Below are 57671 nucleotides of genomic sequence, written 5' to 3'. Positions count from 1 at the left end.
GCCGGTGGCCACGTACTACGGCGGGGCAGGCAACCCCGACGAGTTCAGCGGGCGCTTCCGGGGGCAGCTATACGTGACGGCGGCGGGGCCCCATACGTTTTACCTGGGCTCGGACGATGCGGCCTACCTCTTCCTCGACGGCAACCCGCAGCCGGTGGCGACGAACCAGGGCGATACGTTCCCGTTCCGCGAAACGACGGGCACCCGCACCCTGGCGGCTGGCCTGCACACCGTGCGGGTGCTGTACGGCGAACACGGCGGCAGCCAGGGCCTGGTGCTGCAATACGCCGGGCCCAACATGCCCAAGCAACTGGTGCCCAACGGCGTGCTATACGCCCAGCCCACGGGGCCCCTGCGGCCAGTACTCACGCGGTTTGAGGCGGTGGCCAACAACCTGCGGGTAGACCTGAGCTGGGCCACCGAGGCCGAGGAAAACAGCACGGCCTTCGTGGTGCAGAAATCGACGGACGGCGTAGTATTTACGGAGCTGCTGCGCCAGCCCGGCGCGGCGCCGGGGCCCCATAGCTACGCAGCGGTGGACGTGCAGCCGGCCATCGGCCTGAATTTTTACCGCCTCCAGCAGCTGCGCAGCGACCGGCCGCCGGTGTACTCGCCCATCAAGGCGGTGGAAATTGTGCCCGTGCCCTACGTGGTGAGCGTGTACCCGGTGCCCAACAACGGCAACTTTTTCATCAAGGTGCAGCCCGCCAACATCGAGTCGGGCATGTTGGAATTGACGGACATCAGCGGCCGCCGCATGTACCGGCAGCGCATTGAGCTGCGCAACGGCGCGGCCCAGCAAGTGCGGCCCAACTTGGCCACCGGCATGTACATCCTCTACTTCACCACCGAGGCCGGCACGCTGGTGCAGAAGATGCTGCTGGGCGGCTAAGGCGGCTTTATCGGCTAGGCATCAGGTAAAGCCGCGTTTTCAGCCTCAGCGGGGCGGCCCGTCGGTAGCGCTACCCAAGAAGTTTGTATTCAAAAGCCCCGGCGGGGCGACCCAAAGCCAGTGCGGCTGGTTGGGTCGCCCCGCCGGGGCTTATCCTTCAAGTGCCACGCCTTGCTAACGGCAGGCCGCCCCGCTGGGGCTACCGTGTTACTCGGTCGGGCGCAGGCCCACCAGGGCCAGCGGGCCGGCCACCAGGGCCCCCAGCAGCAGGCCGCCGAGGTGGGCGGCGTTGTCGATATTGCCCGACAGGCCGGCCACCAAGTTGCTGAGCACCAGGTACAGCACCAGCCCCAGCATGGCGCGGCGGTCGAATTTATCCAGCACCAGCTTTTTGCTGAGCAGCAGGGTCAGCAGCAGCCCGTAGAGCCCGAAAATGGCCCCGCTGGCCCCCACCGAGTTGATGCCGTTGCGGTGGTACCAGAGCGTGGCCAGGCTGCCCGCTACCCCGCTGGCCAGGTACACGGCCAGCAGGCGGGCCGCCCCCACCCGGGCTTCCAGCAGCACGCCCAGCAGCCACAGGCTGAGGGCGTTGAGCAGCAGGTGGGCCACGCCGCTGTGCACAAATACGCTGGTGAGCAGCCGCCAGGGCTCGCCGGGCAGCGTGCGGCTGCTCACGTTGGAGCCCCAGCGGGCCAGCTCGTGGCCGGTGGGGTCGGTGGCCGACACGCCGCTGGCCGTCATGGCCGCCCACACCAGCAGGTTGAGGGCCAGCAGCAGCGGCGTGGCCCAGAAGCGGCGCGAGGGCAGCAGCCCCCGCAGCGTGGGGCCCCAGCCGGTGGGGGCCGGCGGCGCGGCCGGGGCCCCGGCGGGCGCGGCGGGGGCCGGCACCAGGGCCCGGCGCTGCAGCTCGGCCACGGCGGCGGCACCCACGGCGGGCGGGTAGCGGGCAGCATTTTGGGCCAGGTAAAACAGCTCGGCATCGGGCCGCTCGGCGAAGTGGGCCAGGGCGCGGGCGGTGCCGGCGTCGGGCGCGGCGGGGGCGTCTTCCATGGGGCCCGCGGCTACATTCCCCTGAGCACCACGCGCTTGTAGGGCTGCCCCGACACCGGCGACACCGGCACGAGGCCTCCCATGGCATCCTGCACGTCCAGGGTGCGGTTCACGATTTCCTTGTCGGAGCGGAAGCGGTCTTCGGGCAGCAGGGCGGGCAGGTCGGTGAGGATGTGCTGCTGGCCGCTGGCGGCGTCGTTCATGCGCTGGAGCTGGGCTTTCAGCGTGGGGCCGAAGCGGTAGCCGTACATAGTGGCACGGTTCCAGGACTGCCAGGCTTCGCGCACCAGCCGGGCCTGCTCGGCAAATTCGGGGCCCGTCTTGCCGGTTTCGGCCAGGCCGGTGAGGTACTCGGTCTGGGTTTCGGCGGTCCAGAAGCGCTTGGCCAGCTCGCGGAACTGGCGCATCTGCTGGGCATCGGTCTGCTCGGCGGCGGGCACCGGGCGCAGCTGCTGGGCAATGGTGCGGGCCACGGCCCCGTCGTAGTTGGGGATGGCGTGGGTGGGAGCTTCCTCCAGCTTGGGCGGGGGCAGGCGGCGCTTGGCTTCGAGGCGGGCCCGGGCGGCGTCGGCCTCGGCGTCGCTGTTTTGCTTGAGCCAGTAGGTACCGCCGCCCAGCACCAGCAGCCCCAGGCCGAGGGCCACAGGCTTGAGCCAAGTGCGCGGCGCGGCGGCATCCGCTACAGGGACGGTGTACTCCGCAAGGGGCGCGGGGGCCCCGGGCAGCGCCACGCCGCGGCGGCGCAGCTCCTGGGCGGCCCCGGCCACCAGCTCGGGCGCGTATTGGGCGGGATTCTCAACGAAAAACAGCAGTTCGGCGTCGGTCTTTTGCGAATAGAAATCGGAAGCAGCAGCGGCCACGGAAATAGGGATAAGGGGATGCGGGGGAATAGAAACGGGCGCTGCCGCGCCGGCCGCCGGGGGCCCCGGCGCGGCAACGCTGCCCCAAGTTCGCGCGCCGCGCCCAAACCGCGGCCGCGCGCCGCCGTAAACCTTCGCACGAAGCCGCCGGACGCGCGGCTTTTATGCCTCACTTTTCCTTTCCCTGCCATGCCCGCTCCTGAGCAAAACCCCACCGACCCCCGCCCCGACACCGCCACCACCGGGGGCCCCGCCACCAACCAAGGCGTTGACAAAGACCAGAACGCCAGCGGCAACCCCGAGGCCGGTACCGCCGACGACGGCGCCATCCCCAACAGCACCCAGGAAAACATGGGCGACGGTGCCGGCATCCGCGGCGACTACGGCGACGCCAGCCAAACCAACGGCCTCGAAGGGGGCCCCGACCAGCCCAAAACCGACACCGAGCTGACCGGCTCCTGAGGCTAGGGCCCGCGGGGCGTCGTAATTTGCATCCTTTCCACTTTTCCCGCCGGAATGCTTGTAGTGCTGCGACGCCCCGTTTTGCTGGTTTTTTTGCTGCTGTTGGGCGGGCTGGGGGCCCGGGCCCAGGGCCCCACCGACTCGCTGGCCGCCCCGCCGCCCAAGCGCGAGCTGCGCGGCTTCTGGATTGCCAGTGTTGAAAACATCGACTGGCCCACTGCCCGTGGCGAGTCGCCGGTGCAGTACCGGGCCGAGTACCGCCGCCTGCTCGACGCCGGCCAACGGGCAGGCCTGAATGCCGTTTTCGTGCAAATCCGGCCCGCGTCCGACGCCCTCTATAAATCGGAGCTGGAACCCTGGAGCAAGTGGCTCACCGGCCAGCAGGGCCGGGGCCCCGTCGGCGACGCCGACCCCCTCCCCTACCTCATCAGCGAGGCCCACAAGCGCGGCATGGAATTCCACGCTTGGTTCAACCCCTACCGCGCCAGCCTCGATACCGTGACGCGCCGCCTGGGGGCCCTGCACCCATACCGCACCCATCCTGAGTGGTTTATCTGGTACGGCAAAACGCTGCTTTACAACCCCGGCCTGCCCGCGGTGCGCGCCCACATCACCCGCGTGATTATGGACGTGGTGCGGCGCTACGACATCGACGCGGTGCACTTCGACGATTACTTCTACCCCTACCAGGAGCCGAAGCTGGTGTTTCACGACGAGGCCACGTTTGCCCAGCGGCCCGAGCAGGACATTGCCCGGCTCGACGACTGGCGGCGCAACAACGTCAATATCCTAATCCGGGACTTGCACGACAGCATCCGCACGGCCAAGCGGTGGGTGAAGTTCGGCATCTCGCCCTTCGGCGTGTGGATGAACAAATCGGCTGACCCCAACGGCTCCGACACCCGCGCCGGCCAGCCCAGCTACTCGGCCCTGTACGCCGACACGCGCCTGTGGCTGCAAAAAGGCTGGATCGACTACGTGGTGCCGCAGCTGTACTGGAGCACCAATTTCCGGCTTGTGCCCTACGCAACCATGCTCGATTGGTGGACGCGCAACCGCTACGGCCGCCACCTCTACATCGGCCACGGCACCTACCGGATGCTCGAAAGCACCCGCTCCGACACCACCTGGCGCAACCCGCGCGAGCTGCCCCGGCAAGTGCGCCTCAACCGCAGCTACGCCGGCGAAGCCAGCGGCAGCGTGTTTTTCTCGGCCAAATCCTTGCGTGAAAACCCGCTCCACACCACCGATTCGCTGCGCCTGGACCTGTTTAGGGCCCCCGCCCTGGTGCCCACCATGCCGTGGATGGACGCCGTGCCGCCGCGCCCCGTGGCGGGCTTCGCCCTCACGCGGGCCGGCCGCGTGGCCACGCTGAGCTGGCAGCCAGGGCCCCCGGCGACCGACGGCGACGTGGCCGCCTACTACGTGCTCTACCGCTTCGGGCCCGGCGAATACCCCACCCCCGACGACCCGCGCTACATCATCGGCCTGCCCCGCGCCACCCCCGGCCGCGGCACCACGTTCATCGACACCACGGCCCAAGAGGGCCTCTCCTACGCTTACTACCTCACCGCCGTCGACCGCCTCCACAACGAGAGCCGCCCCGTGAACCTGCGCACCAACGGCGCACTGCCTACCGAAATCGTAATGGCCGCGATGCCCGGCCTGGCCGCCGCGCCCGCCCCGGCCGTGGTGCCCGCGCCCGCCGCCGCGCCGGGCACCTCCACCCTCACGTTCCCCAAGCTGGGGGCCCTGGGCCAGCCCACCGAGCCCGACAACGCTACCAAGTTCAAAGTCAAAACGAAAACCAAGAAGCGCGGCTTCTTCGGCCGCCTTTTTGGCGGGGGTGATTGAGAGTAGCGGGCTCGCAGCCTCCACGCCTGCTAATGCAAAAGGCCCTTCTCCGCGCGGAGAAGGGCCTTTTGCTTGGCTGGGGGCCCTGGCGGGCTACAGCGCCTTGATGCTGAAACTCACCGTCACATCAGTAGTAGAAGTGCGGTTGATGGCCGTCACTTGCAGGGCTTCGTACTGGTCGAGGCCGCGCAGTTTTACCAGGATGACGTCGCCGACCACGATGTTGTCGAGGGTGGCAACTTGGGCCGTGGTGGCGGCGGCGGTGTAGGCTTGGCGCACGCTGGTGAGCGTGGCCGCCGTGTATACGGCAGTGGTGGAGCGCACAAAGCGAGTCGTGTTCAGGGCCCTAAGCTGCACCGCGTTGCTGGCCGTGCTGCTGATGGTGAGGTCCTTCGTGGTGACGGCCGAAGCGGCGGCGACGGGCGCGAACGTGGTCAGGTCGTAGGCGGCCAGGTCGCCGCCGGTGGTGCCGGCGTAGGCCAGCGCGCCGGTGCGCACGGTGCTGCTAAAGGCCGTGGGGGCCCCCACGGCCACGCCGGTGGCCGGCGTAGCCGAGGTGCGGCGCGCGGGGGCCCTAACGGTAGCTTCGAAACGGAACGTAACTATTTGGCCGGCGCTGCCGGCGGGCAGGGGCTCGTCCACGTTCAGGGTGGTGGCGGCGCCGGTGGCGGTGAGCTTGCGGCGGTCAATGCGGCGCTCGGCGGCGGTGCCCACCTTGGCGTACACGTTCAGGCTGTCCAGGTCTTTGTACAAAATGCCGGTGGCGGTGCTGGCCGAGGCCGTGGTGATGCCGCCCGCGTTCAGCGTCAGGTTGTAGCGCACCACGTCGCCGGGGGCGTTGCCGGTGGAGGCGGTGCCGAGCGTCACGTTGGTGGGGCCCGAGTTGACGGCCACGGTGGGCGTGGCTTCGGCCAGGCGGAAGTTGAAGCTGGCGTACTTGGTTTGGCCGTTTTGGGCGTCCACGCGGGCATCTACGCGCACGTTGGCCTTGTTGGCGCCGGCGGGCACCACGTAGTTCACCACCAGCGTATCGGCGTTTTTGCGCTTCGAGAAGGCCGGGGCGTAGGCGATGGTTTGCACGATGGTGGAGTCGCGGCTGGGCTCGATTTTTTGCAGAATCACAACCTGCTTCAGCGGCGAGGTTTGCTGGGCAAACTGCACTTCAATCGGCACCACTTCGCCGGTGGTCAGCTTGAGGTTGGTGCCCGTGCCGGAGCCTACTTGGGGCGTGACCACCACGCTGCGCAGCGTAGGAATTTGGCCGCCCACCTCGGTAAAATAGGTGTCGATGTCTTTTTTGCAGCCACTGGCCAAGCCGGCCAGGGCCAGCGCCGCGCCCAGCAATTGGAGAGAAGTGATTTTCATGGGAAGGAAAAGCTAAGTCCGTGGGGGCCCTATTTGGAGTCGAACCACATCGGGCGGGTGATGTAGTCGGCGTCGTTGCCGCCAATGCGGGCAATTTCGGCGGGGTTGTAGAGCACCTCGGTGGCGCCCGGCAGCAGGCGGCGCGGGTAGCGCAGGGTGGGGTCGGTTTTGCTGGCCAGCACGGAGTTGGCGTTCACGGGGTACACGAAGTTGACGTAGATGCTCGGGTCAAAATCGAGCCGGCGCAGGTCCGACCACGAGTCCGGGTTCAGGAACATGGCGATGTACTTCTGCTCCATGATGGGGCGCAGCGTGGTGAGGTCGGCCTCCGTTTGGGGCACGGCGGCGCTGGCCAGGTAGGCCGCAATTTGGGCCTCGGTAATGGCCAGCAGCGTGACGGCGGGCGGCGAGAACGTGCCCCCGGCGCCGATTTTGCGCATGTGGGCCGCAATGCCTTCTTTAAGCGCTTTTAGGGCCCTGGCTTTGTTGCCGGCCCGGAAGGCGGCTTCTGCCTCGATGAACTTCAGCTCGTGGTAGGTAATCACCTCGAAGTAGCCGGCGAGGTCGCGGGCGTACCAGCCGCCATAAAAGTCGGTGACGACGGGCGTGACGCCCGGCGTGAGGTTGGCGGTGGTACTGGTGCCCACGCCGGGGTTGGCGCCCACGCTGGTGGTGGGGGCCATCACGCCGAAGCGCGGATCCGTGACGCCCGGGAACGTGGTGCCGTTGAGGTACTTGATGAAGTTGGTGGAGAACGTGGCGGTGCCGAAGTTGGCCCGCGTGACGCCGAAAATGTTGGTCGTGCCCACAATCGGCGACACGGGCGTTTGGTACTGGAGCTGCGCGTCGTCGGCCGACGACTGGAAGGCTTTGTCGCACAGGGCCAGCACGGCGGCCGGGTCGTAGCTCGATTTCTTGGTGAGGTGCTGGGCCTGGCGCGCCTTGAGGGCGTAGGCCAAGCGCACCCACTTGGTGGTGTTGCCCTTATACAGGATGTCGCCGCTCTCGCTGGGCGAGGTGGCGTACAGCGGCCGGAAGTTCTGGCCGGCGTCCTTGCTCATCTGCACAATGCCGTCGTCGAGCAGCGTGTTGATGTTGGTGTACAGGTCCTGCTGGGGGTCGTAGCGGGGCGTGTAGTTGGCCCCGCCCTGGTAGGCCTCGCTGAAGGGCACGTCGCCGAGCATGTCGGTGGCGTGGGCCAGAATCAGGGCCTGCATGATTTCGCCGGCCCCCACGTAGTAGGGCGAGCCCTCGGCCACGGCCGCCGCCTGCATCCCGGGGATGTTGCCGCCCGACTGGAAATAGGAGTAGTTGAACGTGTTGGTGCTCTGGGCGTTGGTCAGGAAATAGCCGTCGATGGCCAGCCCGGCCGCCCGGCCCACCACGTACTGCGTGATGTAGGGCGTGCGCAGGGCCGTGAACATCTGCGTTTGGATGCCGTTGGAAATGATGCCCGGCAGGATGAAGTTCGGCGTTGAGGTGGTGGGGTTGTTGGGGTTGGTGTTCACGTCGAGGTACTTCTCGCACCCGCCCAGGGCCCCCGCGCCCAGCAGCAAGCCCAGCCCAAATAGGTAGTTTTTCATCGTCGATAGCTAAAGGAAAGGTTCGCTTAGAAAGTCACGCGCACGGCCATGTCCACGCCGCGGGTGGCGGGCACGTTGCCGTAGTCGATGCCGCCCGAGCCGCCGCCGCGCACGCCGGCGCCCGAGGACGCCGTTTCGGGGTCGGCGCCGCTGTACTTGGTGAACAGCAGCAGGTTGCGGCCGGTCACGCTCAGGTCCACCCCTTTCAGGAACGACGAGGCGCCGCCCAGCCAGCGCACCGGCAGGCCGTAGCTCAGGGCCACGTAGCGCAGGCGGGCCCACGAGCCGTCCTCCACGAAGGCGGTGCCGGCGCGGGCCAGCACGTTCTGGTAGTAGCTCTGGGTCAGCTCGGTGGGCCGGGCGTTGGGGGCGTAGGTCACGGTGCCGTCGGGGTTGGTGGTCGACGTTACGCCGCTGAACACGACTTGCTTGTAGCGGTCGGCGGTGCGCACCGAGGTGCCCACGCCGGTCTGGTACCAGTCGTTGCCGTTCACCACCACGCCGCCCACGCGGAAGTCGAGCAGGCTGGTCAGGCTCAAGCCCTTGTAGGTGAAGGTGTTGGTGAGCTGCGTGGTGAAGCGCGGGGCCCGGTTGCCGGCGTAAATGAAGGCCGTGCTCACCGACGGCAGGCCGGTGGCGCCGATGATCATCTGGCCGTAGTATTGGCTGTTGGGGTCGGTCACGCGCACAAAGTCGGTGGCGGCCAGGCCCGAAATGGCCTTGCCCGGGAAGGCGCCGCCCTCGTGCACGTCGGTGATGAACGTGTCGGACTGGTACACCACGGTGAGCGGCGTGGGCAGCGATTCCACGTTGTTGGTGTTGTGGTAGAAGTTGGCAATCACGTCCCAGTTGAAGCCGTTCGCGTTGCGGATGGGCGAGCCGGTGAGGCTGATTTCCACCCCTTTGTTCGTCACAATGCCGCCGTTGATGTACTGCAAAATGAAGCCCGACGCCTGGCTCACGCGCGGGGCAATGAGTTGGTCGCGGGTGCGCGAGTAGTAATAGTTCAGGTCCAGGCCCAGGCGGTTTTTCAGGAACTGCACGTTGGCGCCCACCTCGTAGGTGCGGGTGCGCTCGGGCTTCAGGTTGGGGTTCGAGCCGAAGAAGTCGTTGCGGAAGCCGCCGCCGATGTAGGTGTTCTGCGTCAGGGCCGAGAGCACGCGGTAGGGCCCCGTGTCTTTGCCCACCTCGGCCACCGAGGCGCGGATCTTGCCGTAGTTCAGGATGTTGTTCTGCTCCAGGCCCAGCAGCTTGGTGAACTCGTAGCCCAGGCCGGCCGAGCCGTAGAGGAAGCCCTTGCCGTAAATCTTGCTCTCATCGGGCCGCGGCAGCGTGGAGGACTTGTCGTAGCGGACCTGAAATTCGAGGAACAGCTGGTCGTAAATCGTGGTGCTCAGGCGGGCGAAGGTGCCGATGAGGTGGCGCGTGGCGTCGCGCTGCAGGGCCCCCCGGTTCACGGTGTTGTTGAGGCCAATGAAGCCGGGGTTCTGGAAAATCAGGCCAATGTAGTCCACCGCCTGGTCCTTGTTTTCCTCAATCGTGTTGCCCACCACCAGCGAGGTGCCCAGGTGCGACCCAAAATCGTGGCTGAGGGTGGCCAGCGTGGTGGCCGTAATTAGCCGGAACTGGTCCACAGTTTTGGCAATGCCACCGTTTTGGTTGCCCACCTGCGAGGTGCCCACCGCCCGCACCGAAGTGCTGGTGGTGGTGTAGAAGTCGGACCCGAGGTTGTGGCTCAGCGTGAGCCACTTGGTGGGCGAAAAGGTGAGCTGCGCGTTGCCGATGAAGCGGTTGGTGCCCTCGGTCTGCGGGTTTTTCTCGGTGGACCAGTACGGGTTGTCGGCGTCGGCGTCGGTGCCGTTGCCCACGGCCAGCAGGCGGCGGCGGCTGCCGTCGGGGTTGAGGTAGTTGCGGGCGTCGTCGTTGCGCGGCCAGTTCAGCACGCTCAGCAAAAAGCCGCCCGACGAGCCGAACAGCCCGGGGCCCTGCAAGGGCCGCGCGCTGGCCGTGCCCAGGTACTGGGCCGAGCCGGTCACGCTCAGCTTGGGCGAAATGGTGGCCGAGCCCGAGAGGCGCACCGTGGTTTTGTCGTAGGAGCTGTTGGGCACCACGCCGTTCTGGTGCAGGTTGGAAGCCGAGGCGAAGAACGACGACTTGTCCGAGCCGGCCGACAGGGTGAGGAAGTTCTGGAGGGTGGTGCTCTTCTGGAAGAAGTTGCCCACGTTGTCGTACACCGGCTGGCCGGCGGCAAAGGGGGCCCCCCACGACTGCCGGCTGGTGCCATCGAAAATGCCGTTCGAGCCCTGCCCGTACTGGCCCTGCACGCTGGGCAGGCGGCTTACCTGGTCCACCGATACCTGGCTGCGGTAGTTGAGCGTGGTGCGGCCGGCCGAGCCTTTTTTGGTCGTAATCACCACCGCGCCGTTGGCCGCGCGCAGGCCGTAGAGGGCGGCCGCGGCGGGGCCCTTCAGCACGGTCATGCTGGCAATGTCCTCGGGGTTGAGGTCGCCGGCGCGGTTCGATGCCCCCACCGAGCGGCCCAGCAGGCCGTTGAAAGCCGAGCCGCCGCCGGGCGCCGTGCTCTCCTGGAACGAGCTGTTGTCCATGATCATGCCGTCAATCACGAACAGCGGTTGGTTATCGCCGTCGAGCGAGGTGCCGCCGCGGATGACGATGGCCGCGCCCTCGCCCGGGGCCCCACCCGAGGAGGTGATGTTCACGCCCGCCACCTTGCCTTGCAGGGCGTTCACCACGTTGGTCTGGCGCGAGTCGATGAGGTCTTTGCCCTGCACTTCCTGCACGGCCGTGACGAGCGTGCGCCGGTCCTGCTTGATGTTGTAGGCCGTTACCACCACTTCGTCGAGGCCGCTGGCGTCGGCGGCCAGGGCTACGTCGAGGTTGTCGGTAGTGGCCGGACGCTCCACCGATTTGTAGCCCACGAAGCTGAATACTAGCGTGGCGCCCTCGGGCACGTTGGCCAGCGAGTAGCGGCCGTCGGCGTTGGTGGCGGTGCCCTGGTTGGTGCCCTTCACCAGCACGTTCACGCCGGGAATGGCCAGCCGATCGACGCTGCCCACCACGGTGCCCGTGACGGTGCGGCCGGCGGGGGCCGTGGTTTGGGCCCGGGCCCCGGGGGCCAGCGCGGCCTCCGCCGCCAGTAGGAATCCCGCTAAGTAAAGTCTCTTCATAGCAGTAGCTTGGGGGTTGGAAATGAAAGGATAGAGGCAAAAAATAGGACCCCGACGCGGGACTGCGCCGCGCCGCGGGGCCAATCGGGGCTGCTGCGCCGGGAAAGAGCTGCACGCAGGGCCCCGGCGCAAATGTTTTTGTTCACACTGAAAACGCTAAGATTGCAAAACATTTGGATAATGTACTTTTAGTGAATTGAAATTATCCAAAATTTCTGCCATCTCTATTAGAAGTAATTCAACTTTTGATGGTGGTTCTTTTGAAATCTGGGTGCTTCGCGCAGCCATAAAGAACCCTGCCAACGGTCGTGCAACGCGCAGCGAAGCATCTTTGCCGCGGCAGTAAACATGATTAGTACCGCGGGAAAAGTGCTTCGCTGCGCACTGCGTGACGGCCTGAATGACCTCTGAACGCGCCACCCCGCCCCCACCCCTTCCCCCGCCTACCCCCGCCCGCTTCCCCGTTTCTTATGCGCGCCACCACCCAAGCCGCCCTTGATACCACCGGGGCCCTGCCCCTGGCCGAAGCCTCGCAGCCCGGCCGCCTCATCAGCCTCGACGTGTTCCGCGGCCTCACCGTGATGGCCATGACGCTGGTGAACAACCCCGGCGACTGGGGCCACATCTACCCGCCGCTGGAGCACGCCGAGTGGAACGGCTGCACACCCACGGACCTCATTTTCCCGTTTTTCCTGTTCATCGTGGGCGTGAGCCTGGTGTATGCCCTCGACGGGGCCAAGCGCCGCGGCGACGCCCGGGGGCCCCTGGTGGCGCGGGTGGCGCGGCGGGCGGCGCTGCTCTTTGGGCTGGGCGTGCTCACGTCGCTCTACCCGCACTTCAATTTTTCAGAGGTGCGCATCCTGGGCGTGCTGCAGCGCACGGGGCTGGTATTTTTTGGGTGCAGCGTGCTATTTCTAACCACCAACTGGCGCACCCAGCTGGCCATATTGGGGGCCCTGCTGGTGGGCTACGCGGTGCTGCTGCAAGTGGTGCCGGTGCCCGGCGTGGGCCCCGCCAGCCTGGCGCCCGAAGCCAACCTGGGCGCCTGGCTCGACCGGCTCGTCATCACCATCCCCCACCTCTGGAAGTCGTCGCGCACCTGGGACCCCGAGGGCCTGCTGGGCACGCTGCCCGCCCTGGGCACGGGCCTGCTGGGGGCCCTGGCCGGCCAGTGGCTGCGCCGCCCAAGCCCCGAGCCGGCCGCTAAAGTGGCCTGGCTGTTTGTAGCGGCGGGCGCGGCCATCGTGCTGGGCCTCGTCTGGAACGGCTGGTTTCCCATCAACAAAGCGCTGTGGACCAGCTCCTACGTGCTCTACGCCGGCGGCCTGGCCCTGGCCACGCTGGCGGCCCTGTACTGGCTGTGCGACGTGCAGGGCTACCGCCGCTTCGCCGGCCCAGCCCTGGACTACGGCGTGAACGCCATCACGGTATTTTTCCTGTCGGCCATCCTCTCGCGCACGTTCGAGCTGTTTCAGCTACCGGGGCCCCAGGGCAACGCGCTGGGCTTCAGCGACTGGCTGTACCGCTGGGGCATCGCGCCGCTGTTCCAGGATCCGCGCAACGCCTCGCTCGCCGGGGCCCTCACGCTAGTGGTTATCTGGTGGGGCATCCTGCATTTGATGCGCAAAAAGGGCGTCATTGTGAAGGTATAGGGCCCTGGCGTGGCGGGGCAATGCCGGATGGAATCGTTATTTGCGTCCTCCCCTACTTTCCCTCGCACATGCGCAAATTTTTGTTGCTACTTGGCGCCCTGGGCTTTGCCAGCCCGGTGGCCCAGGCACAGGCCCAAACCACGGCCAAGGCCACGCCTGCGGCCGCCCAGGCACCGCTGCCGGCGGCGCAGCACGCGGCCGCCCTCGATTTGCTGATAGCCATGCAAATGAAGCAGCAGCTGGCCAGCCAGACAGAGATGATACTCAAGTCGCAGGAAGCGGCGCAGGCCCAGCTAGTGGCCCAATCGCAGGAGCCACAAACGCCGGAGCGCAAGGCCCAACGGGCGGAACTGCAAACCAAAATGCGCGAGTTTTACAAGAAATCCATGAGCTGGGACGCGGTAAAAGAAGACCTGATCCAAGCCTACGGCCACACGTTTACCACCAAAGAACTGCGCGAGCTCACCGCCTTTTACCGCTCTAGCCTAGGCCAGCTGCTGCTGCGCAAGCAACCCGAAGCGGCCCGCTTGGTGGCCGCCGCCACCCAACGCCGGGTGCAGGTATTGATGCCCGAGATGCAACGCATGATGCAGGCCCTGCGCAAATAGCGCAGCGCCCAAGGGGTCACGCCCAAAAAGCTGGGCCAATGGCTTTATCTTCACTAACTCACTTCAGCTTGAAAATCCTCATCATCGGTGGCGGCAACATGGGCCTGACCTACGCCCGCAGCTTCGTGCGCGCCCACATAACTTCGCGGCTCGATTTGCGGCTACTGGCCCGTTCGCCCGAGCGCGTGGGGGCCCTGGCGGCCCACGAAATCGGCACGGTGTGGGGCACGCCCGAGGAGTGCGTGCCCGGCGCCAGCATCATCATCTTGGCCGTGAAGCCGCAGGACTCGGGGGCCCTGTTTGCGCGGCTGGCGGGGCTGGTGCAGCCCGAGCAGGTGGTGCTCAGCATTATGGCGGGCGTCACGGTGGCCACGCTGCGGCAGGCGCTGGGCACGCCCAAAATCATCCGGGCCATGCCCAACTTGCCCGCCCAAATCGGGATGGGCATGACGGCCTTCACCAGCACCGACGAGGTGAGCCGCGCCGAGCTGGTGCAGGTGCAAAACCTGCTATCTACCACCGGCAAAACCATTTACGTGGAGAACGAGGCCGCCATCGACGCCAGCACGGCCATTTCGGGCAGCGGCCCGGCCTACGTGTACTACTGCATGGACGCCCTGATGGCGGCGGCCGCCCAAATGGGCTTCGCCCCCGCCGAAGCCGAGCTGCTGGTAAGCCAAACCTTCCGCGGGGCCGTGGAGCTGTACTCACAAGCCGGCCTGAGCTGCGCCGACTGGATTGCGAAAGTCTCTTCCAAGGGCGGCACCACCGAGGCCGCCATGCGCGCCTTCGGCACGGGCCAGGTGCGCGAGGGCCTGATGGCCGGCGCCGGCGCGGCGCGGGACAGGGCCGAGGAGCTGGGCCGGTAGCCTGTACCGCCAAGCTGTGCTTGGCCTTGCCCCAGGGCCCCAGGCACGGCCGCTTCGCCCTCTTTTTTGAGAAGAACCAACGTGCGTTTTGGGCCCCTGGGGCAAGGCCAAGCACAGCTTGGCGGTACAGCTCTACGGTTCGCGCCGGTAGCTGTAAGGCCACTGCTGCCACTCCTGGGCCAAGCCGGCTTTGACCGGGTTGTTGAGCGTGTAGGCAATGATAGCCGTTAGCTCATGCGCATCGCGGACGCGGTGGTCATAGCTCTCACGCTGCCAGACCGGGCCAGTGGTACCGCGCAGCTGGTTGAGCTGCCGAGCAGTATGGCTTTTTAGCCGTTGCAAGGTGCGGGCCAGGGGCGCAATAGTTTCCAGCGGTAGATGCACCACCAGATGCACATGGTTCGGCATCAAACAGTAGGCCAGTAGCTCGTAGCCCGGGCCATCCAGAAAATGCAAGGAAGCCTGCACGATGGCTGCTTCGGCGGGGCAGTTCAGGTAGCAGGGGCCCTGGGTGGCACAATCAAGTGCGGCATCAAAAGCCCCAAAAAAGCGCTTGCCAGCATCGGGCACGCTGGGCTCTTGCCTGCGCAAGGCACGCTCCTCCAACAGCCGCGCGACCGTTTCGCGGGGCAACGAGCCCGCAAGACGGAACGTGACGAAATACGACGCACCCGGACCGAGCTGGTGCGGCAAACGGCGTTGGTAATGCGTCAGATTCATGCGTTCAATGTGCTGTACCGCCAAGCTGCGCTTGGCCTTGCCCCAGGGCCCCCAGCGAATAGCTTTATTAAAAACTGATGCTTGCGCTGGGGGCCCTGGGGCAAGGCCAAGCGCAGCTTGGCGGTACAGCCTCTACGGCAGCTCGTAGCCCGCGAAGTCTTGGCGGAGCTGGGTTTTGAGGAGCTTGCCGGTGGCGGTGTGGGGCAGCTGGTCCACAAACTCCACGGCGTCGGGCACCGAGAACCGGGCCACCTTGCCTTCGAAAAAGTCCAGCAGTTCTTCGGTTGATACCTCGTGGCCAGGGCGGCGCACCACAATTAGCAGCGGCCGCTCGGCCCAGCGGGCGCTGGCCACGCCAATGACGGCGGCCTCGGCCACGGCGGGGTGGGCCACGGCCAGGTTTTCCAGCTCGATGCTCGATATCCACTCGCCGCCCGATTTGATGACGTCCTTCGAGCGGTCGGTGATGTGCATGAAGCCGGCGGCGTCGATGGTGGCCACGTCGCCGGTGCGGAACCAGCCGTCGGCGGTGAGGTGGCCGGGGTTGCGGTCGCCGTAGTAGTCGCCCACCACCCAGGGGCCCCGCACCAGCAGGTCGCCGAAGGCCACGCCGTCGTGGGGCAGGGCCTGGCCGGCGTCGTCCACAATTTTCATGTCCACCCCGAACAGCACGCGGCCCTGCTTTTGCAGCTCCGCCCGTTGGGCGTCCGGCGGCAGCGCCAGCTGGTTGGCCTTTAGCACGCTGGCGGTGCCAAGCGGGCTGGTTTCCGTCATGCCCCAGGCGTGGCGGATGGTCACGCCCAGCTCGTTTTCGAACGCCGCCATCAGGGCCGGGGGGCAAGCCGAGCCGCCCACCACGGTGCGCTTCAGGGTGCTGAAGCGGTGGCCGCTCTGGCGCATGAACTGCAGCAGCCCCAGCCAAATGGTGGGCACCCCGGCCGAGAACGTGACCCGCTCGCTCTCAAATAGTTCGAACAGGCTAGCGCCATCGAGCCCGGGGCCCGGCAGCACCAGCTTGGCCCCGTTGAGGGGCGCCATGTAGGGGAAGCCCCAGGCGTTGACGTGGAACATGGGCACCACGGGCAGCACCACATCAAGGGCCGAGCAGCCCAGGGCGTCGGGCAGCGAAATGGCCAGCGCGTGCAGCACCGTGGAGCGGTGCGAGTACAGCACGCCCTTGGGCTGGTCGGTGGTGCCGGAGGTGTAGCACAGCGAGCACGCCGTGTTCTCGTCGAACGTGGGCCACTCGTAGTCGTCGCGCTCGGGCTCGAGCAGGTCTTCGTAGCTGCACAGGCCGGGCAGCTCAGAGTTGGCCGGCAGGTGCTGGGGCCCCGCCAGCAGCACCCACTTTTCTACCTTCGGGCAAATAGGCGCCAGGCGCTCTACCAAGGGCAGAAAGGTGAGGTCGAAGAACAGCACCCGGTCTTCGGCGTGATTGAGGATGTACACCAGCTGCTCGGGAAACAAGCGCGGGTTGACGGTGTGGCACACCGCCCCGATGCCGGCCACGCCGAAGTAGAGCTCGAAGTGGCGGTGGGTGTTCCAGGCCAGCGTGCCCACCCGGTCGCCGGGGGCCACGCCCAGCCGCAGCAAGGCCTTGGCCAGCTGCTTGCTGCGGCGGTGCGCATCGGCGTAGGTATAGCGAAAGAGGCCGCCTTCGGGCAGGCGCGACACGATTTCGGTGTCGGCGTGCCACTTGGCGGCGTGTTCGAGCAGGGCGGCTACGCGCAGCGGCGCGTGCATCATGAGGCCTAACATAAGCGGGAGCGGGTGGGGTGGGAACGGGCCCGGAAGATAGCCACGCGCCGCGCGTTTGGCCCGGCGCCAACCTTGTGGCGGGCCTTTCGTTGAAGCGGGGGCCCCGGCCTACCGCCGGCCCCCGTCTTCGTAAATGCAGCTCCCCTACCCTTCAGCCGATTTCCTGGAAATCAGCTACCAACCCCACACCGACATTTTGGTGGGCCGCTGGCTGCGGCCCGTGACGGAAGCCGAAGCCCGGCAAGGCTACGATGACCTGCTGGCGGATGCCCAAGTGCACCACGCCCGCTACTGGCTCCTCGACATCCGGCGGCGGCACCGCAGCGCCCCGGCCACGCTGGCCTGGCTGCTGGGCACGTACTACAGCCAGCTGGTGCGCACGCTGGGGCCCCCGGTGTGCATGGTGTACTTCATGGCGCCCGGCCTGCGCGAAGAGTTTATGCAAGACGGCGCCGTGCCCGAGCCGCACACCTACGACGGCCAACCCTTCCGCATGAACCAAACCATCACCGAGACCGACGCCGTGGCCTGGCTCCAGGCCGAGCAGCAAATCGGGTAACGTTTAGGGCCCCGGGGCGCTACTTGCTACGCCAGCGGCAGCGCCTGGCGCAGCAAGTAGCGCCGAACGAAAAAGCGCGCCCCAAACACTATGGCCAGGCAAAAAAGCGTGGTGGCCGGCAGCGCCCGGTTGGCCGGCAACACCCAGTGCAGCAGCACGCCCAGCACCGCCAGGGCCCCTACCACGCAAGCGCAGTACGTGCGCACCAGCCGCTGCCAGGTTGCTTCCGACACGCTGGCGGCCACATCGGCTGGCAGGCCCTGCGTCCAGCGGCGGAACAAAGCGCTGCTGGTCCGGGCCGGCGGATTGGCCAGCATCACAGCGGCGACAACCGTTCCGGTTGCCACGAGGGCTAGGGCAAAAGCGGACGTTTCGGCGGCGGCAAGCATGGGCAGAACGGTAGCGGTTGGGCGAGGCCCAAATGTAGGCGCCGTTTGCTAAAAAGCACCCTTAATAACTGGCCAGGGCCCTACGGATTCAGCACGGTCAAATTAATCGACTAGCAAAACCCCTTTAGGGCCCCAGGCAGCTTACGCCAGCGGCAGCACCTGGCGCAGCAAGTAGCGCCGAATGAAAAACCTGGCCGCTACCTGCACCGCTAAACCGGAGAGAATGACAACGGGAAAGACGAATCGCTGGGGCCCTATCAGCACTACCGCTCCAATGATGGACAGCGCCGGTACCACCGTGACAAAGTAGGTACGCACCAGCTTCTGCCAGAGTTCGGGCGTGACCTGGGCCACCACGGCAGCGGGTAAGCCCTGCGTCCAGCGGCGAAAAAGGGCGCTGTCGTCGCGGGCCGGCGGGTTGGCGGCGAGCGTGGCGGCCAAGCCCGCTCCAAAAACCACAATGAACAAGGCCGTCAGGAAGTGGTCGGAGCTAAGCATGGGCGGCGGATGCGAAGAAGCGGAATTTTTAAAAGTACATCACTGGCCACTAGGCCGATAGGGCCCTACGGTTTCACAACGCTCTCGATGGACACTTGCATGAGGCCGGTGCGCACGCCCACTTCCGAAAGTTTGCCGTTGCGACGGGTGGGGTGCACACGGTTGGAGAGGAACACGACCACGAGGCCGTACTGGGGCTCGACGTAGAAGGAGGTGCCCGTGTAGCCGGTGTGGCCAAAGGCAGCCGGCGACGAGCTTTTGGCGAAGTTCACGCTGGGGTCGGCCGCGGGCCGGTCGAAGGCCAGGCCCCGGCGGTTGTCGGGGCAGAACTGGCAGCGCGTCCAGTCGGCCAGTATCTTCTTATCGAAGAGCTGCTGGCCGCCGTAGCGGCCGCCCCAGGCGTAGGTCTGCACGAGCTTGGCCACGTCGTTGGCGTTGCCAAACAGGCCGGCGTGGCCCGCGAAACCGCCCAGCAGGGCCGCGCCCTCGTCGTGCACGGTGCCGTGGAGCAGCTGCCGGCGGAAGGTGGAGTCGTACTCGGTGGGCACGATGCGGGCCAGCGGGAAGCGCCGCGCCGGCCGGAAGCCCAGCGTGGTGGCCCCCAGCGGCCGGTACACGTCGCGCTGCAAAAAGTCTTCAAACGGCAGCCCCGACCGCGCCCGCACCAGCTGCGGGTACAGCATGAACGAGAGGTCGGAGTACACGTAGCCGGGCTTGGCGTTGAGCGGCGAAGCCCCGATTTCCTGGTTGATGCGGGCCGGCAGCTTGCGGCTCGCCCACAGGCCCCGGGCTACCAGCAGCGGGAACCGGGCCGACGAATCGGCGCGGAAGTAGCGGCGGCGCAGGGCCCCGTTCTTCTTCCGCAGCTCTTGCCAGAACGGGATGAACGCCTTGAGGCGGGCCTGGTGGGCCAGCACCTCGCGCATGTTCAGGTTGGCCTTGTTGGTGCCGCGCAGAAACGGGAAGTAGTTGCCCATCGTGCTGTCGGGGCTGAACTTACCTTCCTGCTCCAGCCGCAGCAGCGCCGGCGTGGAGGCCAGCAGTTTCGTGAGCGAGGCCAGGTCGTAGAGGTCGCCGTCGGCCACGGGGCGGGGCACGCTCAGGGCCCCCGTGGGGGCGGGCGTTTCGAGGGAGCGGCGGCCCTTTTGCTTTTTCGCTTGCTGGGCCAGCGGGGCGTCGGAGTAGCCGGCGTAGGTCTGGTTGCCGTAGCTTTTGCGCAGCACCACGGTGCCGTTGCGGGCCACCACCACCTGGCAGCCGGGCACGGCCTGCACCGCCAGGGCCCGGCCCACGAGGCTGTCGATGCGGGCTTCGAGGCGGCCGTCGAGGCCCACGTCTTCGGGGTTGGCGTAGCGCAGGCGCAGGCCGCCCTCGGTTTTCAGGCCGAAGCCGCGCGGGAACTGGTTGCTCACCGTGACGGGCAGCGTGCCCTGGGCCCCCACGCCGCCAAAAATGAGCTGGGCGGCCAGGCTCTGGGCGTCCGGGCTTTCCTGGTAGGCCAGCACCACGGCGGCGGCGCGGTCGAGGTCGCGCACCTTGGCCACGGCGTAGGCCGAGCCGAACACGCTGAGCACCAGCGTTTGCTTTTGGCCCGCCAGCTCGCGCAGCAGCAGGTTGGTTTCGGGGGCAATGCCGAAATTGGTGGCCGGTAGGCGGCCCAGGCCCTGCAGGCTCACCAGCACCAGGTTGTAGGGTTTCAAGGCCGCGCGCAGGCGCGTCAGCTCGTCGAGGGTGGGGCTGGCGGCAGCGTGGAAGTGGGCGGTGGGCACGTAGTCGGCCACCGCTTTTTGGAAAGCCGTGGTGTCGCCGGGGGCCCCGCCGAGCACCAGCGTGGCTACCCGCAGCGTGTCGAGGCGGCGCAGGGGCAGCAGGCTGCGCTGGTTGCGCAGCAGCGTGAGGCTCAGCTCGGTGAGGCGGTGGCTGAGGTAGCGGGCGTGCGGCGGATTGAGGTCGGCATCGAGGTTTTTCAGGTCGATGGGCCGGTAGTGGTTCAGGCCAGCCCAGTGCTTGAGGGCCAGCACGCGGCGGCAGTGCTGGTCAATTTCGCGCTGCGACAGCCGGCCGCTGTCCACGGCGGCGCGCACCATGCGCAGGGCCAGCGGCACGTTGCGGCTGAACTCCAGGATGTCGTTACCGGCTTGCAGGGCCCGTACGTCGGCCTCGCCGGGCGGGTAGCGGCTCGTGACGCCCTTCATGTTCATGGCGTCGGTGAAAATCAGGCCATTAAAGCCCAGCTCGCCCCGCAGCATGCCCGTGATGACCGGGCGCGAGAGCGTGGTGGGCGTGCCCGTGGTGTCGAGGGCCGGCACGTTGAGGTGGGCCACCATCATGCCGCCCAAGCCGTTGGCAATCAGGTTGCGGAAGGGCGGCAGCTCCAGCGAATCGAGGCGGCGGCGGTCCACGCGCACCGTGGGCAGGGCCAGGTGCGAGTCCACGTCCACGTCGCCGTGCCCGGGGAAGTGCTTGGCCACGGCCAGCACGCCCGCGTCCTGCATGCCGCGCATGTACTGGCGGCTGGCGCGCGATACAGCGGCCGGGTTTTCGCCCCAGCTGCGGAAGCCGATGACGGGGTTAGCGGCGTTGTTGTTCACGTCCACTACCGGGGCGAAGTTGACGTGCATGCCCAGGCGCCGAAACTGCCGGGCCACCTCCGTGCCCATGCCGTAGAGCAGGGCCGTATCGGCCGCGGCCAGGGCCCCCAGGCTCATTTGGTACGGGAATTTCTCGATGCTATCGAGCCGCATGCCCACGCCCCACTCGCCGTCGAGGGCCACCAGCAGCGGCACCCGGGCCTGGGCCTGGTAGCGGTTCAGCAGCTTGGATTGCCGCACGGGGCCCCCTTGGAAGAAAATCAGCCCCCCCACGCCGTACTGCTGCACCAGCGCCGCCACTGAGTCTTCGTCAATCCGCTGGCGATTGGAGTAGGCGGCCACCATGAACAGCTGCGCCACCCGCTGGTCGGGCGTGAGCACGCGCATCACCGAATCGACCCAGGGCGAGTGCAGGTACTGCACGAAGGCGGGCGCGCCGGCGGCCGGCGCCTTGGGGCGGGGGCCCCGGGGAAAGTTTTTGGGGCGGGTAACGCGGTGCGTGGGCAGGGCCGTGCGGCGCTGGGCGGGGGCCAGCAGCGGCGCGGCCAGCAGCAGCAGCACCAGGAGGCGTTGGGCAAGCGAGGAAACCAAGGGCAGGGCGGGTAAAGCGTTGCGGATCAAGGCAGCCGCGGGGCCCCGGCGGGTGGGCCAACCAGGGCCCCGGGCCCGCCGCGGCGAATACCCAGGCCCCGGCCAGCCCGCGGGGCTCAGCGGCGGAAGTGCACGGTAAAGGTAGAGCCCACGCCCAATTGGCTTTGCACGGCAATGCGGCCGCCGGCGTTTTCCACCAGTTTCTTCACCATGTACAGGCCAATGCCGGAGCCCTCCACGTGGTCGTGCAGGCGCTGGAACATGGCAAACAGGCGGGGCTCGTCGGCCAGGTCCAGGCCCAGGCCGTTGTCTTGCACGGCCAGCACCACCTCGTTGCCCACGGTGTGGCAGCTCAGGCGCACGCGCAGGGCCCGGCCCGGGGCGCGGTACTTAATGGCGTTGCTGAGCAGGTTGTACACCACGCTGCGCAGGTTTTTCTCGGCGAAGGGCAGCGGCTCGCAGCCGTTGGCGTCCACCTCCAGGCGGCCGCCGGCGGCCCGCAGCTCGGGGGCCAGGTCGAGGCGCACATCGGCGATGACGGCCTGCACATCGGCCGGCGCGTGGGCCAGGGGCTCCGCCTTTTGCACCTCAATCACGGCCGTGAGGTGCTCGATGGTGCGCCGAAAGCGGTCCACCGAGTCCTGCATCATGTCGAGGATGGCCGGCACCTGGGCTGCCTCCCAGCTGGCGGGCGGCAGCTCCACCAGCAGGGCCTGGAGCAGGCCCTCGATGTTGGTGATGGGGCCCTTGAGGTCGTGCGAGGCCGTGTACACGAAGTTGTCGAGGTCCTCGTTCACGCGGGTGAGCTGCTCGTTGTTGGCGCGCAGCAGGGCCTGGGCCTGGGCCACGCGCTCGAGGGCCAGCTTCTGCTCGTGGATGTCGGTGAAGGTGCCAATCCACTCCCGGATGGTCCCGTCCTCGTCGCGCGAGGGCAGGGCCCGGCCCAGCATCCAGCGGTAGTGGCCGGCCGCGTTGCGCAGGCGGCACTCCACGTCGAGGGGCGCGCCGGTGGCCAGGCAGTGGTGCCAGTGCGCGGTGGTGGCCACAAAATCGGCGGGGTGGATGCGGCTGGTGATGGGCCCGAGCCCGGCCGTGGGACCCTCGCCGGCAAAGTCGAACCAGCGGCGGTTGAGGTACGACGTCGTGCCGGCGGGGTCCGAGGTCCAGGCAATTTGGGGGATGCCCTCCAGCACGCGGCCCACCTCGGCCGCTACCTGCTCCAGGGCGTGGCGGGCGGCCTGCTGGCGCAGCAGCTCGTCGTGGGCCCGCTCAATCAGCGCGTCCTGCTCCACCACCAAGGCCCGGATGCCGTCGATTTCCTGCGCCGCCGACACGTCGGTTACGAGCACGGCCAGCGCCTGAGCCCCGTCGAAGTTCAGCCCATTCATCGACACCGCGCACGGCCGCAGGGCCCCCTCGGGGCCGCGCAGGGGCAGCTCGCCGCGGGCTTTGCCGGCCCAGCCCCGCGCCACCAGCCCGGCCCAGTAGTCCTGAAAGTCGGCCGGCACGCACGCCTCGAAGGCGTTGCCTAGCAGGGCAGCCGGGGCCTGGCCCAGCAGCGCGGCCAAGGCGGCGTTGCAGTACAGCACCGTACCCTCGGGGCTCAGCAACAGGGCCCCCTCGTTCATCTGCTCGATGAGGGCCCGGTAGCTTTGGTCGGCGCTTTCCAGGGTGAAGATGCGGGGCCCCTCGGGGCCCTGGATGGCCAGCGCGTCCACGGCGCCGGTGCGCACGGCGGCAATCAACTCCTCGGCTTCGCGCAGGCGGTGGCGCAGCTCCTCGTTTTCGAGGGCCAGGGCGGCGGCGGTGGGCGGGGTAGGCAAATTCGTCATGCAGCAGGAGGCGCGGGGGGCAAGCCCAGGGCCACCAGCACCGTGGCCCGGTCGGAAAGGTCGCCCACGAGCCGCCGCTGGGGCAGCGGGCGCACCCGCACCAGCGTGGGGGCGGCCACAATTTGCTCTTGCTGGGCCAAGTGGGGCTGCTGGTAAAGGTCGAGGATGCGCAGCGCGTAGCGGCCGGGCAGGTACTGCTCGCAGATTTCTTTGATGTTGCGCACGGCGCGCGTCGAGTTCGGCGTGGCGCCGGTCACGTACAGGTCGAACGCGTACTCGGCGGGCGGGGCGGTGGTTGGTTCCACGGCCTATTGGGGCCCCTGCGGGCGGATGTCGAGCCCCACCAGCACGCGTTCCTCGTTCGAGAGGTCGCCGATGATACGGCGCAACGGCGCGGGCACCTTGCGCACCAGCGTCGGAATGGCCAGGATTTGGTCGCCCTCGGCCAGCTGCGGATTTTCCAATAAGTCAATCACTTCCAGCGAATAGCTGCCTTCCAGGTGCGTTTCGCAGTAGCGGCGCAGGTTGGCCAGCGCGGCCACCGACTTGGCGGTTTGGCCGGCTACGTACAAGCGTAATTCCCATTTTTTGCCATCGGCGGGCGGCGCCAGCGCCGCCATATCTTCCCTCGTATCCATAATCACTTTTTATACGGTAATGCTAAACTGAACGTTGGCCCGCGGGGGCCGCCTTGGTATTGCCATCGGTATCGGCCGCGTTATCGTCCCCGGCCGGGGCCCCCGGCTGGGCGGCCCGCGCCCGGCGCAGCCCCTCCTCCACCGATTCGAACTCGGTGCGCAGGTTGGCAATGGTGGCCTCCAGCACGCGGCGCTTGCGCTCCAGCTCGCGGTCGGTGCGGTCCAGGGCGAGGCGCTCGGCTTCGGCGGCGGCCAGGGCCTGGGCGCGCTGGGCCAGGCGGCCAGCGCCGGTGATGATGCCCGTGGGGCCCACCACCACGTCGAGCAGCTCCACGCCGCGTGGGGTCACCTCAAACTCGCGCACCTGGTTGGAGTGGGCCAGGCCGCGGGCCTTGAGGATGCTCAGGCCGCGGTTGCGCTCGCCGATGCCTTCCAGGTCGCGCACCGAAATCCAGGTATCTACCAGCGACGAGACGCCCTCCTCGGTCATCTCCTGGCGGCCCTCGCGCCCGCTCACCAGGGCCGTGAACAGGGCCGATATGCCGTTGACCTTCAGGTAATCAATCAGCCGGGTGAGCATGCTGCGCACCTCGCTGATGCTGCCCACCGAAATCAGGTTGCTGATGGGGTCGATGACGACCGTGCCGGGCCGGAACTCGCTCACGAGCCGGTGTAGCGTCACGAGGTGGCGCTCCAGGCCGTTGAGGGTGGGGCGCGAGGCGTCGATGCGCAGCAGGCCCTGGGCCAGGTAAGGCGCCAAGTCGACGCCCACCGACTGCATGTTGCGCACGAGCTGGGCCGGCGACTCTTCGAAGGCGAAGTACAAGCACCGCTCGCCGCGCTGGCAGGCGGCCAGCGCAAAGGAGGCCGCCAGCGTGGTTTTGGCCGTGCCGGCCGTGCCCGTGAGCAGCGTGCTGCTGCCGCGGTACCAGCCCCCGCGCTCGAACATGGCGTCGATGCCCGACACGCCCGACGACACGATTTCGTTCGACACCGTGTGCTCGAGCTTGAGCGAAGTGACGGGCAGCACCGAAATGCCGTCTTCGGTGATGAGGTACGGGTACTCGTTGGTGCCGTGGGTGCTGCCGCGGTACTTCACCACGCGCAGCCGCCGGGTCGTAATCTGGTCAATCACCCGGTTGTCGAGCAAAATCACGCAGTCCGACACGTACTCTTCCAAGCCTTGGCGCGTGAGAGTGCCGTCGCCGCGCTCGGCGGTGATGACGGTGGTCACGCCCTTGTCCTTAAGCCAGCGGAACAGCCGGCGGATTTCCGAGCGCAGCACCGATTCGTTGGTGAAGCCCGCGAACAGCGTCTCGATGGTGTCGAGCACCACGCGCTTGGCCCCGATGGAATCGATGGCGTAGCCGAGGCGAATGAACAGGCCCTCCAGGTCGTACTCGCCGTTTTCCTCCATCTCCGAGCGGTCCACGTGCACGTGGTCGAGGCGCAGCATTTTGGCCGCTTGCAGGGCCCCCAGGTCGAAGCCCAGCGAGGCCACGTTGGCCGCCAGCTCCTCGGCGGTTTCCTCGAAGGCCATGAGCACGCCGGGCTCGCCGTAGTTCTGGATGCCGCGCACCAAGAACTCGATGCCCAGCAGGGTTTTGCCGCAGCCGGCGCTGCCGCACACCAGCGTGGGGCGGCCCAGCGGCAAGCCGCCTTCGGTGATTTCGTCGAGGCCGTCGATGCCAGTAGGGGCCTTGGGCAACCGGGGCAAGGCAGAACCGCCAGCCAGGGAAGGATTGTGCATATTATAATCGTATCGAGGAAAGAACAAAGATAATCGGGCCGGCCACTCAGCCTTTCTTCACGCGGCGGGCCCCGCCGGGGCCGTAGTTTGGCGGCCGCATTCGCTTCGCCATCCATGAAAAAGCTCCTCCTTGCCGGGCTGGCCGCCGCCGCCCTGGCCACCGCCTGCAACCAAAACCGCCCCACCGACGCCAACACGGCCGCTGCCGGGGCCCCCACCGCCGCCGACCCCAAGGCCCTGGGGGCCCTGTTCGACGCCTTTTGGGAGCGGCAGTCGCGCCTCGACCCGCTCTCGGCCACCAGCCAGGGCGACAACCGCTTCAACGACCAGCTGCCCAACGACGGCACCCGCGCCTACCGCGACTCGCTGCGCACGTTTTACCAAACGTACCTCACGCGGCTCGAGGGCTTCGACCGGGCCAAGCTGGGGCCCAACGACCAGCTGAGCTACGACATCTTCCGGTACCAGATGCAGCAAAACCTGGCCGGGCTGAAGCTGAACACCTGGATGATGCCCTTCAACCAGTTCTATGCCCTGCCCCTCACGATGGGCCAGATGGGCTCGGGCGAGGGCATCCAGCCCTTTAAAACGGTGAAGGACTACGACAACTGGCTGGGCCGCGTGCGCGGCTTTGCCACGTGGGCCGACACGGCGGTGGCCAACTTCCGCACCGGCGTGCGGGCCGGCGTGGTGCTGCCCCGGGCCCTGGTGGTGCAAATGGTGCCCCAGCTGCGGGCCCTGGTGGTGAGCGACCCCACCAAGAGCCTGTTCTACAGCCCCATCAACAAGTTTCCGAAGGATTTTTCGGCCGCTGACAAGGCCCGGCTGACGGCCGACTATAAGAAGGCCATCGGCACGGTGCTGGTGCCAACGTATAAGAAGCTCGGCGACTTTTTGCAGACCGAGTACCTGCCCAAGGCCCGCGCTACCAGCGGCCTGGGGGCCCTGCCCGGCGGCCCGGAAATGTACAAGTACCTGGTGGCCAACTCGACGACGACTGAAATGACGCCGGCCGAAATCTACCAGGTGGGCCTGGGCGAGGTGGCCCGCATCCGCGGCGAGATGGAGCGCGTGAAGGCCAGCGTGGGCTTCAAGGGCGACTTGCGGGCGTTTTTTGAGTACCTGAAAACCGACCAGCGCTTCCGGCCCTACAAAACGCCGGCCCAGATTTTGGCCGCCTTCGAGGCCATCCACCAGCGCATGGAGCCGAACCTGAAAAAGATGTTTGGCCACGTGCCCAAAACGCCGTTTGAAATCCGCCAGACGGAAGCCTTCCGCGCCGCCTCGGCCTCGGCCGAGTACAACCAGGGGGCCCCGGACGGCTCGCGGCCGGGCATTTTCTACGTGCCTATTCTCGACGCCACCCAGTTCACGACCACCTCGGGCATGGAGTCGCTGTTTCTGCACGAGGCCATCCCTGGGCACCACTACCAGATTTCGTTGCAGCAGGAAAACACCAGCTTGCCCAAGTTCCGGCGCTTCGGCGGCCAGAACGCCTACGTGGAGGGCTGGGCGCTGTACTGCGAGAGCCTAGGCAAGGAGCTGGGCCTCTACACCGACCCCTACCAGTACGCCGGGGCCCTGGGCGACGAGATGCTGCGCGCCGTGCGCCTGGTGGTGGACACCGGCCTGCACTCGCGCAACATGACCCGCGAGCAGGCCATTGCTTACATGCTCGACAACCTGCCCCTGAGCACCCAGGACGCCACCTCGGCCATCGAGCGCTACATGGCCATCCCCGGCCAGGCGCTGGGCTACAAAATTGGGGCCCTTAAAATCAGGGCCCTGCGCACCAAGTACGAGCAGCAACTGGGGCCCAAGTTTTCGCTGAGCGCCTTCCACGACGAAATTCTCAAGGACGGCTCGATGCCGCTGGCCGTGCTCGAAAAGAAAATGGACGCCTGGGCCGCCACCCAGAAATAGGGCCCCGGGCTGGTACTTTTCTAACTCGCTATTGGGCGCTACCTTAGCCGCCCGCACCATTCCTTCTGCTAATGAAACTCTTATTCGCCGCCGCCCTGGGGGCCCTGCCCCTGCTGGGCCACGCCCAAGCCGAGAACTTCGTGCTGACCGGCAAGGTCGCCAACCCCAAGGCCGTGGACAAGGCCTACCTGCGCTACGCCATCGACGACCGCCGCGTGACGGATTCGGCGGTGGTGAAAAACGGCGCGTTCACCTTCAAGGGCACCGTGCCGGGGCCCGTGGGGGCCAACCTGGCCTTCACCCACCAGGGCGGCGCGCTGGCCAAGTCGCGCGACAACACCACCGTGTACCTCGAAAAAGGCACTATCAAGGTGACCACGCGCGACTCGGCCACCAAGGCCGTGGTGGCGGGCACGCCCATTAACGCGCTGTCGAACCAGCTGCGCGAGCAAATGAAGGGGCTGGACGCCCAAGGCAAGGCCCTGGGCAAGGAGTACATGGCCGCCCGCGCCAAGCAGGACAAGCCCGCCATGGACGCGCTCGAAGCCAAGTTCGACGCCCTCGACGAGGCCCAGCGGAAGATGGCGGCCGAGTTTGTGGCGGCCCACCCCGAGGACCGGTTTAGCCTGTTTGCCGTGAAGCAGGCCGTGGGCTACGCCCCCAAGGCGGCCGAGTACGACGCGCTGTTCCAGAAGCTTTCGCCCAAGCTCCGGGCCACGCCCGAGGGCCAGAAAATTGCCGCCCAAATCACCAAGCTACAGTCGGTGGCCGTGGGGGCCCTGGCGCCCGATTTCACCCAGAACACGCCCGAGGGCAAGCCGCTCACGCTCTCGTCGCTGCGCGGCAAGTACGTGCTGATTGACTTTTGGGCCAGCTGGTGCGGCCCCTGCCGCCAGGAAAACCCCAACGTGGTGAAGGCCTACGACGCCTATAAGGACAAGGGCTTCACCATCCTGGGCGTGTCGCTGGACAAGGACACCGGCCAGGGCGCCTGGGTGAAAGCCATTGCCGCCGACGGCCTGGTCTGGCACCAGGTGTCGGACCTGAAGTACTGGCAGAACGCCGCCGCCGCGCAGTACGGCGTGCAGTCCATCCCCCAAAACTTCCTGCTCGACCCCGCCGGCAAAATCGTGGCCACTAACCTGCGCGGCGAGGAGCTGCACACCAAGCTGGCCCAGCTGCTAACGCCGGTAAAATAACCGCCCTTCTTCTGCAATTTTGACGAAAAGCCTGGCCCCGCGCCGGGCTTTTTTGTGGGGCCCCTGGCCCGGCCCGGGCCGCTCCGTAGCTTGCGGCCGGCCGGGGCCCTGGCCGGCCGCATTCACTTTAATCCTCTTCGCAGATGTTGTACAAACTACTCTTGCTGTTGGCATTAACCTTGGGTGCGGGCCGGTGGGCGGCGCCCGCTGCGGCGCAGGCCGCCCCAGCCGATACGGTGGCAGCGCGCCACCCGGCCTTCGACGTGGAGGCCGCCACCCGGCACTACCTCGACACCCTTACCCCGGCCCAGAAGGCCAAGTCGGACGCCTACTTTGAGGGCGGGTACTGGCTGCAGCTCTGGGGCCTGGTGTATGCGCTGGGCGTGGCGGGCGTGTTTCTGGGGCTGGGGCTGTCGCGGTGGCTGCGGGCGCGCACCGCGCGGCTGCCCCGCCGGTGGCAGCGCACCTGGGCCTACGCGGCGCTGTACTTGCTGCTGGCGGCGGGGCTAAGCTTCCCGCTCACGGTGTACCAGGGCTTCGTGCGCGAGCACCAATACGGCCTCTCGAACCTGACGTTTGGGGCCTGGCTGGGCGAGGCGTTGACGTCGCTGGCCGTGTCGGTGGTGTTCGGCAGCTTGCTGGTGCTGGCGCTGTACGGGGCCATCCGGCGCGCCGGGGCCCGGTGGTGGGTGTGGGGCACAGCCATCGTGGGGCTTTTCGTGGTGGTGGGGGTGGCCGTGGGGCCGGTGTTCCTCAGCCCGCTCTTCAACAAGTACACGCCGCTGCCGGCGGGCCCGGTGCGGGAGGGCATCCTCAGCATGGCCCGGGCCAACGGCGTGCCCGCCGACAACGTGTACTACTTCGACGCCTCCAAGCAGAGCAAGCGCATCAGCGCCAACGTGAGCGGGCTGGGCAGCACCATCCGCGTGTCGCTGAACGACAACCTCTTGCGCCGCTGCACGCCCGCCGAGGTGCAGGCCGTGATGGGCCACGAGCTGGGCCACTACGTGCTGAACCACATCCCCAAGATGCTGGTGTTCCTGCTGGTGCTCATCAGCATTGGCTTCTGGGCCGTGGACGGGGCCTTTGGCTGGCTGGTGCGCCGCTACGGGGCCCGGTGGGGCGTGGCGGGCCTAGCCGACGTGGGCGGCCTGCCGCTGCTGGCGGCGCTGTTTGCGGTGGCCAGCTTCTTGGCCACGCCCGTTACCAACACCATTGTGCGCACCAACGAGCAGGAGGCCGACCTGTTTGGGCTGAACGCCGCCCGCCAGCCCGACGGCTTCGCAGCCATTGCCATGAAGCTATCGGAATACCGCAAAATCGAGCCCACGCCGCTGGAGGAAATCATTTTCTTCGACCACCCCAGCGGCCGCACGCGGGTGCAGTCGGCCATGCGCTGGAAGGCTGAGCACCTCGACGGGCGCTAGGGCCCCGGCGAGGAACTGCAAACCAAGCTCGCCCAGTTGCTGACGCCAGTGAAGTAAATTGCCGCCCAATCCGTCTTTGCAAAAGCCCGGCCTGCGGCCGGGCTTTTTCGGGTCCCGGCCGCAGCTTGCGGGCGCCGCCACCGTCTATTCCTACACCATGCGCAAATTTCTACTTACCGGCCTGGGGGCCCTGGCCCTGCTCGCCGGGGCCTGCAACAAGGCCAAACCCACCGCCGCCACGGCGACGCCCGGCGAATTAAAAACCCTATTTGAAAGCTACTGGGAGCGGCAGGCGCCGCTGTTTCCGCTGGCGGCCACCGGCCAGGGCGACAACCGCTACAACAACCGCCTGGTGAACGACCAGACCCACGCCTTCCGCGACTCGCTGGCCGGCCTGTACCAGGGCTACTTGGGGCGGCTGGGCAAGTTCGACCGCAAGCAGCTGGCTGGCAATGACTTGGTGAGCTACGACATTTTGCAGTACGACCTGCAAACCCGCCTCGACGGCCTCAAGCTGGGCCTGGCCGTGGGCGCCGATTTCCCGAATAGCTGGATGATTCCGTTCAACCAGTTTGGGGGCCTGCCGCTGGCCCTGGGCCAGTTTGGGGCCGGCACGGGGGCCCAGCCTTTCAAAACGGTGCAGGACTACGACAACTGGCTGGGCCGGGTGCACGGCTTCCCGGTCTGGGCCGATTCGGCCATTGCCAACTTCCGGGCCGGCATGAAGGCCGGCGTGGTGCTGCCCCGCCCGCTGGTGGCCAAGATGATTCCGCAGATGCGGAGCCTGCAAACCACCGACGCCACCAAGAGCCTGTTCTACGGCCCCATCACGCTGCTGCCCAGCACCTTTGGGGGCCCCGACAAAACTCGCCTGACGGCCGCCTACCAAAAGGCCATTCTGGGCGAGCTGGTGCCGGCCTACAAAAAGCTGGGCGACTTCCTGGAGAAAGAATACCTGCCCAAGGCGCGCGCCACCACTGGCCACGAGGCCCTGCCGAACGGCAAGGCGCAGTACGAGTTCCTGGTGCGCAACTGGACCACGACCAGCCGCACGCCGGCCGAAATCCACGACATTGGGCTGCGCGAGGTGGCCCGCATCAAAAGCGAAATGAATGCGGTGCGCACCCGCCTCGTGTTTCAGGGCGACCTGAAGGCGCTGCTGGCCTACATGAAAACCGACCGGCGGTTTTTTCCCTACAAAACGCCCGACGACGTGCTCAACGGCTTCCGCGCCATCCAGAGCCGCATGCAGCCGAACTTGAAAAAGCTGTTTGGTCGCACGCCCAAAACGCCGTTTGAGGTGCGCCAGACCGAAGCCTTCCGCGCCGCCTCGGCCTCGGCTGAGTACAACGCGGGCACGCCCGACGGCTCGCGGCCGGGCATTTTCTACGTGCCGATTATCGACGCCACCCAGTACCGCACGCCGGGCATGGAGTCGCTGTTTTTGCATGAGGCCATCCCCGGGCACCACTACCAGATTTCGTTGCAGCAGGAAAACACCGATTTGCCCAAGTTCCGGCGCTTTGCCTGGTACGGGGCCATGGGCGAGGGCTGGGCCCTGTACTGCGAGAGCCTGGGCCGCGAGCTGGGCCTCTACAAAGACCCCTACGAGTACCTGGGGGCCCTGAGCCAGGAAATGCACCGCGCCGTCCGCCTGGTGATTGACACGGGCATGCACAGCCAGAACCTGACCCGCGAGCAGGCCATCGAGTACTCGCTCGCCAACGAGGCCACCACCCGCGAGGCCGCCACGGCCGAGGTGGAGCGCTACATGGCCATCCCCGGGCAGGCGCTGAGCTACAAGATCGGGCAGCTCAAGATTCGGGAGCTGCGCAACCGCGCCCGGCAGCAGCTCGGCGGCGGCGTCCACCTGCGCGAACACCGCCCCGGCCAGTTCCGCGACCGCTACAAGCTGGCCGCCTTCCACGACGAGCTGCTGAAGGACGGCGTGATGCCCCTCGATATACTGGACCAGAAAATGACCCGCTGGATGGAAGCGCAGTAAGTGCTTCGGCAGGCTTGCCAATAAAAGAAAGCCCTGGCGACGGGGCTTTCTTTTTGCCCAATGGCTTCCTCAAAAGCGAGCCCAAGTTCATTGCCATGCCGCGGGGCCGGCGTGAAGCCAGTTATTACGGGGGGACGGGGCACTAATGGCCGTGAGCGTGACGCTGTTTGCCCTGGTAGCGCCGGACTTGCGCGAAGAGGTGTACGGGGGGCCCCAGCCGGTATAACGTTCTTTATTTTTCTTATTGACTTATTTGGAATGGCCCGGTGCGTTTCGCCCGTTAGGTTTACAAAAAACTAGCCGCGGGGCCCCTAGCCGCCGGGCCTATTCTTCTTCCTCCACCCCGTATCCACTCGCATGACCCACCTTTTCCGCACCGCCGCCGGCGGGCTGCTGGCCGGCCTGGCCCTGGCCGCGCCGCTGGCCGCCACCGCCCAGAAGAAACCCGCCGCCAAAGCGGCCAACGCCGAAAGCGCCATCCACGAGGCCGACATCAAGCGTGACTTGTACGCCCTGGCCGGCGACCACTACCGCGGCCGCGAGGGCGGCACCTTGGACGAGCTAAAGGCCAGCGTGTGGCTCGTGGACCAGATCCGGGCCACCGGCATGCTGCCGGCCGGCGACGACGGCACGTACTTCCAGTGGTTCAACCTCCAGCGCACGCGCCTGGGCAAGAGCAGCACGCTGCGCATCGGCACCCACGAGGTGAAGCTGAACGAGGACGGCGTGGTGGTGGCCCCCACCAACGCCAGCATCACGGCGCCGCTCGTGTACGTGGGCACGGGCTCGGCGGCGGAGCTGGCCAAGGTGGACATCAAGGGCAAGGCCGTGGCGGTGCAAATTGCCGGGGCCCCCACCGACGGCATCAGCTACCGGCGCTACGTGTTTGGCAAGTTCAGCGGGCAGGCGGGCGAGCTGGTGAAGGCCGGCGCCGTGGCCGTGGTGTTCGTGTCGGATGCGCCCTCGCAGGCCCTTTACGACCACTGGAGCCACATTTATGAGCGGGGCCGCTACAGCCTACCCGGCGCGGCCAGCACCAAGGTGGTGGCCACGCCGCCCGTTGTCTGGCTGCCGGCCAGCGCCGCCAGCTGGGTGCAGCAGGCCGGCCAGCAGTTCAGCACCGAGCTGAAGGTGGAGAGCTTCCAGTACCCCTCGGTGAACTTGGTGGCCAAGATGCCCGGCACCGACGCGCAGCTGAAAAAGGAGTACGTCCTCTTCAGCACCCACCAGGACCACGACGGCGTGCGGGCCCCCATCGCCGGCGACTCCATTTACAACGGGGCCGACGACAACGCCACGGGCTGCGCGGCGCTGCTGGCCATCATGCGGGCCTTCAAGCAGCAGCCGGGCCGGCGCTCGGCCCTGTTCGTGTACCAGGGCTCGGAGGAGCGCGGCCTCATCGGCTCGACCTACTTTTCGGCTCATCCCACCGTGCCGCAATCGTCCATTGTGGCCGTGCTGAACGCCGAGATGATGGGCCGCAACGCCCCCGACAGCGCCGCCCTGCTGGGCAGCACGCCGCCCCACCTGAACTCGTCGGACCTGGTGAAAACCGCCCTGGCCGCCAACCAGGGCCCCGGGGGCCCTAAGTTCAAGCTCGACACCGAGTGGGACAAGCCCACCCACCCCGAGGGCTGGTACTTCCGCTCCGACCACCTGCCCTACGCCCGCCTGGGCATCCCGGCCATCATGTACACCTCGCTGCTGCACGTGGACTACCACACCCCGCGCGACGAGGCCAGCCGCATCGACTACGCCAAGCTCACCCGCATGACGCAGTGGATGTACCTCACCGGCTGGGCCGTGGCCAACCGCACTGCGCCCCCCGCCCGCGAGCCGGGCTTCAAGCTGGAGCGCTAGGGGCCCCTGTTAGTTATTGGTTATTAGGTGCCGGCTGCTAAGACCGAGAAACTGTTTGAGTCAACAAAACACTACCCTAGGCCGTCATGCAGGGCGCAGCGAAGCATCTCTACCGCAGCAGTAATCTTAATTAGTTAAGCAGTAGAGATACTTCGCTGCGCCCTGCATGACTGTTCAACTTGGCAACATACAACTGTCAATCAACAACCAACCTCCATGAACCTGACCAATGCCCAGTGGGCTTTTGTGACGAGCCGGTGGCTGCTGGGCGTGGCCTTCCTGTCGCATCTTTTGGTGCGGGCGCCCAAGCTGGCGGCGTTTCAGGCAGGGCTGCTGAAGCAGTTTGCGGGCACGGTGCTGCCGGTGGCGCTGGTGGGGCCCTACGCGCTGGCGCTGCCATTTGTGGAGGGCGCCATTGGGGCCCTGCTGCTGCTCGGGCTGTTTACCCGCCCGGCGCTGGTGGCGGCCATGCTGGTGCTGACGAGCCTGGTGCTGGGCAGCAGCCTGCTGGAGCAATGGGCCACGGTGGGCACCCAGTTACTATACGGATTGTACGTTTTTGCCCTGCTGCTGCACGTGCAGCACAACCGCCTGGGCCTCGACCGGGTTGGTAGGTACCGCTAACCTTATTTCGTCCTTATGCACCACATCACCGCCGCCGATATCCACGGCTTCGAGAAGATTTACCGCCTCAACTTCGTCAACGGCCTGCCGGGCTTCAAGTCGGCCAACCTGGTGGGCACGGCTTCCCCCGACGGCTTCCCCAACCTGGCCATTTTCAGCTCCGTCATCCACCTGGGCTCCAACCCGCCCCTGCTGGGCATGGTAACGCGCCCGGCCACCGTGCCGCGCCACACCTACCAAAACCTGAAGGACACCGGCTGCTACACCCTCAACCACGTGCCCACGGCCAAGCTGGCGGCGGCCCACTACACCTCGGCCGATTTCCCGCCCGGCATTTCGGAGTTTGGAGCCTGCGGCTTCACCCCCGATTACCGCGACGGTTTCCCGGCCCCCTACGTGGCCGAAAGCGCCGTTAGCATCGGCCTGCGCTACCTCGAAGAGCACGCCATCAGCAACGGCACGGTGCTGCTAGTGGGCACCGTGGAGCACGTGTACCTGCCCGCCGCCGGCCTGCGCGACGACGGCACCCTCGACCTGGTGGCGATGGGCACGGCCGCCATCTCGGGCCTCGACGGCTACCACGCAGTGGAGCCGCCCGTGCGCTTCGGCTACGCCCGGCCCGGCCAGCCGCCGGTGCCCGAGTAGCCAGCCGCGGCCGGGTCCCGGGGGCCCCCAGGTGGCCGTTGCCACCAAACGCAAAAGAGCCCGCGGCCTATTCGGCGGCGGGCTCTTCTGCTACTTAAAGGCAGCCAGTTATTGGCTAAAAGCCAATTACTTAGGGGCCTGGCTTTTATCAACCGGCGTCTTGGCGTTGCTGGTCGATTGGTCGGCCACGGGGGCCAGCTTGCCGTTGGCCGACTCGGGCGAGGACGCGCTGCCGCCGGCGGGGGCCGCGTTGAGCTGGGCCTTGGCACCGCCCTTTTTAATAGCCGCGGCCGAGCCTTCGCCGCCGGCGGGCTCCACGCGCTGGCGGTCGCTGATGCTATCGCGCGACACGTCGGAGGTGTGCCAGGTGGGCGTCCAGCTGAAGTTGGCTTTAGTGGCCGTGTTGATGCCGGGGCTGTACTTGGCGTAGTCGCAGCTGGTGAGGGCCGGGGCGGTGCCCAGCAAAACCAGGGCGAGGCGGAGGGTGCGGGTCATGAGCAGAACAAGAAAAAGTATTACCCCCAAAGTTACGTAGATTTTGAGCGGACGGCTGCCTGGCGGGGCCGGTTTCGGGCGTAATTTCCCGCCCCCGTTGCCCCCGCCGCCATGTCCGAACCCCTCCCCGAAGGCCAGCCTTCCCGCCTGCGCCGCGCCCTGGCGGCGGCCGGCCGCGTGGCCACCGCCCCGGCACGGGGCGCGGCCTACCTGGTGGATTCGGCGCGCGCGCACCAGCATTTTTTCCTGCCCGTGCTCAACGGGGCCCTGGGCGACCAGCTGGCCGCCCGCCACGACCCGCGCGCCCTGCGCATGAGCTTCCGGGTGGGCGGCCACGACGTGCCCGTGGCCGCGCTGGCCCTGCGGGGGCCCCGCCGGCCCACGGTGGTGTTTGTGCACGGCCTGATGGGCGACGAGCAGATTTGGCAAACCGGCCTCGCCGACGCGCCCGACTACCACCGCTACGGCCCCCGCCTGGCCGCCGAAACCGACGCGCGCGTCCTCTACGTGCGCTTCAACTCCGGCCTGCACCTCTCCGAAAACGGCCGCGCCCTCAGCCTCCTCCTCACCGAGCTGGCCACCACCTACCCCGATGCCCTGGGCCCGCTGGCGCTGGTAGGCCACAGCATGGGCGGCCTCGTCATCCGCAGCGCGGGGTATTATGGCAGCACTGGGCCGTTAGCAGCTGGCAGTGAGCCGTTAGCAGTAAGTAATGAGTCGTTGGCAGCGGCCAAACCCACCAATGAGCTTGGACAGCCTTCGACCGAAAGCGCGCCTTGGCTGGCCTACTTGCGGGCGGTGTTCCTGCTGGGCACGCCCAACGATGGCTCGTGGCTGGAGCAGAATAGCCACTTCGCGGCCCACTTGCTCCAGCGCATCGACCTGTTTCCGACCCGGTTCCTGAGCAATGCCCTCAACCAACGCAGCAACGGCATCAAGGACCTGCGCCGCTCCATTTTGGTGGACGAGGACTGGCAGGGCCCCCAAGCCGACGACCGGGCCGCGCCCCGCACCGCCGTGCCGCTGCTGCCCGGCGTGGCCTACCACATCCTGATGGGCGCGTGGCTGAAAACCAACCGGCCTGCCGCCTTGCGCCAATACTTTGGCGACGGCCTGGTGAGCCGTGGCAGCGCCCAAGGGGCCACCACTTTCGGCAACGAAGCCGCCCTGCCGCCCGGCACCACCGTGCGCACCGCCGAGTTCCACCAGCAGCACCACAGCGGCCTGCTCACCCACCCCGAGGTGTACCAGTACCTCAAGCACTGGCTCTAGGTAGCAAGCTATTGGCTAATAGCTATTGGCTGCTAACTTTTATTCTTATTAGCAAGCAGTCAAGCCAAAAGCACTTAGCATTAGAGCCTACATACTTGCAGCCCCAGCGGGGTGGCCCGTCGGTAGCAAGTGGGTACTATTGAGCGCTAAAGCCCCAGCGGGGCGACCCAACACCGTGATAGGCGATTGGGCCGCCCCGCTGGGGCTTTGGTATTATTAATCAACATCTTACTATTGATGAGCCACCCCTGCGGGGCTAATCATTGGCCTACTCGCGTAAGTGCCGTTAAGCAAATGCGGCGCGGGCCGGCAGCCACCCAGGGCCCCGGCCCGCACCGCGGGCCACAACGCTGCCCGAAGCAGCCAAAACCAATTGAAGCAGCGGGCGCGAGGCGGCGCCGGGGCCCTAGTTGCTGGGTGCCGAGCCCGAGCTGCCGGGCGCGGCGGCGCCAGTGCCGGGGCCCGTGCCCTTGGGGTTGGTGTTGCCGCTGGTGATGCTGGCCGCGGGCTGCGTGGTGTTGGGCTCGCCGCTGGCAGAGGCTTCCGCCGTCACCGTGGTATCGGCTGGCGAAACGGGCGTGGCCGCCGCGTCAGTGCTGGTGGTGGTCGTGGTGGTGGCTTCGCCCGTGCCTTTGCTGTCGCAGCCGCTGAGCAGCGCACCGCCCAGTACGGCGGCCAGGGAAATGTGGGAGAGTTTCATAAGAAGTTGGCTGAAAAGAAGAACTGTTTGGAAGAAACGTACCGGGCTATACGAACAATTGCGGCCAGCGCACGGCCCGGGAAATAATTATTTTTACGCGCCCAATTACTTAGCCCCTACCGCAATAAGCCAGCGCCCCCCCGGGGCCCCCAACCACCCCCGCCCGAAGGCCAGGGCGGCGCGCAATGAAAATTTCTTCGCGGCAATTAGCTTGTGAGGAAGGAAGCAACCCGCTGGGCTAGCTAATGGCCGGCTACGGTCGCTTGCGCCGGCACTCGGCCTCGTACACGCGCCGCCCCAGCTCGCGCAGAAACGGGAAGCCAATGGCGTCGTACTCGTACCGGTCGTCGTTGAGCACGCCGTCGGCGTTCACGTACACCACGGCGCTGAGCAGGAACTCGACGCCTTGCGCTGCGTCCGTTACGTAGGCGTTGTCGATGAGGAAGCCGTAGGACTGGCCTATTTTATTGAACACTTGCACGCCCGGCGGCAGCGCGGCCTGCCCGCCCCCGCCCAGCAAAAACTTAGCGTAGGTGGCCGGGTAATGGGCGGCGTCGTAGCGCGGGTGCGGGCTGGCGGCGGGGGCCTCTCCCATCGCTGTGCGCAGCAGGCCGTAGTCGGCCGGGGCCAGGGCCAGGCGGCGGCGGGCGGGCAGCGTTTCGGGAAAGAGCACGGCGCGCAGCACCCACTGCTGGTCGCGCAGCGGAAACACGTTTTTCTGACTCAGGTCCAGGGGCCCCGGCACCACCGCGGTGCCCACCACGTGGGCTTGGCCGATGGCCGTGCCGCGCAGGTGCCAGTGCGGCCCGGGCCCCGGCCAGTAGGCGGCGGGCTGGTGGTACAGCAGCCGGCGGGCGGCCGTGTCGGCATAAAAGCTGACGGGGTTGGTGTGGCGCGTGCCGGGCGGCACGTCGCCCACCGCCAGGCGGCCCGCAATGCGGGTGCGGCGCAGGCCCAGCTGCCGCAGTCCAGCTTGCAGGGCCCCGGGGCCCACCAATTCGTAGAGGCGGTTGTAGGCGTCGTTGTCGCTCACGAGCAGCGCCTTGCGCACGTAGTTGGCCACGGTGGGGCGGCCGCTGGCGCTGCTGCTGTCGCGTAGCACCCGCGTCTGGCCGGCAAAGGCGGAGTCCGTTAGCATCGGCGAATCGGCGGTGAGGCCGGGCACCTGGGGCCCCAGGGCGCGCAGCCGCGCCAGGGCCAGGGCGGCGGTGGGCAGCTTCACGGTGCTGGCGGGGTAGAAGTACTCGCGGGGCCGCAGCCGGTAGCCGTAGCGGCGGAAGTGCGCCCGGCCCCGGGCATCGCGCCGGATGCGGGTGTACAAAATCTGGACGCGGTAGGCGGCCGGGTGGGCCAGCACGCGGCCCAGCCCAGCGGTGTCGCGGCGCAGCAGCTGGCGCAGCGGGTTGCCCCAGCCGAGGCCCTGGGCCCCAGCGGCGCGGGGCGCGAGGGGCCCCGCCAGTAGCATCAGCAGCACGGCCACTGCGCGGGCCCCGGGGCCCCCAAGCCGATGGATTCTCATGCCGGCCAAGGTAGGCACGGGCCGCCGGGGGCCCTAAAAAATCGCGGCATTAGCCAAATATTTAGGTACCAGAATATAAGCGTATCGGTACCGTGCGTAGCTTTACAAAATCCTTCGTTTTCTTGCTGGTATCCTATGAAAAAACTTCTCCGCACCGGGCTGGTCGCGGGCCTGCTCTTCGCCGCCGGGGCCCCGGCCCACGCCCAAGCCGTGGCCAACGGCGGCTTCGAAACCTGGGCCGCCCGCAGCAACGTCGATTCGCCCACCGGCTGGCTGACCGTGGACGACGCCATTGCGGCGCTCTCGCCCATCCGCTTTCCCACGGGCACCTTCACCAAAACGACCGACGCCCACGGCGGCACCTACGCCCTGCGCCTCGAAACCAAAACCACCCTCGCCGGCGTCGTGCCCGGGGGCGTGGTGCTGGGTACCAAGCTGGGGCCCCTCACCGACGACCCGGGCGGGTTGCCCTTTACGGGGCGGCCCACGGCGCTGCAATTCTACTACAAGCTGACGGGCACCCAGCCCCCGGTGGCCACCAACGGGGCGTTTGCCGCCGTGTCGCTCACGCGCACCGTCAACGGGCAGTCGGTGAGCGTGGCCACGGGCACCCAAATATTCAACACTGTCAACTCAGCCTATGTATTAGCCCAGGTGCCGCTCGTCTACACGTCGTCGGCCGTGCCCGATTCGGTGCACATCAGCTTCGGCTCGGGGCTGATTGACATTTCGACTGGGGCCCCCACGGGCGGCACGGCGGGCACCGTGTTCCAGGTCGACGACGTGGTTCTCACCGGCACGGCCACTGCCGCCCGCGACGCGGCCCTGGCCGCCGCCCTCACCGTGGCCCCCAACCCCAGCCCGGGCGGGCGCTACGTGCTGCGCGCCCCGGCCGCCCTGCTGGCCGCCCCCCTGGCCGTGGTGGACGCCACCGGCCGCACCGTGCGCCGCGAAGGGGCCCTGGCCGCGGGCACTGCCGCCCGCACCCTCGACCTGGCCGGCCTGGCCGGGGGCGTGTACACGCTGCAATTATTCACCGATAAAGGCTTGGTTACAAAGAAGCTGCTGGTGGAATAAATTGGCTTCAGCAACCCGGTTGCAAGCTAAAAAAGGGCGCTCCGTGGAGCGCCCTTTTTTGTCGAAATTATTCTCTGCCGCGGCAGCAAATGGATTGGGCCCGCCCAACTAGCGCACCTGCCCGTCGTGCTTCTGGCGGTAGATGGCGCGGCTGTCCCGGTTTTCGGTCTTGCGCAGGTCGCGGCGCTCGGTCGGCGTCACCACGCCGTCGGCGCGGGCCGACCGCTTCTCCGCGGTGAGGCCGGCTTCGCGGCCCCGCATCCGGGCAGCCTCGCGGCGGTTCAGCTCACCAGAGGCCACGCCCTGGCGAATCCGGGCGCGCTGGTTTTGCTCCCGGGCATTAACGACGGGGGTGGCTTGGGCCTGGGCACCGGCCGTGCTGGCGGCTACGAGCAGCGCAACGGCGCTGAGGAAAAAACGGGTTTTCATGGGAGTAGATAAAAGAGCGGATGAATAAACCTTATCGAAAAAGGGCGAACTGGCCGTTGGATTTGCGCCGCTAACGAAAGTTTAGCGCTGGTTTCAAGAGAATTAGCCCATCGGGAGCAGCCCCACCGCCCGCGCCAGGGCCCCACCCCGCCAAAACAAAAAGCCCCAACGGTGCCAGTGTGAACCGGCAACCGTTGGGGCTTTTTAGGAAGGCAGGAAACTGCTACGCGGCTGGCGGCGCAGGGGCCCCGGCGGGGATTTCTGCGGGGGCCCCGGCGGCCAGGGACACGCGCAGTTCGCCGAAGCCGGTGCCAACCACGAAGCCGGGCAGTACCAGGCCGGTTTCCAGTTCGATGGACAGCAGCTCGGCAGGCTGGCCGTCGGCCAGGGCGCCGGTGGCGACGAGGGGCAGGCCGTGCAGCACCACGCGGTAGGTGGCGTAGGCGGGCTGGTAGGGGCCCTCGATGGCCTGGGCGAGCACCAGCTCGGTGGCCGTGCCGGTGGCGGTGAAGCGGCGCACGGTTTGCTGGCCCTGCTCCTGGTAGGCGTAGCCCTCGCCGCCGTCGTCGTAGAGGCAGCTCTCGGCGGTGCCGTTTTTGTAGTACACGTGCAGCGTAAGCTGGTCCACCACTTTTTCGCCCACGTACTGCAGCACGGGCTGCATGGGCACCACCGCCCCGGCCTTTACGAAGAGCGGAATGCGGGTGAGGTCGGCGCTGGCCCACACTTCGGTGCCGCCGGCCTGGAGGCCATCGGTCCAGTAGTAGTACCAGTCGCCGCGGGGCAGGTACATCCAGCGGCCGTCGGTGCCCGGCGAGGTGATGGGGCAAACGAGCAGGTTGTCGCCGAGGCTGAACTCGGCCATCCGCAGGTAGGTTTCGGGGTCGTTCTGGTCGAGGAAGGTGAGCGGGCGCAGCATGGGCGTGCCCTGGGTGCTGTACTGCCAAAACGCGGTGTACATGTAGGGCAGCAGGCGGTAGCGCAGCTCGATGAAGTGGCGCGCCAGGCTGGTGTAGGGCTCGCCGAAGCTCCAAGGCTCCTGGTCGCCGTGGTCGCCGGAGCTGTGGGTGCGGAAGAACGGGTGGAAGGCCCCCAGGGCAATCCAGCGGGCGTACAGCTCGCCGTCGGGCGTGTCGATAAACCCGCCGATGTCGCTGCCAATAAAGCTGAACCCGCTGATGCTCAAGCGCTGGCACTGGATGTTTGCCAGCCACAGGTGCTCCCACGAGGCGATGTTGTCGCCGGTCCAGCCCGAAGAGTAGCGCTGGCCGCCGGCGTAGGTGCTGCGCGTAATGGTGAAGGGCCGCTTGGGGTAGCTGAAGCGCTTCACGCCCTCGTTGGTGGCGCGGGCCATCTGCATGCCATACACGTTGTGGGCCTTGAGGTGCGAGGCCGACTGGCCGTCGTAGTCGAAGCGCACGTCGGGCGGGAAGGTGCCCTTCTCGAACACCGCCGGCTCGTTCATGTCGTTCCACACGCCGGCCACGCCCACGTCCTTAATCAGGCCCTCGAACAGGCCCGCCCACCACTCGCGCACCTGCGGCTTGGTGTAGTCGGGGAAGTTGCAGAGGCCGGGCCACACGGTGCCCTTCATCAGGGGCCCGTCGGCGCGGCGGCAGAAAAAGTCGTTGGCAATGCCCTCTTTGTACACTGAGTAGCCAGGGTCAATTTTAATGCCCGGGTCGATGATGACCACCGTTTTGAAGCCGTCGGCGGCCAGCTCCTGCACCATGCGCTTGGGCTCGGGGAAGTGCGTGGGGTGCCAGGTAAAGCACCGGTAGCCGTCCATGTAGTCGATGTCGAGGTAGATGGCGTCGCACGGAATCTGGCGCTCGCGCAGGCCCTGGGCTATTTCCTTGACGTTGCTTTCCGGGTAGTAGCTCCACTTGCACTGCTGGTAGCCCAGCGTCCAGAGGGGCGGCAGCTCGGCGGGGCCCGTGAGCATGGTGTAGTCCTGGGCCACCTCGAGCAGCGTGGGGCCGTAGATGAAGTAGTAGTTCAGCTCGCCGCCATTGGCCCAGAAGCTGGTGACGTCGGCGCGCTCGGCAGCGAAGTCGAAGTAGCTGCGGAACGTGTTGTCGAAGAAAATGCCGTGGGCGATTTTCTGGTGCAGCACGTGGTAGAAGGGGATGTTCTTGTAGAGCGGGTCGGAGCCCTTGGTGTAGCCGTAGGTATCGGAGCCCCAGTTGGTGAAGCGGTGGCCGCGCAGGTTCATGTTGGCGGGCTTATCGCCGAGGCCGTAGTAGTGCACGCCGGGGGGCACCTGCTTGCTCATCTTCACGATGTCGTTGCCGGTTTCGTCGTCGTACTGCCAATGAAACCCCTTCTCGTCGTCGCTGAGCACCGTGCCCGAGCGGTCGAGTACGCGGGTGCGCAGGCCCTCCTTCTGCACCGTGCAAATGAGGCGGGCGGTGGTGAGGCGGTAATGATCAGCTTTCTCGACAAACTCCAAAAACGTAGGGGCCGGGAGCGCCGCATCGGCGGGCACGGCGTACGAAAAATCGGGCAGCAGGGGCCCGTCGGTGAGGTAGCGAAAACGCAGGATTTTGTCGGTGACGACGGTCAGCGCTAGGCGCACCCCGTTGTCGCAGCCGAACAGGTAGCGGCCGGGGCTCAACTCTTCGGCGTGGCGCACGTGGCCGGCCGTGTGGTCCTGGTGGGCCGTGGCCGCCAGGTCGTTAACCATGTAATTATTCTCCTGAACTGATGGATTCATAACGGATAAAATTGGGGGCTAATAGGGTAGGTAGGCTCAAAAAAATGCCGGCCAAGTTGGTCGGCACGTCGTTTAAGCCCGCAAGATAAAGCCGGGCCCCGGCGCGGGCAGCAAAAAATCCGTTAAAGTCGCCAGACCCGATAATTTGCCCGGCCAACGCGGATTGCTTGCCTGTGGGCCGGGCGGGCCCCATCTTTGCCCACCGGCCTCATTTTTCGGCCCGCGCCCGCCATGCCCCCTCTCCCCCCCGTTTTGCTCGTGCTGGCCTGGGACGATGCCGACCCCGCCGTGCACCGCGTGGCGGCCACCGCGGCGCTGCCGGCCTTGCCCACCCTGCCCCTCGTGCGGGCCCTGGCCGCCGAGCAGTCCACCCTGGCCGTGCTGCCCCAACTGCCCGAAACCGAGGCCCCCGACGCTGCCGACGAGGCTGGCCCCGCGGTGCTGGACCTAGGCGCCGGCTCGCACCTGGTGGGCCTGGGCGACCTCACGCCCGCCGCCCTGGCCGCCGGTGGGGGCCCCGCCGCCGCCCACCCCGCGTCCGCCGCCGGGGCCCTGGCCCGTCTTGCCAACGTGCAATTGCGCCCGCCGCTGGCGCAGCATCCTGCGGCCGGCCGGCAAGCCCCCGCCGCTCCCTACCTCGGCAGCGCCGAGGCTGCCGCCGCTCCAGCCGCAACCTCAACCGTAGAAACGCTGCCCCCTGAAGTCATCCCGGTGGCCGAAGCAACCGCCACTCCCGCCGGCGCGCCGGCGCTGGGGGCCCCGGCAGCCCCCGCTGGGGCCCCCAGCGCTGAGCCGGCCGCCGCGGCCGGCGTAGCCCCTGCCCCATTGTTCGACGAGCTAGAAGCAGAAATTGGCGCGGGCGAGGCCGCCGACCTGGCCGAGGACGACCCCGATTTGGCCGTGGAGCCAGCCCCCGCGGCCGCGCCCCCGGCGGGCCCCGCCCGCGCCTCACTTACGCAGGGGCTGGCGGCGCTGCACCGGGGCCCCGGGGCCTCAGCCGCGGCAGCACCGCCCGTTTTCGACCTCTCCGATGGCTTGCACTACCGCGTCATCCAATACGCCCGATTTGCCACCTACGTACTTGACGGTGAAGGCGAAGACTTCGGCGTGATTTATGCGCCCGACTGGCCCACGTGGCTCGCGGCGCTCGAAGTGCGGGCCCGCACCCGGCGGCCGCTGGTGGTGCACCTGCGCCTGCTGGCCGCCGAGTCGGCCGCGCCCGCCGAGCGCGGCTGGCTGCTGGAGCTCGAGCGCATGGTGCTCCGCTTCGCCCACACCGTGCTGGTGACGAGCGACGCGCTGGGGGCCCAGGCCCTGCGCCACTACCCGCTGCTGACCGCCGCCCAGGTGCGCACTGTGGCCGCCGACGACGCCGACGGCGTGCGCGCCGCGCTGGCCGAAATCGGCCGGGCCACGCAGCCCTAGCCGGGGCCCCAAGCCGGGAAAACCGGCGTGGCACCGGGCCCCTGGGGCCCCGTGGCGGATGCCCGCCAGGGCCCGTTTTCGGTTATCCCCAAGGTTTTCCCGTTATCCCCATTTCTGCTCCTTTATCCCTGCTTTTGATGGAATCCTTTCAGGCCGAACAAGAATTTGAAGCCGTAATCGAAGCCGACAGCGCCGACGGCGGCCTCTTTGTGGCGGTGCCGTTTTCCGTGCAGGACGTGTACGGCACCCGGGGCAAGCTGCCCGTGCAAACCACGCTCGACGGCTTCCCCTACCGCACCACCTTGGCTCCGCTCGGCGACGGCCACCACGGCCTGCCGGTGCCCCGCGAAGTGCGCCGGGCCCTGGGCAAAACCGTGGGCGACACCCTGCGCGTGGCCCTGCGCCACGCCCCCGAGGTACACGTCGTGACTCTGCCGCCCGACCTGGCCGGGGCCCTAAATGACACGCCCGCCGCCCGCACCTTCTTTGAAACCCTCCCCCGCCCCGACCAGCGCGACTACGTTCGCTGGCTCGACGGTGCCAAAACCGCCGATGCCCGCACCCAGCGCTTGGCCACCACCATCCAGCGCCTGCGCAACGGCCAGAAGCGCGCGTAGTTAGGGCCGTTTTTCAACCCTGCCAGAACAAACAGCTTTCTTGTTTGCTGGCCTAGCGTCGATTCGGTTAAACGAGGTGGGGCCATCGGGCCACAGTGCTTCTGGGAAGAAGCAAGCGCGTGGCAGCAAATACCATTGAGACATAGCAGTGCGCTTCCCCACGCACTGCGCCAGCGGGTGCCAAAGCGCACGTTCAAAAAGGCACCCTTTGCGGTGGGCCTCCCCCGCTGCCGACGGAACAGCCGGCGGATGACGCATTTCAAGCCCCTATTGGCCCATTGCGTATTGCAGCCCGCCCCACAGATGGCGCAAAAACAGGGGATCGGCGTAATTCTCGGCCAGGTGGCCGCCCGCCGTATAAAAAGCACGCCCCCCGCCGTAGGCGTGGCACCAGGCAAAGGGATGTTGCGGGCCGTTGAGCCCCCCGGTGTAAGTAGACTCGTCAACGGTGGCCAGCACCCGCAAGCCCGGCGCTATGTCGCGGAAGTTGTACCACTCGTCGGTGCGCGTCCACTGCGTGGGCAGGAAATTGGTGGCAGGATGGGCGGGGTCCACCACGCGCACAGTAGCAGGCTGTACTTTAGGATGATTTCGGAAGTAGGCCCCCATCAGCCCCCCGTACCAAGGCCAGTCGTACTCCGTATCGGCCGCCGCGTGCACGCCCACAAACCCATGGCCCTGCCCGATGTAGTGCTCAAAGGCCACCTGCTGAGCCGCGTCAAGTACGTCGCCGGTAGTGTTGAGGAAGACGACGGCGGCGTAGCGCTGCAGCGAATCAACCACGAAGTGCGTGGCCAGCCGCGTGGTGTCCACGCGCAGGTGGTGCGCCCGGCCCAGTTGCTGGAAGGCGGCCAGGCCGGCCGTAATGGATGCGTGGTGAAAACCCTGGGTTTTGCAAAAGACCAGCACGGCCGGCTGCTGGCCCCGCGACGACGGGGGCAGGCGGTGGGAGCAGCCGGCTAGCAGACCGGCCAGCAGCAACCAAGAGCGAAAAGAATGCAGCATGGGCACCGGAGAGGAAGAACAAAAGCGGGCGAGAGCGGGCCCACAAATTACAGCCAGCCGTCAGCAACGGCCCCCGGCCGCCCAAGGTGATTTGCAAATGTTATCAGTTATTACCACACCAGTCGAAGGCGCGACCTGCTATACTTTTCGCTCCCTGCCGGAAGCGCTGCCTTGGCGAAAGGCCCTGTTTTGGTCCTTACTTGCATTGCCAGCCTCCCGCTTATAAAGGAAAGCTGACGAATAAGCTAGCCCAAGTACGATTTCAACGACTGCGAGCGCGAAGTGTGCTTGAGGCGGCGGATGGCCTTCTCCTTTATCTGCCGGACCCGCTCGCGGGTCAAGCTAAATTGCTCGCCGACTTCCTCCAGCGTTTGCGCGGCATTGCCGTTCAGCCCGAAGTGCAGCGTGATGACGTCGGCCTCCCGCCGGGTCAGCGTCGAGAGGGCGCGCTGCACCTCCCGGCGCAGAGAATCGTGGAGCAAGCCCGCATCCGGCGTTTCCTGCCCCTCGTCCTGCATCACGTCCAGCAAGCCGTTTTCTTCGCCATTCACGAAAGGCGCATCCATGGACACGTGACGGCCGGATATTTTCAACGTATCCACCACCTCGGAGGTGGTCAATTCCAACAGTTCCGCTATCTCGTCGGGCGAAGGCTCGCGCTCAAACTTCTGCTCCAGCTCCGCAAACGAGCGGCTGATTTTATTCAGCGAGCCCACCCGGTTCAGGGGCAGGCGCACGATGCGGCTCTGCTCAGCCAGGGCTTGCAGGATGCTCTGGCGAATCCACCACACGGCGTAGGAAATGAACTTGAACCCTTTCGTTTCATCAAACCGCTTGGCAGCCTTAATCAACCCCAAGTTGCCTTCGTTGATGAGGTCGCCCAGCGTCAGGCCCTGGTTCTGGTACTGCTTAGACACCGATACCACAAAGCGCAGGTTAGCTTTGGTCAGCTTTTCGAGGGCCATGTGGTCGCCCTCGCGGATACGCTGGGCTAATTCCACTTCCTCGTCTATCGTCACCAAGCTTACTTTGCCAATCTCCTGGAGGTACTTGTCGAGCGACTGGCTTTCGCGGTTGGTAATCTGTTTGCTGATTTTTAACTGTCTCATACGGTAGCGGCAATGCCTAGAAGTGGCAATAATAATCTGTAACTCCCGGTGCTGCTGCTTGGTTCGACGGTCCTGACGCTGCCGCGCCGCCGGGGTGTTTTTGGGTGGGGCAAAAGCCTGCCACCCATTTATGGGGTAATTTGCTGTTAATAAACGTTTTAAGTCGTTATCGATGCCAAGGCGGTGTGCCAGCTACTGCTATTCGCACAACGTTTGCAGAGTAACGTTCAAACGCTGCCAACATATTGTATATCATTGTATTAATTTTATTTATTTAAAATGATTTTAGTACAATTAGCGCTATTGGTTAACGCAGCTCACGCATAGCAGCGCATGAAAAAAGTTTGATGTATCTCACAAATATTTAATGTTGAGCTATTGGCTCACTACCATTCCTACAATTTTTTCGAGAGTTGATGTGCCGGCAGCGCGTTGTAGTAGCTATGTTGCTCGGCGTGACCTTCACGCTAAACTACTTTAAGCGAGTTGTGCAAAACATCGACACCGAGCGGCCGGATGGCGTGCGCGACCGGGCCTTGCTGCTCGGGTTAGCAAGGGCCTTTCGGCGCGATGAACTCGCCAGCATCGACCTGGTGCACCCGCGCTTCGACGAGGATGGCCTGGTAGTGGAGCTGCCTAAGAGCAACCAATCAGAAGGGCGCGGCTAATATGAACCATGCATAGCGGGCCACGGCCCAAAAAAGCAGTGCCGGGGGAGGAAAAAGCCAGCCTAATGTCGAGCGGATATTTACAAAAAAGCTACAGGGTTGCTTGTAGAATGGTAATGCTGTGGGCGGCCATTGCGTATGTTTTGGCCCCGGCGGGCAGGGTGCGCTCCTTGTAGCTAACCACGTTCGTGGCCGGCGCAGCCAGCGTGTTTTTTGCCTCGATCGAGGCCGCATTGAGCTCGTGCGCCGTCCATTGCCCGGTTGTTTTGGCGTTAAGCTTGATTTCGACGGCCGCGCGGCTGTTGCGATTGACGAGGGCAATGGTGAGGGTTTTGCCATCGGTGGAGGCGGCCACGTCCAGCCCGGCGGCCCCGGCCCCGGTGGCCGTGGCCGCCACGCTTTGGGGCCCGCACAGCTTCCGGTAGAGGGCCATCGGGTAGTAAACCGTCTGGCAGATGGACGTGATTTCGTTCGTCATAATGGGGGCCAACACATTCACGGTTTGCGCCCAGGTGGCCAGGCCGATAACGGCCGCATTGCGCTGAAAGATGTTGAGAAAAGTGGCCACGCCCAGCGCGTGGTTCCAGGTGTATTCCATCTCCAGGCCATAGGCGCCCTGGCCATTTGCTTCCCAAATGCCCCATTCGTCCAGCGCAATCCGCACGGGCTGCTGGCGGCTGGGGAAGCGGTACCACTTGCTAAAATCCACTACTTTCTCCGGCGTGAACGCCTTGATTTGGGCCCCCAGCTTCTGGATATTTGCCTCAATTTCGGCGATGGATGCGAACAGGGAGGCCGGGTCGCCGGGCTTGGTGCGGGCGTACAGGTGCAGCGAGATATAGTCGCAAACCGGGTGCAGTGCCTGCAATACCTGCTGGTTCCAACCTTCTTGGTCGCCCACCATAACCAACTGAATGGCAGGATCCTGAAGTTTCATAAGCTTGGCGTAGTACCAAGCTTGCTGGATGTAGTCCTGGGGGTTCTGGAGCCGGCCGGCGTCCTCTTTGGCCGCTTCCTCGTTGCCCAAGCCCCAGTACCGCACGCCGTAGGGCTGGGCGCGGCCGTTGTTCCTTCGTTTCGTTGCATAGTCGCCCGCTGTGGCGTTGCAGTATTCCACCCATTCCGCCGCTTCTTCCGCCGTGCCAGTGCCCATGTTCACGGTGAGAAAGGGGGCGGCCCCCAGCTGCTCGGCGTAGCGCAAAAATTCGTCGGTGCCGAAATGGTTGTTGTCGATGCCGCCCCAGATCAGGTTTTTTCGAACCGGCCGGTCCTGCCCGATGCCATCTTTCCAATGGTAAATTTTGGTGAACGTGCCGCCGGGGTACCGCAGCAGGGGCGGGCGTAGCTGCTGTACTTTTTCCAGCACATCCGGGCGAAAGCTCCGCTTGCTGTCGTCGTAAACCCCGCCGTAGATGGCCCGGCCCAGGTGCTCGATGAACTGGCCGTAAATATTGGGCGATATGGCGCCCAGCACGTGGCGCACGTCCACCGTCACCTCTGCTGTATTCGGCTGGAATAGTTTCCTGACGCGACCCGGCACCGCAACGCCAAGGAGCGTTCCGGCGCTCAGTTTCACGAATTCACGCCTCGACTGTTGCTTCATGTGGTTATCGCTCGAACAAAAATAACGGCAAGCCCCGGGGATGCCAGCGGCCTTGGGGCCCCGACAGGGGCCCTGGAGCGGTCACCAAGTTAGTGCACACGATAGCCGCAGTGGTCGAACCGGTTTTTCGCGTCGGCTTCACTTATTCGCTCAGCAGCGGCGCAAATAGCTTCTTCGAGCAAGTCGCGGGCGAGGGCTTGTGCCGTTTGCAGCGGCATGCCGCCAGCTTACCTGATTTCCAGCTGGTAAGTGCCCGCCGCCAGCTGGTAGCGCTGCGTTGCGTGCACCGCCGCCAGCGGGGCGCTGCTGGGCAAAGCGGGACCAAATAGTTGGCCGCCCGCGTACACTTTCTGCCCGGCGCCCACGGGCAGCACCAGCGTGGCCGTGGAGCTGGGCGGGATAGTTACTTCATAATGAATGCCTTTGCCCGACTGCTGCCAGGCCGAGCGGATGACGCCGTAGGGGCCCTGGTGGCTAGCCTCAAACTGGTTGAGCCCGGCCACGAAGTGCGGGGCCAGCAGCACGTTTTTAAAGCCGGGTTGCTGGGGGTCGGGCTGGATGCCGGCCAGCCCTTTGTAGAGCCAGGCCCCTATTTCGCCGAACATGATGTGGTTGAGGGAGATGTCGCTTTTGGCGTCCAGGGGCCAGTTTTCGTGCAGGGTCGTGGCGCCGTTCACAATCCACCAGCCCCACGAGGGGAAGGTTTCCTGGGCGGCCAGGCGGTAGGCCACGTCGGCCTGGCCGTTCTCGCTCAGGGCCCCCAGAATGGCCTTGGTGCCGAGCAGGCCCACGTCGAGGTGGAAGCCGTCGGCGGCCACGCGGCTGGCCAGGTTGGCCGCCACTTTTGGCCGGAGCTCGTCGGGCACCACGCCCCAGTACAGCGGCACGCTCAGCTCGGTTTGCACGCCGCTGCCGTACACGCCCGTTTGCCGGTTGAGGTACTTGGCGTTGATGGCGGCGCGGATTTTAGCGGCCAGCGCGGCGTAGCGGGCGTGGTCGGCGGGGTGGCCCAGCAGCTGCGCGGCCTTGGCCAGGATGGTGGCGTCGGTGAAGTAGTAAACCGACGAAGTAAGCTCCACCGGCGCCTTCGATTTTACTGGCACCCAGTCGCCCAGGCCCCAGTTGGTCAGGCCGTTGGGGCTCTGCTCGGCGATGTGGTCCACGTAGCGCCGGATGTTGTCGTAGCAGTCGGCCAGCGGCTTGGCGTCGCCGTAAAACAGGTAGAGGTTCCAGGGAATGATGGCGATGGTGCTGGTCCAGTCCGGGCCGTTGCCCCACTCGTAGCCCCAGCCGTCGCTGGGGATGATGCTGGGCAGCACGCCGTTGGGCTGCTGCTCGTCGCGGTGGTCGGCCAGCCATTTCTCGTACACTGTAAAGCCGTCGAAGTTGTAAAGGCCGGTTTCGCTGGCGATGTGGGCGTCGCCGGTCCAGCCGTTTTTCTCGCGCTGCGGGCAGTCGGTGGGGTAGCCGAACAGGTTGGAGAGGTACGAGTTGTTGGTGGCCGCCCAGATTTTTTCAATCGTGGGGTTGGCCGAGCGCACCTGGCCCACGGGCGCCACGTCGCTGTGCATAAAGTAGCCGGTGAGGCTGCCCGCCGTGAGGGCCACCGGCCGGCTGCTGGTCACCTCCACGTACTGGAACCCCTTGTAGTTAAACCGCGGCATGAACACCTCGTCGGCCTTCCCGCCCAGCGTGAAAATGTCGGTCTGGAACGGGTCACTCTTGTCGGTGGGCCGGTAGTGCACGTCAATGTTCGACTGGTCGACGTGGCCGTTGGGGTACAGCCGCTCGGCGTGCCGCAGGTGCAGCACGGTGCCCGCGGGGCCCTGCGCCCGCAACTGGCTGACGCCGGAGATGTTGCGGCCCAGGTCGAACACGTAGGTGGTGTCGTTGAGCTTGTTCACGGTTTTGGCCGGCACCGGCTCCACGTTGCGGATCGGGGCCAGGGCCTGGGCCACGATGTGCTTGGAGGGCGCAGTGCGGTAAATGGCGGGTTTCCACTTGGCGTCGTCGAAGCCCGGGGCGTCCCAGCCGGGCTGCTCCAGGCGGGCGTCGTAGTGCTCGGCGGTATAGATGCTGTTGAACACCAGGGGCCCCAGGGCCGTCTTCCAGTCGGTGCCCGAGCGGATGGTTTCCACGGTGCCGTCGGTGTAGGTGAGGCGCAGGTCGAGGCAAAACGCGGGCCGGTTGCGCCAGGGCGCGTTGTGAAAATCCCACACCGCCGTGGACTGGTGGTTGTACCAGCCGTTGCCCAGCAGCACGCCCACCGCGTTGGCGCCGGGGCGCAGATAGGCCGTCACGTCGTGCGTGACGTAGAGCGTGCGCCGGTCGAAGCGGGTGTACATCGGGTCGAGGCGGTGGTTGCCCACTTTATGGCCGTTGATGGACAGCTCGTAGAGCCCGGCCACGGCCACGTAGGCCCGCGCCGACCGGAGTTGCCGGGGCACTTGGAAGGCCTTGCGGAAGTACGGAGCGGGCCGCAGGTTCTTGTCCTGCGAGTCGCTGATCCAGGCGCCCAGCCAGTTTTGCTGGTTCAGCAGGCCCATTTCGAAGCTGGCCACGGCGCTGGTGGCGGCCAGGGCCCCCACCTTGTTCCACACCTTCACCCGCCAGAAGTACTTGGTGTACGGCCGCAGCGCCGGCCCGGCGTAAGCCACCAGTTGCTGGGCCGACGCGGTTTTGGCGGGGGCCCACACCGCGCCTTGGCCCCGGCCCACGGCCGCCGAATCGGTGCCCACAACCAGCTGGTAGGCGGCTTGGCCCGCGCCGCGCCGGCCGTCGGCCAGCCGCCACGCGAGCCGGGGATGGGGCGCGTCGAGGCCGAGCGGATTGGGCAGGTATTCGCACTGCAACCCCACCGGGGTGCCGGGGGCCTGGGCCCTGGCAGCGGAGCTACCGAGCAGCAAAACAGCAAAGCCGGTGCAAAAGACCGGCAGCGCCCGGGCCGCGGGCAGCAAATGGTAGGCGGACGTAGTTGGCACAGGAACACGAAATGGTAGAAACTGGGGCCCTGGCAGTACTGGGCGGGGCCCTAAAAAAAGACGGGGGCCGGGGGCAGGAGCTAACCCCTACCCCCAGCCCCCGCCACTGCTAGCGCGGGGCCAGGGCGGCAGTGGCCTTGGGGGCCCAAGCCGTGGTGAAATGGTACTGCCCCGACCCAACCTGCACCGGCAGGTAGCCGTCCTGGGCGGGGCCGGCTTGCAGGCCCTTGCTGCCTTCGAGCCGGCGGTTGCCTTCGCGCACCGAGCCGGGGCTGGTGGTGGGCACGTACACGGTGGCCGTGGAATTCGGGGGCACCGTCACGTCGAGGGCCAGCTGGTCACCGCTGGTTTGCCAGTGCGCGCGGGCGGAGCCGTAGGTGGTTTCGAGTGCGGCCGTGGCTTGCGTGAAGCCGCCCCCCAACTGGGGCCGCACGGTAAAGGTGTGGTAGCCCGGGGCCCCCACGTTCAGCCCCGCCACCGTGGTGTAGAGCCAATGGCCGATGGCCCCATAGGCGTAGTGGTTGAAGGACGTCATCGACGGCGGGGCGAAGGTGCTGTCGGGCCGCATCGAGTTCCAACGCTCCCACACGGTGGTGGCGCCCATCGTCACGGGGTACAGCCACGAGGGGTACGTCTTCTGCAGCAGCAGCTTGTAGGCCACGTCGGCATGGCCGAAGCGGCTCAGCACCTGGCACAGGTAGGGCGTGCCGAGGAAGCCGGTGGTGAGGTGGTTGTCGTAGTCGGCCACGTTCAGCGCCAGACGGTCGGCGGCCTGGGCGCGCAGGTTTTCGGGCAGCATGTCGAAGTGCAGGGCCAGCACGTAGGCCGTTTGGGTGTTCGACATCAGGGCCCCGCCGGGCGTCACGTACTCGCGCAAGTAAGCGGCCTTGATGCGCTGGAGCAGGGCCGTGTAGGTGGCCACGTCGGCGGTTTTGCCCAGCACGGTGGCCGCGTCGAGCAGGATCTGGGTGGAGTGGGCCCAGAAGCACTGCGCAATCAGGGCGTGGCTGGTCACGGCCGAGCGGCCCGCGTTGTCGTCGTCGAGGTCGTAGGCCAGCCAGTCGCCGAACTGGAAGCCGGTGTCCCAGAGGTCGTTCCGGCTCCGATCCTGAATGTATTTTACCCACGCCTGCATGCTCGAGTACTGCACGGCCAGCGTCCGGCGGTCGCCAAACAGGGTGTACAAATCCCAGGGAATCACGGTGGCCGCGTCGGACCAGCCGGCGGCGCCCACCAGGTCTTTGCCCTGGGTGAAGGGCATGGTGGGCACCACAAATGGCACGGCCCCGTTGGGGCCCTGGTCGGCGGCCAGGTCGCGCAGCCACTTGGCAAAGAAGCTGTTGGTGTTGCGGTTGAAGGCCGCCGTGCTGCTAAATACTTCTGCGTCGCCGGTCCAGCCCAGGCGCTCGTCGCGCTGGGGGCAGTCGGTGGGCACGTCCAGGAAGTTGCCCTTCTGCCCCCACTGGATGTTGCTCTGCAACTGGTTAATGAGCGGGTCGGAGCAGCTGAACGAGCCCGTGGCCGGCATGTCGGAGTACAGGGCCACGGCCGTAAAATCTTCCGGCTTGGGGGCCCCCGGGTAGGCGTCTATGCGCAGGTAGCGGAAGCCGTGGAACGTGAAATGCGGCTCCAGGGCTTCGTCCTGGCCCGTGCCGCGCAGGTAGTACGTGTCTTCGGCCGAGGCCGAGCGCAGGTTGGCCAAGTAGAAGTTACCGCGCTTGTCCAGCACTTCCGAGTGCGAGAGCGTCACCTTGTCGCCGGCCTTGCCGCGTGCCTTCACCCGCACCCAGCCCACCAGGTTCTGGCCGAAGTCGAGGATGGTTTCGCCCTTGGGCGACTTCGTAACCTTCACCACCTTAAAGGTTTCGTGGGCCCGGATGGGCTCGTTGAACGAGGCAAACAGGTTGGCCTTGGCGTAGTTCTGCACCCGGGCCGGCGTCCAGCCGCGGGCGTCGTAGCCGGGCTGGGCCCAGCCGGTTTTCTCCAGGCGCGCGTCGTAGGTTTCGCCGCGCTGCAGCTCGGCGAAGCGGATGGGGCCCTCGCTACTGGTTTGCCAGCTGCCGTCCGACACCACTTCCTCGCTGGTGCCGTCGCTGTAGGCGAGGTGGAGCTGGAAGAGCAGCGCCGCGTCGCGGCCGTAGATGTTGTGGGTGCGGTCGAAGCCGATGAAGCCGCGGTACCAGCCGCTGGCCAGGGTGGTGCCCACGGCGTTGGCCCCGGTTTTCAGCAAGCTGGTCACGTCGTAGGCCTGGTAGGCGAGCCGCTTGTTGTAGCTTGTCCAGCCCGGCGTGAGGTAGGCGTCGCCCACGCGCCGGCCGTTGATTTGGGCTTCGTACAGGCCGTGGGCCGTGATGTAGGCTGTGGCTGAGGTGATCTTCTTGCTGATCTTGAACTCCTTGCGCAGCAGCGGGCTGGGGCGGCGCACCGAATCTTCGGTGTAGCCGGGGCCAATCCACGCGGCTTGCCAGTTGGCGGGCGCCAGCAGGCCCACCTGCCAGAAGGCGGGCGCACTCCAGGCCGAGGGCTTGCCGGCCTCGTCCCAGGCCCGCACCTGCCAGTAGTAGCGCCGGTTCAGTTGCAGGGCCGGGCCGGCGTAGGTCACGTTCACCGACGAGTCGGAGGCCACTTTGCCCGAGTTCCACACGGCAGCTTTGCCCTGCGCCAGCCCGGCCGCCGAGGTGGCTACCCGCACCTCGTAGGCGGTTTGGCGCACGCCGCGCCGGTCCTTGGCCGCCAGCAGCTGCCAGCTGAATCGGGGGCGGGCCACGTCCAGGCCGATGGGGTCGGCCAGGTTTTCGCAGCGCAGGTGTTGCACCCGCACTTGGGCCAGGGCCCCGGGGCTACGCAGCAGGCCCACCGCGAGCAGGAGAAAGAGTAGTTTTTTCATAAAGAAGCAAAGAAGGTACTCCCCTGCGCAAACCGGCCCGGGTAGGGCCCCGGGCCGGTTCAAAGCCCGCGGTTCGCGGCGAAAGGTGGAAATTAAAAACGAAACGGTGCCGGGTGCGGGGGCCCTACAGCGGGTTCTGCTCCAGGTTGTCCAGCGTCAGCTCATACTGCGGAATAGGCAGCAGCAGGTTGTTGGTGGTGACTTGGTAGGCGGAGGCGGGCAGAAAGGTTTTGCGTGCTTTTTCGAGCACGCCCTGGGCGTTGAGCACGCTCACGGCCCGGCCAGTGCGCACCAGGTCGTACCAGCGCTGGTTTTCGAAGGCCAGCTCCACGCGGCGCTCCTGCAGCACGGCGTCGCGGAAGGCGGCCTGGCTGCTCACCGCGGCGGCGGTTTTGTCGGGCAGGCCGGCGCGGCGGCGCACCTGGTTGAGCAGGTCGAAGGCCTCGCCGCCGGCCGCGTAGCCCTGCTCGTTGAGCACCTCGGCCTGCATCAGCAGCACGTCGGCGTAGCGCAGCACCGGGAAGTCGGTGTCGGTGCGGCCGGGGGCCACGATGCCGAAGTTGTACTTTGACACGTAGGGCTGCGCCACGAACGTGCCCGTGGCGTCCTTGTAGCCGAGCTGCAGGGAGGCGTCCTTGCGCAAATCACCGGTTTCGTAGGCGTTGATTAATTCCGGCGTCGGGATGTTCCAGCCCGAGGCCCCGTTCAGGTTGCGGGTCGCCGCGTCGCCGGTTACCAAATTGCCCGACGTGTAGGGCGCAAACGTGTAGGTGAAGTAGCTGGAAATTGCGGGCTGCGAGCCCAGGTACTGCACCTCGAAGATGGACTCGGCGTTGTTCTTGTTGGCCGGATCGAACACGCTGCGGTAGCTGGAGAGCAGGCTGTAACCAGCGCTGCGCACGGCCCGCAGCTGGGTCAGGGCGTTGGGGTAGTCTTTGCGGGTGAGGTACACCGAGGCGAGCAGTGCCGTGGCCGCGCCCTTGGTAGCCCGGCCGGCATCGGCGGCGGCGTAGGCGGCCTTGGTGGGCAGCTTGGCGGCGGCATCGGTCAGGTCGGCCACGATTTGGGTATAAACGGCGTCCAGTGTGGCCCGGCCCGGCGACTTGGCTTCCGCCGGCGAGCCCACCGACTCCAGGCGCAGCGGCACGCCGCCGTACTGCCGCACCAGGTTGTAGTAGTACCAGGCGCGCAGGAACTTCGCCTCGCCGATGTACTGGTTTTTCTTGTCGGCCGTCATGGCCACGGCGTCGACGTGGCCCAGCACGTCGTTGCAGCGGCTGATGCCCCGGTACGACCCTTGCCAGTAACTGAGCACCGACTCCGAGTTGGCGCTCACCAGAAACTCGTCCACGAACTCGCGCTGGGACTCCTGGCCCCGGTCGGTGTTGTTGTACTGAAAGCTGGTGTTGTCCGAGCGCATCTCGCCGTACACCCAGTACTCCAGGTTGGTTAGGTCGCGCAGCGGCACGTAGGCGCCGTTCACGGCCTGCTCAATCTGGCTTGGGGTTTGGAAAAAGTTGGCGGCGCTGCTCGTTGCCTGCGGGCTCAGGTCGAGAAAGTCTTTTTTGCACCCCGCCAGCAAAACGCCGCCCAGGGCCAACCAAAGGATAGGATTCTTTTTCATGGGAAGGGCGCGGTTAAAAGCTCAGGTTGGTGCCGAACACGATGGTGCGGGCCAGCGGGTAGTTGAGGAAGTCTTCGCCGGGGGTCAGCACCGAACTGCCGTTGCGGTTGGCCTCCGGGTTGGCCCCGCTGTAGTTGCTGAAAAGAAAGAGG

Annotated in this window: 46 protein-coding genes (2 of these 46 cut by a window edge); 19 read left to right on the top strand and 27 right to left on the bottom strand. The window is 66.6% G+C overall.

The features are described 5' to 3' along the window. Window positions 1-892 carry the 3' portion of a T9SS type A sorting domain-containing protein gene (locus tag EAH73_RS07850; RefSeq protein ID WP_140465914.1) on the top strand. 311 nt of this gene lie to the left of the window's left edge, so 892 of the gene's 1203 nt are visible here — the last part of the coding sequence; its start codon lies off the left edge, out of view; it ends in the stop codon at window positions 890-892. Between the two features lie 207 nt (window positions 893-1099). Here EAH73_RS07850 and EAH73_RS07845 read toward each other — a convergent pair whose 3' ends face one another. Beyond that, window positions 1100-1942 (bottom strand): rhomboid family intramembrane serine protease, encoded by an 843-nt coding sequence (locus tag EAH73_RS07845; protein WP_140465913.1) that lies wholly within the window; start codon window positions 1940-1942, stop codon window positions 1100-1102. An 11-nt stretch (window positions 1943-1953) separates the two neighbouring features. After that, complete coding sequence (locus EAH73_RS07840) at window positions 1954-2802, bottom strand: hypothetical protein (protein ID WP_140465912.1); 849 nt, start codon at window positions 2800-2802, stop codon at window positions 1954-1956. A gap of 189 nt (window positions 2803-2991) precedes the next feature. Here EAH73_RS07840 and EAH73_RS07835 point away from each other — a divergent pair, with 189 nt between their 5' ends. Continuing rightward, a complete protein-coding gene (locus tag EAH73_RS07835; protein ID WP_140465911.1) occupies window positions 2992-3264 on the top strand; it encodes a hypothetical protein in 273 nt (90 codons plus the stop codon). Between the two features lie 54 nt (window positions 3265-3318). Next, complete coding sequence (locus EAH73_RS07830; protein WP_140465910.1) at window positions 3319-5118, top strand: glycoside hydrolase family 10 protein; 1800 nt, start codon at window positions 3319-3321, stop codon at window positions 5116-5118. A 93-nt stretch (window positions 5119-5211) separates the two neighbouring features. Here EAH73_RS07830 and EAH73_RS07825 read toward each other — a convergent pair whose 3' ends face one another. Genes EAH73_RS07825 through EAH73_RS07815 form a run of 3 tightly spaced genes read right to left on the bottom strand, consistent with a single transcriptional unit; the run spans window position 5212 to window position 11254 of the window. Continuing rightward, window positions 5212-6483: a hypothetical protein gene (locus tag EAH73_RS07825; RefSeq protein ID WP_140465909.1), complete on the bottom strand. Its 1272-nt coding sequence runs from the start codon at window positions 6481-6483 to the stop codon at window positions 5212-5214. A 29-nt stretch (window positions 6484-6512) separates the two neighbouring features. Continuing rightward, window positions 6513-8066, bottom strand: coding sequence for a SusD/RagB family nutrient-binding outer membrane lipoprotein (locus EAH73_RS07820; protein ID WP_140465908.1), 1554 nt, complete (start codon window positions 8064-8066; stop codon window positions 6513-6515). 26 nt (window positions 8067-8092) lie between these two features. Further along, window positions 8093-11254 (bottom strand): SusC/RagA family TonB-linked outer membrane protein, encoded by a 3162-nt coding sequence (locus tag EAH73_RS07815; RefSeq protein ID WP_140465907.1) that lies wholly within the window; start codon window positions 11252-11254, stop codon window positions 8093-8095. A gap of 470 nt (window positions 11255-11724) precedes the next feature. Between EAH73_RS07815 and EAH73_RS07810 the strand changes: the two genes are divergently transcribed. The 3 genes from EAH73_RS07810 to proC all read left to right on the top strand — a co-directional run bounded on the left by EAH73_RS07810 (window position 11725) and on the right by proC (window position 14383). Continuing rightward, window positions 11725-12906 (top strand): acyltransferase family protein, encoded by a 1182-nt coding sequence (locus tag EAH73_RS07810; protein ID WP_140465906.1) that lies wholly within the window; start codon window positions 11725-11727, stop codon window positions 12904-12906. A gap of 68 nt (window positions 12907-12974) precedes the next feature. Then, window positions 12975-13514, top strand: a complete 540-nt coding sequence (locus EAH73_RS07805) for a DUF2059 domain-containing protein (RefSeq protein ID WP_161599473.1) — start codon at window positions 12975-12977, stop codon at window positions 13512-13514. 68 nt (window positions 13515-13582) lie between these two features. Then, window positions 13583-14383, top strand: a complete 801-nt coding sequence (proC, locus tag EAH73_RS07800; RefSeq protein ID WP_140465904.1) for a pyrroline-5-carboxylate reductase — start codon at window positions 13583-13585, stop codon at window positions 14381-14383. Window positions 14384-14515: 132 nt separating this feature from the next. Here the strand turns inward: proC and EAH73_RS07795 are convergent, their stop codons facing one another. Beyond that, complete coding sequence (locus EAH73_RS07795) at window positions 14516-15103, bottom strand: REP-associated tyrosine transposase (RefSeq protein ID WP_140465903.1); 588 nt, start codon at window positions 15101-15103, stop codon at window positions 14516-14518. A 132-nt stretch (window positions 15104-15235) separates the two neighbouring features. Further along, on the bottom strand, window positions 15236-16861 hold the full coding sequence (locus EAH73_RS07790; RefSeq protein WP_140465902.1) for a 3-(methylthio)propionyl-CoA ligase: 1626 nt from the start codon (window positions 16859-16861) through the stop codon (window positions 15236-15238). A gap of 133 nt (window positions 16862-16994) precedes the next feature. Between EAH73_RS07790 and EAH73_RS07785 the strand changes: the two genes are divergently transcribed. Then, window positions 16995-17420, top strand: a complete 426-nt coding sequence (locus EAH73_RS07785; RefSeq protein ID WP_140465901.1) for a hypothetical protein — start codon at window positions 16995-16997, stop codon at window positions 17418-17420. Window positions 17421-17446: 26 nt separating this feature from the next. Here EAH73_RS07785 and EAH73_RS07780 read toward each other — a convergent pair whose 3' ends face one another. The 7 genes from EAH73_RS07780 to kaiC form a co-directional block, all read right to left on the bottom strand. Beyond that, window positions 17447-17809, bottom strand: coding sequence for a hypothetical protein (locus EAH73_RS07780; protein ID WP_140465900.1), 363 nt, complete (start codon window positions 17807-17809; stop codon window positions 17447-17449). Between the two features lie 141 nt (window positions 17810-17950). Next, window positions 17951-18307, bottom strand: coding sequence for a hypothetical protein (locus tag EAH73_RS07775; protein WP_140465899.1), 357 nt, complete (start codon window positions 18305-18307; stop codon window positions 17951-17953). Window positions 18308-18372: 65 nt separating this feature from the next. Beyond that, a complete protein-coding gene (locus tag EAH73_RS07770) occupies window positions 18373-21489 on the bottom strand; it encodes a glycoside hydrolase family 3 N-terminal domain-containing protein (protein WP_140465898.1) in 3117 nt (1038 codons plus the stop codon). A gap of 116 nt (window positions 21490-21605) precedes the next feature. Further along, window positions 21606-23321, bottom strand: a complete 1716-nt coding sequence (locus EAH73_RS07765) for a sensor histidine kinase (RefSeq protein ID WP_140465897.1) — start codon at window positions 23319-23321, stop codon at window positions 21606-21608. After that, the gene (locus EAH73_RS07760) at window positions 23318-23626 is read right to left on the bottom strand and encodes a circadian clock KaiB family protein (RefSeq protein WP_140465896.1); all 309 of its coding nucleotides are present in this window, start codon (window positions 23624-23626) and stop codon (window positions 23318-23320) included. The genes EAH73_RS07765 and EAH73_RS07760 overlap by 4 nt, the downstream gene beginning before the upstream one ends. A gap of 3 nt (window positions 23627-23629) precedes the next feature. Continuing rightward, window positions 23630-23959 carry a circadian clock KaiB family protein gene (locus EAH73_RS07755; protein WP_140465895.1) on the bottom strand — a complete coding sequence of 110 codons (330 nt, stop codon included), beginning with the start codon at window positions 23957-23959 and terminating at the stop codon, window positions 23630-23632. Between the two features lie 22 nt (window positions 23960-23981). Continuing rightward, window positions 23982-25709, bottom strand: coding sequence for a circadian clock protein KaiC (gene kaiC / locus EAH73_RS07750; RefSeq protein WP_140465894.1), 1728 nt, complete (start codon window positions 25707-25709; stop codon window positions 23982-23984). Between the two features lie 114 nt (window positions 25710-25823). Between kaiC and EAH73_RS07745 the strand changes: the two genes are divergently transcribed. From EAH73_RS07745 to EAH73_RS07715, 7 genes are all read left to right on the top strand, one after another. Continuing rightward, window positions 25824-27632: a DUF885 domain-containing protein gene (locus EAH73_RS07745; protein WP_140465893.1), complete on the top strand. Its 1809-nt coding sequence runs from the start codon at window positions 25824-25826 to the stop codon at window positions 27630-27632. 71 nt (window positions 27633-27703) lie between these two features. Beyond that, the gene (locus EAH73_RS07740; RefSeq protein WP_140465892.1) at window positions 27704-28831 is read left to right on the top strand and encodes a TlpA disulfide reductase family protein; all 1128 of its coding nucleotides are present in this window, start codon (window positions 27704-27706) and stop codon (window positions 28829-28831) included. 143 nt (window positions 28832-28974) lie between these two features. After that, a complete protein-coding gene (locus tag EAH73_RS07735) occupies window positions 28975-30258 on the top strand; it encodes a M48 family metallopeptidase (RefSeq protein ID WP_140465891.1) in 1284 nt (427 codons plus the stop codon). Window positions 30259-30415: 157 nt separating this feature from the next. After that, a complete protein-coding gene (locus EAH73_RS07730; RefSeq protein ID WP_140465890.1) occupies window positions 30416-32263 on the top strand; it encodes a DUF885 domain-containing protein in 1848 nt (615 codons plus the stop codon). Window positions 32264-32620: 357 nt separating this feature from the next. Next, entirely contained in the window at window positions 32621-34123 is a 1503-nt protein-coding gene (locus tag EAH73_RS07725; protein WP_140465889.1) for a M28 family peptidase, read from the top strand. Window positions 34124-34339: 216 nt separating this feature from the next. Beyond that, window positions 34340-34747, top strand: coding sequence for a DoxX family protein (locus EAH73_RS07720; protein WP_140465888.1), 408 nt, complete (start codon window positions 34340-34342; stop codon window positions 34745-34747). A 15-nt stretch (window positions 34748-34762) separates the two neighbouring features. Next, entirely contained in the window at window positions 34763-35392 is a 630-nt protein-coding gene (locus EAH73_RS07715; protein WP_140465887.1) for a flavin reductase family protein, read from the top strand. A 126-nt stretch (window positions 35393-35518) separates the two neighbouring features. Here EAH73_RS07715 and EAH73_RS07710 read toward each other — a convergent pair whose 3' ends face one another. Continuing rightward, complete coding sequence (locus EAH73_RS07710; protein WP_140465886.1) at window positions 35519-35887, bottom strand: hypothetical protein; 369 nt, start codon at window positions 35885-35887, stop codon at window positions 35519-35521. Window positions 35888-35998: 111 nt separating this feature from the next. Between EAH73_RS07710 and EAH73_RS07705 the strand changes: the two genes are divergently transcribed. Continuing rightward, a complete protein-coding gene (locus EAH73_RS07705) occupies window positions 35999-37159 on the top strand; it encodes an esterase/lipase family protein (protein WP_140465885.1) in 1161 nt (386 codons plus the stop codon). Between the two features lie 406 nt (window positions 37160-37565). On the opposite strand, the gene EAH73_RS07700 is transcribed toward EAH73_RS07705, so the two are convergent. Next, a complete protein-coding gene (locus EAH73_RS07700) occupies window positions 37566-37859 on the bottom strand; it encodes a hypothetical protein (RefSeq protein ID WP_140465884.1) in 294 nt (97 codons plus the stop codon). 253 nt (window positions 37860-38112) lie between these two features. Beyond that, window positions 38113-39378 (bottom strand): serine hydrolase, encoded by a 1266-nt coding sequence (locus EAH73_RS07695; RefSeq protein ID WP_140465883.1) that lies wholly within the window; start codon window positions 39376-39378, stop codon window positions 38113-38115. Window positions 39379-39513: 135 nt separating this feature from the next. Here EAH73_RS07695 and EAH73_RS07690 point away from each other — a divergent pair, with 135 nt between their 5' ends. Then, the gene (locus EAH73_RS07690; protein ID WP_140465882.1) at window positions 39514-40455 is read left to right on the top strand and encodes a T9SS type A sorting domain-containing protein; all 942 of its coding nucleotides are present in this window, start codon (window positions 39514-39516) and stop codon (window positions 40453-40455) included. Window positions 40456-40563: 108 nt separating this feature from the next. On the opposite strand, the gene EAH73_RS07685 is transcribed toward EAH73_RS07690, so the two are convergent. Both EAH73_RS07685 and EAH73_RS07680 read right to left on the bottom strand, forming a co-directional pair. Continuing rightward, on the bottom strand, window positions 40564-40884 hold the full coding sequence (locus tag EAH73_RS07685) for a hypothetical protein (protein ID WP_140465881.1): 321 nt from the start codon (window positions 40882-40884) through the stop codon (window positions 40564-40566). Window positions 40885-41107: 223 nt separating this feature from the next. Continuing rightward, on the bottom strand, window positions 41108-43600 hold the full coding sequence (locus EAH73_RS07680) for a glycoside hydrolase family 31 protein (protein ID WP_205012971.1): 2493 nt from the start codon (window positions 43598-43600) through the stop codon (window positions 41108-41110). A gap of 231 nt (window positions 43601-43831) precedes the next feature. Here EAH73_RS07680 and EAH73_RS07675 point away from each other — a divergent pair, with 231 nt between their 5' ends. Then, complete coding sequence (locus EAH73_RS07675) at window positions 43832-45025, top strand: glycosyltransferase (protein WP_140465880.1); 1194 nt, start codon at window positions 43832-43834, stop codon at window positions 45023-45025. A gap of 137 nt (window positions 45026-45162) precedes the next feature. Then, a complete protein-coding gene (locus tag EAH73_RS07670) occupies window positions 45163-45642 on the top strand; it encodes a YdeI/OmpD-associated family protein (RefSeq protein ID WP_140465879.1) in 480 nt (159 codons plus the stop codon). A 267-nt stretch (window positions 45643-45909) separates the two neighbouring features. Here the strand turns inward: EAH73_RS07670 and EAH73_RS07665 are convergent, their stop codons facing one another. Beyond that, the gene (locus tag EAH73_RS07665; RefSeq protein ID WP_140465878.1) at window positions 45910-46647 is read right to left on the bottom strand and encodes a ThuA domain-containing protein; all 738 of its coding nucleotides are present in this window, start codon (window positions 46645-46647) and stop codon (window positions 45910-45912) included. Window positions 46648-46892: 245 nt separating this feature from the next. After that, window positions 46893-47756, bottom strand: a complete 864-nt coding sequence (locus tag EAH73_RS07660; RefSeq protein WP_140465877.1) for an RNA polymerase sigma factor RpoD/SigA — start codon at window positions 47754-47756, stop codon at window positions 46893-46895. 488 nt (window positions 47757-48244) lie between these two features. Here EAH73_RS07660 and EAH73_RS07655 point away from each other — a divergent pair, with 488 nt between their 5' ends. Further along, window positions 48245-48424, top strand: coding sequence for a hypothetical protein (locus EAH73_RS07655; RefSeq protein WP_140465876.1), 180 nt, complete (start codon window positions 48245-48247; stop codon window positions 48422-48424). 91 nt (window positions 48425-48515) lie between these two features. On the opposite strand, the gene EAH73_RS07650 is transcribed toward EAH73_RS07655, so the two are convergent. The 6 genes from EAH73_RS07650 to EAH73_RS07630 form a co-directional block, all read right to left on the bottom strand. Beyond that, a complete protein-coding gene (locus tag EAH73_RS07650; protein WP_161599472.1) occupies window positions 48516-49919 on the bottom strand; it encodes an alpha-L-arabinofuranosidase C-terminal domain-containing protein in 1404 nt (467 codons plus the stop codon). Window positions 49920-50116: 197 nt separating this feature from the next. Continuing rightward, window positions 50117-50245 carry a hypothetical protein gene (locus EAH73_RS23870; RefSeq protein ID WP_262711076.1) on the bottom strand — a complete coding sequence of 43 codons (129 nt, stop codon included), beginning with the start codon at window positions 50243-50245 and terminating at the stop codon, window positions 50117-50119. A gap of 9 nt (window positions 50246-50254) precedes the next feature. After that, window positions 50255-53008 carry an alpha-L-rhamnosidase gene (locus EAH73_RS07645; protein WP_240047175.1) on the bottom strand — a complete coding sequence of 918 codons (2754 nt, stop codon included), beginning with the start codon at window positions 53006-53008 and terminating at the stop codon, window positions 50255-50257. 109 nt (window positions 53009-53117) lie between these two features. After that, window positions 53118-55895, bottom strand: a complete 2778-nt coding sequence (locus tag EAH73_RS07640) for an alpha-L-rhamnosidase (protein ID WP_140465874.1) — start codon at window positions 55893-55895, stop codon at window positions 53118-53120. Window positions 55896-56019: 124 nt separating this feature from the next. Continuing rightward, window positions 56020-57519 carry a RagB/SusD family nutrient uptake outer membrane protein gene (locus tag EAH73_RS07635; protein ID WP_140465873.1) on the bottom strand — a complete coding sequence of 500 codons (1500 nt, stop codon included), beginning with the start codon at window positions 57517-57519 and terminating at the stop codon, window positions 56020-56022. A 13-nt stretch (window positions 57520-57532) separates the two neighbouring features. Then, window positions 57533-57671 carry the 3' portion of a SusC/RagA family TonB-linked outer membrane protein gene (locus tag EAH73_RS07630; RefSeq protein ID WP_140465872.1) on the bottom strand. 2963 nt of this gene lie beyond the right edge of the window, so 139 of the gene's 3102 nt are visible here — the last part of the coding sequence; its start codon lies off the right edge, out of view; it ends in the stop codon at window positions 57533-57535.

The sequence above is a fragment of the Hymenobacter nivis genome (genome assembly GCF_006439025.1).
Lineage (GTDB): Bacteria > Bacteroidota > Bacteroidia > Cytophagales > Hymenobacteraceae > Hymenobacter > Hymenobacter nivis_A.
Note: the sequence above shows the minus strand (reverse complement) of the source record. Positions and strands in the feature narration are given on the sequence as shown.

What these genes read in the sequence shown, in the direction of transcription:
- EAH73_RS07845 (WP_140465913.1), bottom strand. Translation starts at nt 1,942, where the DNA reads ATGGAAGACGCCCCCGCCGCGCCCGACGCCGGCACCGCCCGCGCCCTG.
- EAH73_RS07835 (WP_140465911.1), top strand. Translation starts at nt 2,992, where the DNA reads ATGCCCGCTCCTGAGCAAAACCCCACCGACCCCCGCCCCGACACCGCC.
- EAH73_RS07830 (WP_140465910.1), top strand. Translation starts at nt 3,319, where the DNA reads ATGCTTGTAGTGCTGCGACGCCCCGTTTTGCTGGTTTTTTTGCTGCTG.
- EAH73_RS07825 (WP_140465909.1), bottom strand. Translation starts at nt 6,483, where the DNA reads ATGAAAATCACTTCTCTCCAATTGCTGGGCGCGGCGCTGGCCCTGGCC.
- EAH73_RS07820 (WP_140465908.1), bottom strand. Translation starts at nt 8,066, where the DNA reads ATGAAAAACTACCTATTTGGGCTGGGCTTGCTGCTGGGCGCGGGGGCC.
- EAH73_RS07815 (WP_140465907.1), bottom strand. Translation starts at nt 11,254, where the DNA reads ATGAAGAGACTTTACTTAGCGGGATTCCTACTGGCGGCGGAGGCCGCG.
- EAH73_RS07810 (WP_140465906.1), top strand. Translation starts at nt 11,725, where the DNA reads ATGCGCGCCACCACCCAAGCCGCCCTTGATACCACCGGGGCCCTGCCC.
- EAH73_RS07805 (WP_161599473.1), top strand. Translation starts at nt 12,975, where the DNA reads ATGCGCAAATTTTTGTTGCTACTTGGCGCCCTGGGCTTTGCCAGCCCG.
- EAH73_RS07795 (WP_140465903.1), bottom strand. Translation starts at nt 15,103, where the DNA reads ATGAATCTGACGCATTACCAACGCCGTTTGCCGCACCAGCTCGGTCCG.
- EAH73_RS07790 (WP_140465902.1), bottom strand. Translation starts at nt 16,861, where the DNA reads ATGTTAGGCCTCATGATGCACGCGCCGCTGCGCGTAGCCGCCCTGCTC.
- EAH73_RS07785 (WP_140465901.1), top strand. Translation starts at nt 16,995, where the DNA reads ATGCAGCTCCCCTACCCTTCAGCCGATTTCCTGGAAATCAGCTACCAA.
- EAH73_RS07780 (WP_140465900.1), bottom strand. Translation starts at nt 17,809, where the DNA reads ATGCTTGCCGCCGCCGAAACGTCCGCTTTTGCCCTAGCCCTCGTGGCA.
- EAH73_RS07775 (WP_140465899.1), bottom strand. Translation starts at nt 18,307, where the DNA reads ATGCTTAGCTCCGACCACTTCCTGACGGCCTTGTTCATTGTGGTTTTT.
- EAH73_RS07765 (WP_140465897.1), bottom strand. Translation starts at nt 23,321, where the DNA reads ATGACGAATTTGCCTACCCCGCCCACCGCCGCCGCCCTGGCCCTCGAA.
- EAH73_RS07755 (WP_140465895.1), bottom strand. Translation starts at nt 23,959, where the DNA reads ATGGATACGAGGGAAGATATGGCGGCGCTGGCGCCGCCCGCCGATGGC.
- kaiC (WP_140465894.1), bottom strand. Translation starts at nt 25,709, where the DNA reads ATGCACAATCCTTCCCTGGCTGGCGGTTCTGCCTTGCCCCGGTTGCCC.
- EAH73_RS07745 (WP_140465893.1), top strand. Translation starts at nt 25,824, where the DNA reads ATGAAAAAGCTCCTCCTTGCCGGGCTGGCCGCCGCCGCCCTGGCCACC.
- EAH73_RS07740 (WP_140465892.1), top strand. Translation starts at nt 27,704, where the DNA reads ATGAAACTCTTATTCGCCGCCGCCCTGGGGGCCCTGCCCCTGCTGGGC.
- EAH73_RS07735 (WP_140465891.1), top strand. Translation starts at nt 28,975, where the DNA reads ATGTTGTACAAACTACTCTTGCTGTTGGCATTAACCTTGGGTGCGGGC.
- EAH73_RS07730 (WP_140465890.1), top strand. Translation starts at nt 30,416, where the DNA reads ATGCGCAAATTTCTACTTACCGGCCTGGGGGCCCTGGCCCTGCTCGCC.
- EAH73_RS07725 (WP_140465889.1), top strand. Translation starts at nt 32,621, where the DNA reads ATGACCCACCTTTTCCGCACCGCCGCCGGCGGGCTGCTGGCCGGCCTG.
- EAH73_RS07720 (WP_140465888.1), top strand. Translation starts at nt 34,340, where the DNA reads ATGAACCTGACCAATGCCCAGTGGGCTTTTGTGACGAGCCGGTGGCTG.
- EAH73_RS07715 (WP_140465887.1), top strand. Translation starts at nt 34,763, where the DNA reads ATGCACCACATCACCGCCGCCGATATCCACGGCTTCGAGAAGATTTAC.
- EAH73_RS07710 (WP_140465886.1), bottom strand. Translation starts at nt 35,887, where the DNA reads ATGACCCGCACCCTCCGCCTCGCCCTGGTTTTGCTGGGCACCGCCCCG.
- EAH73_RS07705 (WP_140465885.1), top strand. Translation starts at nt 35,999, where the DNA reads ATGTCCGAACCCCTCCCCGAAGGCCAGCCTTCCCGCCTGCGCCGCGCC.
- EAH73_RS07700 (WP_140465884.1), bottom strand. Translation starts at nt 37,859, where the DNA reads ATGAAACTCTCCCACATTTCCCTGGCCGCCGTACTGGGCGGTGCGCTG.
- EAH73_RS07695 (WP_140465883.1), bottom strand. Translation starts at nt 39,378, where the DNA reads ATGAGAATCCATCGGCTTGGGGGCCCCGGGGCCCGCGCAGTGGCCGTG.
- EAH73_RS07690 (WP_140465882.1), top strand. Translation starts at nt 39,514, where the DNA reads ATGAAAAAACTTCTCCGCACCGGGCTGGTCGCGGGCCTGCTCTTCGCC.
- EAH73_RS07685 (WP_140465881.1), bottom strand. Translation starts at nt 40,884, where the DNA reads ATGAAAACCCGTTTTTTCCTCAGCGCCGTTGCGCTGCTCGTAGCCGCC.
- EAH73_RS07680 (WP_205012971.1), bottom strand. Translation starts at nt 43,600, where the DNA reads ATGAATCCATCAGTTCAGGAGAATAATTACATGGTTAACGACCTGGCG.
- EAH73_RS07675 (WP_140465880.1), top strand. Translation starts at nt 43,832, where the DNA reads ATGCCCCCTCTCCCCCCCGTTTTGCTCGTGCTGGCCTGGGACGATGCC.
- EAH73_RS07670 (WP_140465879.1), top strand. Translation starts at nt 45,163, where the DNA reads ATGGAATCCTTTCAGGCCGAACAAGAATTTGAAGCCGTAATCGAAGCC.
- EAH73_RS07665 (WP_140465878.1), bottom strand. Translation starts at nt 46,647, where the DNA reads ATGCTGCATTCTTTTCGCTCTTGGTTGCTGCTGGCCGGTCTGCTAGCC.
- EAH73_RS07660 (WP_140465877.1), bottom strand. Translation starts at nt 47,756, where the DNA reads ATGAGACAGTTAAAAATCAGCAAACAGATTACCAACCGCGAAAGCCAG.
- EAH73_RS23870 (WP_262711076.1), bottom strand. Translation starts at nt 50,245, where the DNA reads ATGCCGCTGCAAACGGCACAAGCCCTCGCCCGCGACTTGCTCGAAGAA.
- EAH73_RS07640 (WP_140465874.1), bottom strand. Translation starts at nt 55,895, where the DNA reads ATGAAAAAACTACTCTTTCTCCTGCTCGCGGTGGGCCTGCTGCGTAGC.
- EAH73_RS07635 (WP_140465873.1), bottom strand. Translation starts at nt 57,519, where the DNA reads ATGAAAAAGAATCCTATCCTTTGGTTGGCCCTGGGCGGCGTTTTGCTG.